We start from the raw sequence: 56,535 nt of genomic DNA on the forward strand, positions 1-56,535 counted from the left end.
TTGAGAATGACCGATTGGCTGCCGTCCGCCACGGCCGACTCGATTTCGACGCCACGGTTGATGGGTCCCGGGTGCATGACGATGGCGTCCGGTTTGGCCAGCGCCATGCGCTGCGTGGTCAGGCCGTAGAGGCGGTAGAACTCACCCTCGCTGGGCAGCAGTCCGCCCTGCATCCGTTCACGCTGCAGGCGCAGCATGATCACCACGTCGACATCGCGCAGTCCTTCGTTCATGTCGTGATAGACCCTGACGCCGTACTGCTCGAGGCCAATCGGTAGCAGAGTCTTCGGGCCGATGACACGGATGTCCGGGCAACCGAGGGTGCGCAGGGCGAGCATGTTGGAACGGGCCACCCGCGAATGCAGGATGTCGCCGACGATCGCGACCGAAAGTTTTTCGAAGTCGCCCTTGTGGCGGCGGATGGTGAGCATGTCGAGCATGCCTTGGGTCGGGTGTGCATGGCGCCCGTCCCCGCCGTTGATGACGGCCACGTCAGGGCAAACCTGCTCGGCGATGAAATGTGCGGCCCCGGAATCGGCGTGACGCACAACGAACATGTCGGCGGCCATCGCCTCGAGGTTGCGCAGCGTGTCGGTAAGGGTTTCGCCTTTGCTGGTGGACGAGGTCGAGACGTTCAGCGTAATCACGTCCGCCGACAGCCGCTTGGCGGCCAGCTCGAAGGTCGTGCGGGTGCGCGTCGAGTTTTCGAAGAAGACGTTGCACACCGTCTTGCCGCGCAACAGCGGGACCTTCTTCACAGCCCTGGCGCCAACTTCCAAAAACGAGTCGGCGGTATCGAGAATTTCGGTGAGCAGGGCGCGCGGAAGGCCATCCAGGGACAGGAAATGGCGCAGCTGGCCGTGGTCGTTCAGCTGAAGCGGGCGCTTGGCGTCGGTAGGCGTCATCGCAGGAGTCTCAATTGGCGGAAGCGTAGGTCTGGTATTCGAGCGCGAGCGGCGCGGGGCCGAGCAGTTTGACGCGCTGGTCGGGTGGCAGCGACAGCGTGGCACCCACCACGTCCGGACGAATGGGCAGCTCGCGGGCGTTGAGGTCCAGCAGGCAGACCAGGCTGACACTGGCTGGACGGCCATAATCGAACAGCTCATTGAGTGCGGCACGTACGGTACGCCCGCTCATCAACACGTCATCGATCAGCACCAGATGCTGACCGTCGATTTCGAATGGCAGCGCCGAGGGGCGGACCTGTGGATGCAGGCCATTCTGGGTGAAGTCGTCGCGGTAAAACGATACATCCAGCACGCCGAGGGCTTCCTCGCGGCCACGCAAGTCCAGCAATGCCTGGGCGACCCAGACGCCGCCGGTATGGATTCCGATGAAGCGGGGTTCCGAGATGCCGTGGCTGCTCAGGTGCTGATCGAGTGCGGCGACCATTTCCGGCAGCAGTCGATCGGGGTTGGGCAGGGTCATCGTGTCTCTCCTTGAGGCGCGTCAGGCGCGCGGTTGTGCGGCCAGCCAGCCTTCGAGCAACAGTGCCGCGGCGAGCGCGTCGACTGGCCGCTCGCGGTAGCCGCCCTGTTGCCCGCCGCGTAGTCGCTCGCCTTTGGCTTCGTAAGTGGTCAAACGCTCGTCGTGGGTGAATACAGGCAGGTTGAAGCGGCCGTTGAGCCTGCGCGCGAACTTCTCCGCTCGGGCGCTCATCTCGCTGGGGCTGCCGTCCATGTTCAGTGGCAGGCCGACCACCAGGGCGTCCGGTTGCCATTCGCGCAACAGGGCCTCGATGTGCGACCAGTCGGGCACGCCGTTCTGCGCCTTGAGTACACAAAGTTCGCGTGCTTGACCGGTGATGGCCTGGCCGACCGCGACGCCGATCTGCTTGGTGCCATAGTCGAATCCCAGCAATAGGCGCAGCGCGCTCATGCGTGGCCGACCTGAGTGCTCAGCAGGTCGAGGTCGACCCCCAATGACGCGGCTGCGGCGGTCAGGCGCTGCTCGGGCGGAAGATCGAACAGGATATGCGGTTGCGCAGGGCAACTCAGCCAGGCGTTGTCGATCAGCTCCGCCTCCAGCTGCCCTGGTTGCCAGCCCGCGTAGCCGAGCGCGATGAAGTATTGCTTCGGTCCCCGGCCGTCGGCGATGGCGAACAGCACGTCCTGGGAGGTGGTGACGCCCAGCTCGCCGAGGCCGAGGGTGGCCTGGAACTGCGCGTCGGCCGGGTGCAGCACGAAGCCCCGGTCCGTTTGAACCGGCCCGCCGGAGAAGATTGTCACCTGCTGGTTCGCCGGGCTGCCGGGCTCGTCCGGTCGCAGCTGTTCGAGCACGTCTGCCAGATTCAGCCCGCTCGGGCGGTTGACGATCAGCCCCATCGCCCCCTCCCGGTTGTGCTCGATCAGGTAGATCAGCGTCTGGGCAAAGTTCGGGTCAGCCATGTGCGGCATGGCCATCAGAAAGTGGTGCTTGAGGTAGCTGGGCGAGGTTGCGTTCATGGACGCTAGCTTAAGCGTTGCAGGCGGGGCCGTGAAGCCGCCTGCGCGGGCTGGTTGCGCAACGGGTGCGCTGGGCAATGATCGTCGGATCAGCGGCTCGACAGCCGGTCACCCCGCTCGAAGCGCCAGGTTCTGATGATTTCGACCTGGTCGAACTTCTGCGCCAGTTCGCCGGAAAACGGGGCGAAGGGTGCGGCGAGTCGAACGATACGCATGGCTGCCTCGTCGAGCACGGCTTGCCCGGAAGACTCCAGGACGCGAAGCTCCTGGACCGCGCCGTTGCGATCGACGATCACAAGCATGCGCAGGCTGCCGTAGATGCGTTGACGGCGAGCTTCGTCGGGGTAGTTGAGGTTGCCGATGCGCTCGACCTTCTTGCGCCACTCGTCGCGATACCAGGCGCTGATATCGCGCATCGTCGCCGCGCTGTTCTGACGGCTGACACGCGGTCGTTTGGCATACTGCTCGACCTGCTGCGCCAACTCGGCCTCCAGGCTCGCGATTTCCGAGCTGAGCTGCGAGCTGTCATAGACCGGAGCGGGCGGTGCCTGCGGTTTGGGCGGGTTGTCCGTAGCCTTCTCCGCCGTTTTCTCCGGCTGCGGTGCGCGGGTGGCGACGGCTGTCTTCTGTGTCTCGTTGCGGCGGCTCGGAGGCGGCGCCGACGCAGGCGTGACCTTGCGCACCTGGGTATCCTGGAAAGGCGCTTGCTCGGTGGTTTTCGGCGACGCCTTGTGTTCCAGCGTGCCGCTGCCTTGCTGGTTGTCCTGGGCGAGGAAGTCGGCTTCCTTCGGCTTGTCTTCGCTTTTGAAGGTGGACAGGGTGATTTCCAGCGTCTTGCTGGTCTGCTTGGGCGTGGAAAGGCTGAAGCCGAGCCCCAGGATCAATGCGGCATGCAAGACGGCGGCGAGGAACAGCGTAAAGCCGAGACGATCCGCCGGACGGACATCGGTATGGGCAGGAATGGGTCGGCGTGTTGCAGCGTTCATCGCATTTCAGTCAGCTCGAAGTGCGCGCAGTCTGCCCAGCGTGACTGCAAAAGTCTATGAACCAGGCGGCAGCTTTGATGAGCGGATAAAAGAGGCGCTGGGTGACGAGTCGGCTACCGGACCGCACACCTTCAGCCGTGGCCGCGGCCGGCCGAGAGGCCAGCCGCGCAGAGCTGTCAGGCGCGGGAGCGGCTTGCCAGCTTGTCGGCGATGGCGTCCATCAAGCGCTCGCCGATCCGGGTGTCGAACGCATTGTCGATCTCGCGAATGCAGGTCGGGCTGGTGATGTTGATCTCGGTGAGGAAGTCACCGATCACGTCCAGGCCAACGAAGAGCAGCCCGCGCTCGCGCAACGCCGGTCCGACGATGGCGGCGATTTCCCGGTCGCGGTCGGAAAGCGGCTGTGCGACACCGCGACCACCGGCGGCGAGATTGCCGCGGGTTTCCCCTGCTGCCGGAATACGCGCCAGGCAATAGGGCACTGGCTCGCCGTCGATCATCAGGATGCGCTTGTCGCCGTCCTTGATGGCAGGAATGTAGCGCTGCGCCATGATCTGGCGGCTGCCATGCTCGGTCAGCACTTCGAGGATCACCGACAGGTTCGGGTCGCCTTCGCGGTGACGGAATATGGAAGCGCCACCCATCTCATCCAATGGTTTGAGAATGATGTCACGCTGCTCGCGGGCGAACTCCCGCAGAATGTCGGACCGTCGGCTGACAAGGGTCGGCGGTGTGCACTGCGGAAACTGCGTTGCGAAGAACTTCTCGTTGCAGTCACGCAGGCTCTGCGGACGATTGACCACTAGCGTACCGGCCTGTTCGGCGAGCTCCAGCAGATAGGTGGCGTACACGTACTCGCTGTTGAAGGGCGGGTCCTTGCGCATCAGGATGACGTCGAGTTCGGCCAGCGGCTTGTCGGCTTCTTCCCCAGTCTCGTACCAATGCTCGGGGTCGTTGAAGACCGTAAGCGGGCGCATGCGGGCGCGCGCCTCGCCGCCAAGCTGATAAAGGTCGCGCTGCTCCATGTAGTAGATCGTCCAGCTGCGGGCTTGGGCTGCCAGCAGCATGGCCAGCGAGCTGTCCTTCTTGAAGGCGATCTGCGCGATTGGATCCATGATGATCCCGACGCGAACGGTCATGTGATGATCTCCAACGAAAGGCAGAGCGGAGCTGCCAGGGCCTTGAAATGTCGACGCAGATTGGCGGCGGTTGTGCGTTGGGTCAAGGAAAATCCCCCTGCTCCGGCGGTAGATGGCTTGCTTTTGAGGAGTGTGCTAAAAAGGTCCGGCGATTGGGTGCAGCCCATCGATGGCAGGGCCTCTGGCGCACTGACATAACGATAAACTACGACTCACCGAGGCGATGGTAGGGCGAAATGGAACAGCACTCCGAGGGCTTGAAGGTCATGGTGATCGACGATTCGAAGACGATTCGTCGCACGGCCGAAACGCTACTGAAAAAAGTAGGTTGTGATGTCATCACGGCGGTGGATGGCTTCGATGCGCTCGCCAAGATTGCCGATAGTCACCCGCGCATCATTTTCGTCGATATCATGATGCCCCGGCTGGATGGTTATCAGACCTGCGCGTTGATCAAGAACAACAGCTCGTTCAAATCCACTCCGGTCATCATGCTGTCTTCCAAGGATGGCCTGTTCGACAAGGCCAAGGGGCGAATCGTGGGGTCTGATCAGTACCTCACCAAGCCTTTCAGCAAAGAAGAGTTGCTCGGTGCTATCAAGGCCCATGTGCCTGATTTCGCACCGGTAGAGCAAGTATCCTGAAGTTCGGCCCTGTGTGCCGCTGAAGCCTTTCCCACGGAGAAAACATGGCTCGCGTTCTGATTGTTGATGACTCGCCGACCGAAATGTACAAGCTGACTGCCATGCTCGAAAAGCATGGCCATGTCGTTCTGAAAGCGGAAAACGGTGCCGACGGCGTAGCGCTTGCTCGGCAGGAAAAACCGGATGCCGTCTTGATGGATATCGTCATGCCCGGCCTGAATGGCTTTCAGGCCACTCGTCAGCTGACCAAAGATGCTGAAACCAGTCACATTCCGGTAATCATTGTGACCACCAAGGACCAGGAAACCGATAAGGTCTGGGGCAAGCGCCAGGGCGCCAAGGATTACCTGACCAAGCCGGTCGATGAAGCGACGCTGCTGAAGACCCTGAACGCCGTGCTTGCCGGCTGATAAGGCGGTTTCGTAATTCGGACAAGGGATGTTGCGACATGTCGGATTCGCCTACGCCGTTTCAGCGACTCCTGGAGATCGATAGCCGCTGCCGGGCGTTGGCTGCCGGACTGCCTTCGCAACAGGAGGCCGTCCAAACCTGGGCGGGGATTGGTTTTCGTATGGGGGGGCGATTGTTTGTCGCTCCAATGGGGGAGGTTGGTGAGATTCTCCACGAACCGCGTTACACCTTGTTGCCCGGCGTGAAAACCTGGGTCAAGGGTGTAGCCAACGTGCGTGGCAGGTTGTTGCCGGTCATGGATCTGTGCGGCTATTTCGGCCTCGAGCTGTCTCCGCTGCGCAAGCAGCGGCGGGTGCTGGTGGTCGATCATCAGGATGTGTTCGCTGGTTTGACGGTCGACGAGGTCTTCGGCATGCAGCACTTCCCGGTGGATGCTTTCTCCGAGCAGCTGCCGCCGGTCGAGGCGTCGATTCAACCCTTCATTCATGGCGTCTTCCAGCGCGAGCAACCCTGGCTGGTGTTCAGCCCTCACGCGCTGGCCGCGCATCAGACATTTCTGGACGTGGCGTATTGATTTAGGCGGGGCTGGCTGATGCCGGCCTTTTGGTTCTTGGAAGGAAACGTAAGGGTGGTCCAGGCGGGGGCCGGAAAAAATGAAAAAAATGAACGCGAATGCACTGCTTGCAGGGGTCCGTAGCAATACGTTGATCGCCGGGCTGTTTATCCTTCTGATCGTGTCGATGGTGTTGTTGTTCGTGAACTTCGCGTACATCAATACCCAAGCCGACTATGACAATGAATACATCGGACACGCAGGTGAGCTGCGAGTTCTGTCTCAGCGCATCGCAAAGAACGCTGTAGAGGCGGCCGCCGGTACCGCGGAAGCGTTCGATTCGTTGAAAGAAGCACGCAACGACTTCAGCGAGCGTTGGGGTTATCTATCCGAAGGCGATGATCGCATCGGCTTGCCAGCGGTTCCGCAATCGTTGCAGGCCGAGGTCGCGGCAGTGCAACAGGACTGGGACACGCTGCGGCAGAACACCGACGCCATCCTTGCTAGCAAGCAGACCGTGCTGTCGCTGCATCAGGTTGCGGCAACCCTCGCCGAGACCATTCCTCAACTGCAGGTCGAATACGAGGAAGTGGTGGATATCCTGCTGGAAAGTGGCGCGCCGGCCGCCCAGGTATCCGTGGCTCAGCGGCAATCGCTGCTCGCCGAACGGATTCTGGGTTCGGTGAACAAAGTGCTTTCCGGCGACCAGGACTCGGTACAGGCGGCCGACATGTTCGGCCGTGACGCGAGTTTGTTCGGTCGCGTACTCAACGCGATGCTCGAAGGCAACGAAGCCATGGGCATCACCCGCGTCAATGATGCCGAAGCGCTGGATCGCCTGGCTGCGATTTCCGAGCTGTTCCAGTTCGTGTCGGGCTCGGTGGACGAGATCCTTGAAACCTCTCCCGAACTGTTCCAGGTTCGCGAATCGTCGAACAGTATCTTCGAGGTCTCGCAGACCCTGCTCGACAAGACGTCGGCGCTGACCCAAGGCCTTCAGGGGCGTGCCGATGCCCGATACGCCAACACGTTGGCCGGCTATGTGCTCGGTGCGCTGGCGCTGGCCTCGATCCTGTTGATCGGTCTGGTCATGGTCCAGGAGACCCGTCGTCGCTTGAGCGAGACGGCCGAGAAGAACGAGCGTAACCAGACGGCGATTCTGCGCCTGCTCGACGAAATCGGTGACCTGGCGGACGGTGACCTGACCGTGGCGGCAACCGTTACCGAAGACTTCACCGGCGCGATCGCCGATTCGATCAACTACTCCATCGACCAGCTGCGTGATCTGGTCGAAACCATCAATCAGACGGCCGTACAGGTATCCGGCGCCGCGCAGGAAACCCAGGCGACCGCGATGCATCTGGCCGAGGCTTCCGAGCACCAGGCGCAGGAAATCGCCGGGGCATCCGCGGCGATCAACGAAATGGCCGTATCGATTGACCAGGTATCGGCTAACGCCGCCGAATCCTCCGCGGTAGCCGAGCGTTCGGTAGCGATCGCCAACAAGGGCAACGAAGTGGTGCACAACACCATCACCGGCATGGACAACATCCGTGAACAGATCCAGGACACCTCCAAGCGCATCAAGCGTCTCGGTGAATCGTCCCAGGAGATCGGTGACATCGTTAGCCTGATCAACGACATTGCCGACCAGACCAACATTCTGGCATTGAACGCGGCCATTCAGGCTTCGATGGCGGGCGATGCGGGCCGGGGCTTCGCCGTGGTTGCGGACGAAGTACAGCGACTCGCCGAGCGCTCCTCCGCGGCGACCAAGCAGATCGAAGCGCTGGTCAAGACGATTCAGACGGACACCAACGAAGCGGTTATCTCGATGGAGCAGACCACCTCCGAGGTGGTTCGCGGTGCCCGCCTGGCCCAGGACGCGGGTGTTGCCCTGGAAGAGATCGAGAAGGTATCGAAGAGCCTTGCGGCACTCATCCAGAACATCTCCAACGCCGCACGGCAGCAGGCTTCGTCGGCTGGCCATATCTCCAACACCATGAACGTCATTCAGGAAATCACCTCGCAGACGTCGTCAGGTACCACCGCCACTGCGAAGAGCATCGGTAACCTCGCGAAGATGGCCAACGAGATGCGCCACTCGGTATCCGGCTTCACGTTGCCGGCAACGCAGGACCAGGCTTGATGGGAGCACGGCAGCCAGTAACGGCTGCCGTGGACGTTCACGGGTAAGGGGCAAGGCATGCAGCCAAGTGTTGACTGGTCATTGAGACCCTTGGCCGATATGTCGTCAGCGGAGTTTCATGACTGGCAGGCCTTGCTCGAAGAGCGCTCGGGCCTGGTGGTCACCGAGCAGCGTAGGACGTTCCTTCAGGCGAACCTGAGCAGCCGCATGCGCGAAATCGGAGTGACTGATTACGCCAGCTACTATCGCCAGGTGACCGACGGTCCCAGGGGCGCGGTGGAATGGTCGACTCTGATGGATCGCCTGACGGTCCAGGAGACGCGCTTCTTCCGCCACCCGCCCTCGTTCGCCCTGCTCTGTAACTATATGCGGCAGCGCCACGAGTCGCGTGATAGCGCGGCGCAGCCCTGGTCGTTATGGAGTGTCGGATGCGCCAGCGGCGAGGAAACCTATTCGCTCGCGATCTGTGCAGCCGAGGCGCTGGGCCATGGGCAGGCCGAGGCGACTTATGGCGTGATCGGTACCGATATCAGCCTCAATGCTTTGGCGCGTTCACGCGAGGGCCTGTACACCCACCGACGGCTCGAGCAGTTGGATCCTGAACTGCGCAAACGGTATTTCCAGCAGCGTGCGGACGAGCGATTCCAAGTTATACCGAGCCTGGCGTCACGCGTTTGCTTTGCCAAACTCAACGTATTGGAGCTGGCGAGCGCACCAATGTCCGATATGGACGTCATTTTTTGTCAGAACCTGTTGATCTATTTCCGTCGCTGGCGCCGCCGCGAAATCCTCAATCGCCTGGTCGAGCGCATGGTGCCTGGGGGCTTGCTGGTGATCGGCGTGGGCGAGGTGGTCGGCTGGCAGCACCCGGAGCTGGTGCCCGTGGCTGATAGTCAGGTTTTGGCCTTTATCCGGAAAAGTTTATGAGCGGAGTCGCTATGGGTGATCGGCACGATTATGTCGCCCTGGAGTGGGTGAAAGGCGAAATAGCCGAAACGCTGAAACAGGCGCGGCAGGCCTTGGAAGCGTTCGTCGAAAACCCGCAAGACTCGACGCGGATGCGCTTCTGCCTGACCTATGTGCATCAGGTGCACGGCACCCTGCAGATGGTCGAGTTCTACGGCGCTGCACTGCTCGCTGAGGAGATGGAGCAACTTGCCCGTGCCTTGATGGATGGTGACGTTGCCAGCCAGACCGAAGCGCTCGAAGTGCTCATGCAGGCGATCCTGCAGATGCCGGTGTACCTGGATCGCATCCAGAGTGCACGCCGCGATCTGCCCATGGTCGTACTGCCCCTGCTCAACGATCTGCGCGCCGCGCGGGGCGAGAAATTGCTGTCGGAAACCAGCCTGTTCTCACCCGATATGTCGGCGCGTGCGCCAGCGCTTTCCCATGAGTTTCTGGCTCAACGGCGGACCGAAGAGCTGCCGGGCCTGCTGCGCAAATTGCGGCAAATGCTGCAGGTTGCATTGGTCGGCGTCATTCGTAATCAGGACCTGCCCACCAACCTGGGCTATATGGCGCGGGTGTTCGCGCGCCTGGAAATGCTCTGCAAAGAAGCTCCGTTGGGCGCGTTGTGGCAGATCGCATCGGGCGTGGTCGAGGGGCTCGCCAGCGGTGCGGTCGCCAATGGCACCACGGTTCGAAACCTGCTGCGCCAGGTCGACAAGGAACTCAAGCGTCTCGTTGCCCAAGGCGCCGACGGCATCAACCAACCGGCACCTGACGAGCTGATCAAGAACCTGCTCTTCTACATCGCCAAGGCACCTACCGACTCTCCTCGCATCCAGGCACTGAAGGCTGAATACAGCCTCGATGATGCGCTGCCCGACAGCACTCTGGTGGACGAAGAGCGCGCCCAGCTGGCGGGGCCGGACCGTGGGGCGATGCGTTCGGTCGTCGCCGCGCTGTGCGAGGAACTGGTTCGCGTCAAGGATAGCCTGGACCTGTTCGTGCGTAGCGATCGTCTCGGGCTGGCCGAGCTCGGCGCGTTGCAGGCTCCACTCAAGCAGATCGCCGATACGCTCGCTGTGCTGGGGTTCGGTCAGCCACGTCGGATCGTCCTCGATCAGATCGGCGTGATCGAAGCGCTGGCTCAAGGGCAGCGGCAACCTGACGACGCGGCGTTGATGGACGTTGCAGGGGCATTGTTGTATGTCGAGGCGACGCTGGCCGGCATGGTCGGCGGTACGTCGGACGAGCGAGGCGAAGAAAGTCACTTGCCCACCACAGACGTGGCGCAGATTCACCGCTTGGTGATTCGCGAGGCAAGGACCGGTCTGGAGCAAGCCAAGGACGCGATCATCGAGTTCATCGCCTCGCAGTGGAACCATCAGCACCTGGCTCGCGTGCCCGAGTTGCTGACCCAATCGCGCGGTGGCCTGGCCATGGTTCCACTGGCGCGCGCGGCTGCGTTGCTGGACGCCTGCAACCGCTACATCCAGGAGCAGTTGCTTGCTCAGCAGGCGATACCGGACTGGCAGAGCCTGGATACACTCGCCGATGCGATCACCAGCGTCGAGTACTACCTCGAGCGCCTCAGCGAGGACTGCGGCTCACAAGGCGATCTGATTCTCGACGTTGCCGAAGAAAGTTTGCAGGCCTTGGGTTACCCGCTTCGTGAGCCGGCCGCGGCTGTGCCCGATCCGGTCGCTGCCGAGGCAAGCCTTGAGTGGCACGATCCGTTGGACGAGATCGAAGTCCTTCTGCCGGAACCGGCTCCGGAAGCCATACCTGAGCAGCCACCTGAGGATGTCGAGGCGCTCGAGGCCGACGCGTTCGGGTTCGACGAGTCGAACCCGGGTGAATCGGATATTGCGCTTGAGTGGATCGATGACGCGACCCCTGCCAGTGATAGCGCTGGATCTGACGCAGCAGTCGAGCCGGAAGATTGGCTCGGACTTGAACCGCTGTCCGAACAGGATGCCGCTCCGGGGGCCGATGATTCCGCACTCGGTATCGACGTCGACGAGTCGCCTGCCGACGAGCCGCACGGCTTCACCTTGGAGTGGAGCGAAGCCGAAATGGCCGAACTCGACATGCCCGAGGTGGTATTGCCTGAGCGGATGGAGCAGTCGGTCGCCGCCGAACCAGCGATGACCATGGAAGACGTGATGGCCGCGCCGGTCAGTTCGATCAACCCGCCGGCGCAGGACGTCCCGCCGAGTTTGCTGCCGCCGCCCGAAGGCGAAGAGCCGGTTGATGACGACCTGCTCGAGGTGTTCATCGAGGAAGCCGCCGAGGTGCTCGAAACGATCGGCGAGTACTTGCCACGTTGGTGCGCCGATACCGCCGACAAGGAAGCGCTCGGCGAGGTGCGGCGGGCATTCCATACCCTCAAGGGCAGCGGGCGCATGGTGCGCGCGTTGATCATCGGCGAACTGGCCTGGTCGGTCGAAAACCTGCTCAACCGCGTGCTCGACCGTAGCATCGAGGCAAGCCAGCCGGTGCGCAACCTGGTCACCGATGTGGTTGCTCTTATGCCCGCGCTGGTCGAGGAGTTCGCCGCCAAGTCGCAGCGCCAGCGCGATGACGTCGACCGGCTCGCCGCCGACGCGCATGCCCTGGCGAAAGGATTGCCGACCGATCCGGGCCCGTCTGGCGGTGTCTCGCTTGATGAGCCGAGTGTGGCGCCGGCGGTCGAGGATGCCCTGGATCCGCAGTTGCTGGAGATTTTCCGCAACGAGGCCGAGGCCCATCTCACCACCCTGGTCGACTATCTGGCCGATTGCGCGCAACGCCTTCCCCAGCCGGTGACCGACGCCTTGCAACGGGCGCTGCATACCCTCAAAGGCAGCGCGCACATGGCCGGCATCCTGCCGGTCGCTGAGATCGCCACGCCACTGGAAAAGATGGTCAAGGAGTTCAAGGCCAACCTGATTTCGATGGATCTGGCCGAGGCCGAGCTGATTCAGGCCGCCGAGCAATTGCTGCGCCGTGGACTCGAGAATCTTGAGCATGATCCGTTGGCGCCGATCGAAGGCGCTGAAGCGTTCATCGCCCGGGTTCACGCCCTGCACCAGGCTCGGCTGGCTGACGCCGGCGAGCGGGCCGGCGGCGAAAAGGGCGAGCCGCGCGATCCGGGGATGATTGCGCTGTTTCTCTCGGAAGGCATGAATATCCTGCTGGATGCCGAGGACTTGCTGCATAGCTGGCGCGAGCATCCGGCCGAGCGCCAAGAGCTGACTGCGTTGCTGGAAGAACTGACGACGCTTGGCCTCGGGGCACAGATGGCTGATCTGCCGCAGATCGATGCCCTGTGTCAGGTTCTGCTCGATCTTTACGCGGTGGTGCAGGACGGGCGCCTGGCGGTCAGTGAGCGCTTCTTCGACGGTGTCGAACAGGGCCATGAGGCCCTTGTCGGCATGATGGATCAGGTTGCGGCCGGCTTGCAGGTTACCGGTCAGCCCGAGTTGGTGGCTCGCCTCGAGGCGTTGCTGGGCGAGGCGATCGATCCACAGACCTATGAGCTGCCAGGCGAAGCGTTGCCGCTTGATGGCCATGACGACACCGCTTCGATCGATGACGTCGCCGAGCCTGTAGCCGAAGCCGAAGCCGAAGCCGAAGCCTGGCCTGCGGAACCTCACGTGGCGCACAGCGCGCTCGACGAGGAGATGGTCGATATCTTTCTCGACGAGGCCGTCGACTTGCTTGAAAGCGCCGGCGGCGCGCTGGAGCGCTGGCTTGGCGATCCGGCCAACCAGCTGGCGCTTTCGGCGCTGCTGCGTGATCTGCACACGCTCAAGGGTGGCGCGCGGATGGCGGAAGTCCGCCCGATCGGCGATCTTGCGCATGAGCTCGAAACGCTCTACGAGGGGTTGTCCGATGGTCGCTATGTTCACACGGACGACCTCGCCAGCTTGCTCCAGCGCAGCCACGATCAACTAGCGGTGCAGCTCGAGCAGCTCCAGGCGAATAAGCCGATGGATGCTGCGGCGACGTTGATCGAGCAGATTCGGGCCTATCGCCAGGGCATCACGCCGAGCTTGGGTTGTGATGCCGATCAGCCGGCTGATGCGGATGCGCCTGAAGGTATTGTCGAGGCGACGCTCGACGAGACTCCCGAGCCCTTGGAGTCTCTGAAGCTGAATGATGAGCCGCCGCTCCTGTCCGGTGCGATCGATGAGGCCGGTGACCCGGATATCCCCTCTTCAGACGTCCAGGAAGAGCCGGTCGAGTCCGAGCCGGTAGAGCTTGAAGCGTACGACCTGGAGGACGCGCTCGAAGAAGCGCCAGCGCAGCCAGCATCTGAGCTGGACGAGCCAGTGGATACCGACCTCGCGCAGCCTATTGCCCAGCCGGAGCCGGAGCCGGAGCCGGAGCCGGAGTTGGAGTTGGAGTTGGAGCCGGAGTTGGAGGCAGAGTCGGAGCCAGAGCCTGACGACACCCCCTGGAACAGTCGTGATCCCGAACTGGTGGAAATCTTCCTCGAAGAAGGCTTCGACATCATCGAGCGCGCCGCCGCCTCGTTACAGCGCTGGATGGACGATGTCGACAACAGTTTTGAAATCGAAGCGTTACAGCGGGATCTGCATACGCTCAAAGGCGGCGCGCGGATGGCGGACATCCGCGAGATTGGCGATCTGGCGCATGAGCTTGAATACCTCTACGAAGGGCTGTGCGCTGGCAATTACCGGGCAAGTCCGACGTTGTTCGTCTTGCTGCAGAGTTGCCATGACCGGCTGGCGGCCATGCTCGACGCCGTGCGTGCGTATCGAGAACTGCCCAGCGGGCAGGATCTGATCGAAACCATCGGTCAATTCAGGGCCAATCCGGACGAGCAACTGAGCATTCCCAGCAGCGTGGCGCTGACCGCCGCGCCGGATTCGGCCGAGGCGGAGATCCTCGACATTTTCATCGAGGAGGCCGATGACCTGCTCGAGGAGATGGAATCGGCGCTCGGACGGTGGGAGGCCTCGCGTGATAGCACCGCGCCGGTCACCGACATGATGCGCGTGCTGCATACGCTCAAGGGCGGGGCACGCCTGGCCGGCCAGGGGGACCTGGGCGATATGGCGCACGATCTGGAGCAACGCCTAAGCGAAGCGCAACTGCAGGGCGGCCCCTGGATGGACAGCCTCTTCCTGGATGTGCAGGGCGGCTACGATGGGCTGCTCAAGGAAGTGGAAGCGATGCGCTCACGGTTGGCCAGCGACGCGGACATCGCGGCGCCCGAGCTGCCGTCGGAAAACGCTCAGGCGCCTCGTCCCGATACCTCTGTGATCGTTCTCGACACGCCGATCCTGGCGGTCAGCGCGCCAACGCAGGAGGTTACGGCGTCGGCCAAGGTGCTGCCATTCATCCGTCGGGCCGAACAAGCGGCACTGGATGCCGCCTCCCGCCGAGCACCGCAGGAGCTGGTGAAGGTACCTGCCGATCTGCTCGAGGGCCTGGTCAACCTGGCGGGCGAAACGTCGATCTTCCGGGGTCGAGTCGAGCAGCAGGTCAGCGACGTCGCCTTCACCCTGGGCGAAATGGAAGCGACCATCGAGCGTGTGCGCGACCAGCTGCGACGGCTGGATACCGAAACGCAGGCGCAGATCCTCAGCCGCTACCAGGCCGAGGCCGAGCGTGCTGGCTACGATGATTTCGACCCTCTGGAAATGGACCGTCATTCTCAGCTCCAGCAGCTCTCCCGAGCGCTGTTCGAGTCCGCATCCGACCTGCTGGATCTGAAGGAAACCCTGGCTGCGCGTAACCGTGACGCCGAAACCCTGTTGTTGCAGCAGGCGCGGGTCAATACCGAGCTGCAGGAAGGACTCATGCGCACTCGCATGGTGCCGTTCGACCGGCTCGTGCCGCGTCTGCGGCGGATCGTGCGCCAGGTCGCCAGCGAGCTTGGCAAGCAGGTCGAATTCCATGTGGGCAACGCGACTGGGGAAATGGACCGCAGCGTGCTTGAGCGCATCGTCGCGCCGTTGGAGCACATGCTCCGCAACGCCGTGGACCACGGCATCGAACCCACGACCAAGCGCGTGGCGGCAGGCAAGCCGGAGCAGGGCAACATTCGCCTGGAACTGGGCCGTGAGGGCGGCGACATCGTCTTGTCGCTGAGCGATGACGGCGCTGGTATCAATCTGGAAGCCGTTCGCCGCAAGGCGATCGAGCGTGGCCTGATGACCCCTGGCAATGACCTGTCGGATCATGAGGTGCTGCAGTTCATTCTCGAGGCGGGTTTCTCCACCGCCGAAAAGGTCACGCAGATCTCCGGACGCGGTGTGGGCATGGATGTGGTGCATTCGGAGGTCAAGCAGCTCGGTGGCTCGATGAGTATCGAGTCGACACTCGGTAGCGGTACGCGCTTCCTGATCCGCCTGCCGTTCACCGTGTCGGTCAACCGGGCCCTGATGGTCTATTCCGGTGAAGATCTGTATGCGATTCCGCTCAATACCATCGAGGGTATCGTGCGGGTCTCGCCCTACGAGCTCGAAGCCTATTACCAGCCAGGCGCGTCGCGCTTCGAGTACGCGGGGCAAACCTATGAGCTGCGCTATCTCGGTGAGCTGCTGAACAATGGCCAGCGGCCCAAGCTGGTCGGCCAGAGCCTGCCCCTGCCGGTGATCCTGGTGCGCTCGAACGAGCACAGCGTGGCGGTGCAGGTCGATAGCCTGGCCGGCTCCCGCGAGATCGTGGTGAAAAGCCTGGGGCCACAGTTCGCCACGGTGCCGGGCATTTCCGGCGCAACTATTCTCGGCGACGGTCGGGTGGTGGTGATTCTCGACCTGCTCGCGACCATCCGTGTGCTTCATGCACATCTGCTCACGCAGCAGCAGCCGTTGCGTCTGTTCGGCGACGATGAGTCGGTCGAGGTCGAGGTCGATCGTCCAACCCTGGTCATGGTGGTGGACGACTCGGTGACCGTACGCAAGGTCACCAGCCGCCTGCTCGAGCGCAACGGCATGAACGTGCTGACGGCCAAGGATGGGGTCGACGCGATCACCCAACTGCAGGAGCGCAAACCGGACATCATGCTGCTCGACATCGAGATGCCGCGCATGGACGGTTTCGAAGTGGCCACGCTGGTACGTCACGATGAGCATCTGAAGGACCTGCCCATCATCATGATCACCTCGCGAACCGGGGAAAAGCACAGGGACCGCGCCATGGGTATCGGCGTCAACGAATACCTCGGCAAGCCGTACCAGGAATCGCTGTTGCTCGAGACGATCCAGCAATTGGTCAAGCGTCATGACTGAACTGCCGACTGCACGCATTGGCGTGATCGCTGACACCTCATTGCAGCGGCACGTGCTGCAGCAGGCGTTGAGCGGCAACGGCTACAAGGTGGTCCTCAATAGCGATCCGGCTCGGTTGCAGGAGGCGGATCTGCTGGCGGTGGAGGCCGATCTTTGGTTGGTCGACCTGGCCCAGACAGAAGAGTCTCCGCTGGTCAACGCATTGCTCGAGCGGGACAGCTGCCCGGTTCTGTTCGGTGAAGGACACGCGCCCGAGCGTCATTCCGAGCACTATCCGCGTTGGGAGCGGCGCTTGTTCGGTAAGTTGAAACGCCTGGTGGGGGATCCGTCCCGGGTCGTGGGCCCGCGTCTTGAGGGGCTGCGCGCGGAGGCAGAGCGGCCGAAGCCGATAGAGCTGCCCGGCGCGTTACTGGCCGCTGAGTCGGTCGCAGGCGAGCCGGCGGCCGAAGTCTGGTTGCTGGCGGCATCGCTGGGCGGTCCCGAGGCGGTGAAGGCGTTTCTCGACGCATTGCCCGAGGGCTTGCCGATTGGCTTCGTCTACGCCCAGCACATCGAGGCCAGCTTCGAATCGGCGCTGTCGCAAGCCGTAGGACGCCATAGCCAGTGGCGCGTCAACCAGAGTCGTGAGCACGATCCGATTCGTTGCGGCGAGGTGGTGATTGCGCCGGTCGGCCAGGAAATGAGCTTCGGCAAGGACGGCGCCATGCTGTTCAGCGGGCGTAGCTGGCCAGAGCCCTACAGCCCTTCCATCGATCAGATGATGCTTAACCTGGCCCAGCAGTTCGGCAGCCGTTGCGGCGTTATCGCATTCAGTGGCATGGGCAGCGATGGCAACGCGGCGGCAGCGTACGTGTTGCGCCAGGGCGGCCGAGTCTGGACCCAGCGCGCCGACTCCTGCGTCTGCTCGAGCATGCCCGACAGCCTGCGCGAGGGCGGCTACAGCTCGTTCAGCGGCGATCCGCGCGAACTGGCCCAGGCGCTGGTTTCTCACCTGGCCCAGCAGACCAACCCGCCCGTTGCGGCTTTGCATTTGGAAAATCCATGAGTCAATCCGTTACCACCCAGGACACCGTCGCCAGCATTACCGGCTTGCTGGTGCCGCTGGCCGATCGCACGCTGCTGCTGCCCAACGTGGCTGTCGCCGAATTGATCCCTTATCGCGCGCCGCACGCCACCGAAGGCGCTCCTTCCTGGTTTCTCGGGCAGGTCCCGTGGCGTGATCTGCGATTGCCGTTGCTGTCGTTCGAGGCGGCGTCCGGCGGGCAACCCGAAATCGGGCCGCAGGCGCGGGTGGCCGTGCTCAACGCGCTGGGTGGCCGCGACCACGTGAAATTCATTGCCCTGCTGGTGCAGGGCATCCCGCGTTCGGTCAAGGTCGATCCCAGCTTGGCGCGCTCGGATGTCGCCTTGGCGCCGCTGGAGCTGGATGCGGTCAACTTCGGTGACGCCCTGGCGCGTATCCCGGATCTCGTGGCGCTGGAGCAGAAGCTGGCGGACGCCGGGCTGATCTGACCGCGACCCGCGCTCGGTGACCGGCCGTGGCGTGTCGGCATGCTCAGGGCTCGGGTGGGAAATCGCCCCATAACTGCTGCGCCACGCTCAGCGCCACCACCGGCGCCGTCTCGGTGCGCAAGACGCGAGGGCCGAGGCGGGCGGAATGGAAACCTGCTTCACGGGCCTGGGCCACTTCACCATCGCTCAAGCCGCCCTCGGGGCCGATCAGGATGGCCAAGGTGGCGGGCGGTTGATGCGAGGTCAACGGCTCGGCCAGCGGATGCAACACCAGCTTGAGCGCCGCGTCCACCGCCAGCCATTCGCTTAACGGCATCGGCGAATGAATGACCGGGATGACCGAGCGGCCGCACTGCTCACAGGCGCTGATGGCGATCTGGCGCCAATGAGCCAGGCGTTTGTCCGCGCGTTCTTCGTTCAGGCGTACTTCGCAGCGCTCGCTGATGATGGGGGTGATCTCTGCGGCGCCCAATTCGGTGGCTTTCTGGATCGCCCAGTCCATCCGCTCGCCCCGCGACAGGCCCTGACCCAGATGGATGCGCAGGTTCGACTCGGGCAGACCGGGCAGCGTGTCGCGCAGATCGACCGTGACGCGCTTCTTGCCGACCTCGACCAGCTCGCCCCGGTACTCGTGGCCACTGCCGTCGAACAGTTGCACCGCCGCGCCAGTCGTCAGTCTTAGCACCCGGCCGATGTAGTGTGCAGCGGCCTCAGGCAGGTCTTGCAGGCCAAGCGCGAGTGGCGCGTCGATGAAGAATCGGGATATACGCATCGGACAGGCTACGGTCGAAAGAAGGAGTGGCAGTCTATCGCCTAAGCCGCAAGGCCTGAAGCCTGCGGCCGTTCAGGGACATCAACCCGGATCGCGAAACTCGTCGGGCGCGTCCGCTGCGATGGCGACGCTTACGGCTGCACGGGTCGCTATATCGATGCCTTCGCTGGCGACCTCCGCCAGGAAGTCGATCTGCTCCTCGGTGATGGTGTATGGCGGCAGAAAATACACCACGCTGCCCAGCGGACGTAACAGGGCGCCACGTTGCAGCGCGTGCTGATAGACCTTCAGTCCGCGACGCTCCTGCCAGGGATAGGCGGTCTTGCTGGCCTTGTCCTGTACCATCTCGATCGCGACGGCCATACCCGTCTGGCGTACCTCGGCGACATGGGGATGATCGGCCAGGTGTACGGTGGCGCTGGCCATGCGAGCTGCCAGGGCTTTGTTGGCCTCGATCACGTTGTCCCGCTCGAAGAGGTCCAGCGTTGCCAGCGCCGCGGCGCAAGCCAGCGGATTGCCGGTGTAGGTATGCGAGTGGAGGAAGGCGCGCAAGGTCGCGTAGTCGTCATAGAACGCCTGATACATCCGGTCGGTGGTCAGCACGGCGGCCATTGGCAGATAACCGCCAGTGAGCGCTTTGGACAAACACAGGAAATCGGGCGTGATGCCGGCCTGTTCGCAGGCGAACAGGGTGCCGGTGCGGCCAAAACCGACAGCAATCTCGTCGTGGATCAGGTGCACATCGTAGCGATCGCAGGCCTCGCGCAGCAGCTTGAGATACACCGGGTGATACATGCGCATGCCGCCCGCGCCCTGAATGAGCGGCTCGACGATTACGGCAGCGATCTGATCGTGGTGCTCGGCCAAGGTCTGCTCCATGTGCGCGAACATCTGGCGTGAGTGTTCCTCCCAGCTCACCCCGTCGGGGCGCAGATAACAATCGGGGCTGGGAACCTTGAAGGTATCGAGCAACAACGGCTTGTAGGTGTCGGTAAACAGGGCAACATCGCCGACCGACATGGCTGCCACGGTCTCGCCGTGGTAACTGTTGGTCAGGGTGACGAAACGCTGCTTCGCCGGGCGGCCGCAGTTACGCCAGTAATGAAAGCTCATCTTCAGCGCGACTTCGATGCCCGCCGAGCCGTTATCAGTGAAGAACACCCGATCGAGGCCCTTCGGGGTAATCCGGACCAGTCGCTCGGACAGCTCCACCACCGGCTGATGGCTGAAACCGGCCAGCATCACATGCTCGAGTTGATCGAGCTGGTCCTTGATGCGCTGATTAATGTATGGATTGGCGTGGCCGAAGACGTTGACCCACCAGGAGCTGACCGCATCGAGATAGCGCTTGCCGTCGAAATCCTCCAGCCAGACGCCTTCTCCTCGCCGTATCGGAATCAAGGGCAACTGCTCGTGATCCTTCATCTGGGTGCAGGGGTGCCAGAGTACGGAGAGGTCGCGCTGCATCCAGCTGTCGTTCAGGCTCATGATCGCTCCTTTGCTCGGTAAAATCGTCGCAGCCTAGCAGAAGTCGCTTGTGGCGCTCAGCCAGGTGCGCATCTATCTACCTAGTCGATAAATTGAAACAAAAAAACGAGATTCATTCCGATCTGTTAGCCGTTAGGCTTGTGCTCATTCAATTCACGGGACGCGTTCATGCAGTGGCGAAACTCAACCAGTAACTATGGCTTGGTCAGTATTGTGATGCACTGGCTCGTGGCGATCGGCGTGGTCGGGCTGTTCGCGCTGGGTTACTGGATGGTGGGGCTGACCTACTACAGCAGCTGGTACCGTACCGCCCCGGAGATCCACAAGAGCATCGGCCTGCTGCTTCTGGCGTTGATGACGTTCAGGGTCGTCTGGCGGTTTCTCAGCCCCGGTCCGAAACCCCTGGCGCATCATGGTCGCTTGACCCGCGCGGGCACCAAGGCGGGCCACGGCCTCCTCTACATCGGGCTCTTCGCGGCGATGATCTCCGGTTATCTGATCTCCACCGCCGATGGGCGTGGCATCAGCGTGTTTGGCTGGTTCGAGGTGCCCGCAACGATTACTTCCATACCCAAACAGGAAGACGTGGCCGGCCTGGTTCACCAATACCTCGCCTGGGGCCTGCTGATTTTTTCCGGCGTGCATGCATTGGCGGCGCTGAAGCACCACTTCATCGACCGCGATGCGACGCTCAAACGAATGCTCGGTCGTGCCGAAGCCTGATCTCATCAATCACTCAAGGAACCGTTATGTTGAAGAAAACCATCGCTGCATTGGCCCTGGGTTCGTCCCTGCTCACCGGCCAGGTACTGGCTGCCGACTATGCGATCGATACCCAAGGGCAGCATGCCTTCGTCAACTTCAAGATCAGCCATCTGGGCTATAGCTGGGTCTGGGGCAGCTTCAAGGAATTCGACGGCAACTTCAGCTTCGATGCCGACCAGCCAGAGGCGAGCAAGGTCAAGGTGACGTTGCAGACCGCCAGCGTCGACACCAACCACGCCGAGCGCGACAAGCACTTGCGCAGCGATGACTTCCTTAACGTCTCCGCACACCCGACCGCCACGTTCGAGTCCACCTCGGTCAAGTCGACCGGTGAAGGCACTGCCGATATCACCGGCAACCTGACGCTCAACGGTGTCACCAAGCCGGTGGTGATTGCCGGCAAGTTCATCGGCGAGGGCAAGGATCCCTGGGGCGGTTATCGCGCCGGCTTCGAGGGCACCACGACGCTGAAACTGAAAGATTTCGATATCAAGATGGATCTCGGCCCGGCGTCCCAGACGGTCGACCTGATCATCTCGGTGGAAGGCGTTCGCCAGTAAGCCGAAGCAGTGTCCCCAGCGCCGGCGTCAGCCGGCGTTCTGCTTTCTGTAGCGACGAGACGCGCTTCTCGCTCGTGCATGGACACGCTGATGATCGCTGTGATGGCGCGTCATAGACGCGATCAGCTGTTTACAGACATTCGTGAATGTAAGTATATTCCCCACATTCTGCCATTCGAGTCTGTCCGAGCCATCGCGCTCTGGGCTGTCTGTTCAATGAGGTTGCGTTCGATGTCAATCAAGCAAGCCAGTGCTGCTCTGATCCCCCTTCTTGCCGCTGCGGTGCTGCTGGGCGGCTGCCGCGATGACCAGGCGGAGCAGGCCGGTGGGGGTGAGCCGCAGCCAAAGCCGCAGGTGGGTATCGTGACCCTCGAGGCTGAGCCATTCGCGCAGACAACCGAACTGCCGGGTCGTACCACCGCCTATCGGGTGGCCGAGGTGCGGCCGCAGGTCAGCGGGATCATTCAGAAGCGCCTATTCACCGAAGGCAGTGAGGTGAAGCAGGGGCAGCAGCTGTATCAGATCGATTCATCCGTTTATGAGGCCACGCTGAAAAGCGCCGAGGCGCGGTTGGCTTCGGCCAAGTCGCTGTCCGATCGCTATGGCCTGCTGGTCAAGGAACAGGCCGTGAGCCAGCAGGCCTACGACGAGGCCCGTGCGGCGTCGCTGCAGGCGCAGGCCGAACTCGAGCGGGCCAAGATCGACCTTCGTTACACCAAGGTGCTTGCGCCCATCTCTGGTCGTATCGGCCGCTCCGCCGTGACCGAAGGTGCCCTGGTCAGCAATGGGCAAGCCCAGCAGCTGGCAACCATCCAGCAGCTCGATCCGATCTATGTGGATGTCACCCAGCCGGTGCAGGACCTCATCGCCTTGCGCGCAGACCTGGAAAGCGGCCGGCTTCAGCAGGCCAGTGACAGCGCAGCCAAGGCTCGCCTGATTCTGTCGAACGGGACTGAATATCCGCACGACGGCACGCTGGAAGTCTCGGAGGTGGCCGTGGACGAAGGCACCGGTTCGGTCACCTTGCGCGCCGTGTTCCCCAACCCCGACAAGAACCTGTTGCCGGGCATGTTCGTCCACGCACGGCTGCTGGCCGGGGTGCGCGAACAGGCGCTGCTGGTGCCGCAGCAGGGCGTCACCCGTAACGCTCGCGGTGAGCCGACCGCGATGGTGGTCGGTCCGGACAACAAGGTCGAGCTGCGCCAGATCAAGACGGAGCGCGCGGTGGGCAACCGCTGGCTGGTCAGCGACGGCTTGCAGGCCGGCGACCGCGTCATCACCGAGGGTCTGCAGTTCATCCGCCCCGGTGTCGAGGTCGATCCGCGGCCGGCCGGCAACGTGCAGCAGGCCGGGCAGGCGGGTGGACAGCCCAACGGGCAGGCAGGCGCAGCACCTGCTGCCGGCCAAGGGGAATAACCCGATATGTCCAAGTTCTTCATCGATCGACCGATCTTCGCCTGGGTCATCGCCCTGGTGCTGATGCTTGCCGGCACGCTGGCGATTCTCAACCTGCCGGTCAACCAGTACCCGAGCATCGCGCCGCCCAACGTGTCGATCTCGGTCAGCTATCCGGGCGCTTCGGCGCGGACCGTTCAGGACACCGTCGTCCAGGTCATCGAGCAGCAGCTCAATGGTCTCGACGGGCTGCGCTATATCTTCTCGGAGAGCAACTCCGACGGCAGCATGACCATCAACGTGACCTTCGAGCAGGGGACCAATCCCGATATCGCTCAGGTACAGGTGCAGAACAAGCTGCAGCTGGCGACCCCGCTACTGCCGCAGCAGGTCCAGCAACAGGGTATTCGCGTATCCAAGTCGGCCCGCAACTTCCTCATGGTGGTCGCGTTGGTCTCCAAGGACGGCCAGCAGAGCAACTACGACCTGGCCAACTACATCGTGGCCAATATCCAGGACCCGATCTCCCGTACCGAAGGTGTCGGCGACTTCCAGGTGTTCGGTGCGCAGTACGCCATGCGGATCTGGCTCGATCCGGCCAAGCTGCAGCAGTACCAGTTGACCGCTCCGGATGTGCGCTCGGCGATACAGGAGCAGAACGTCCAGGTGTCATCCGGTCAGCTTGGTGGCCTGCCTGCCGTGAAAACCCAGCAGCTCAACGCCACCATCATCGGCAAGACGCGCCTGGAAACCCCCGAACAGTTCCGTAAGATCCTGCTGAAGGTCAACGCCGACGGCTCCCAGGTGCGTCTGGGCGATGTCGCCAAGGTCGAACTCGGCGCAGAGAACTATGCGATCCGTGCCGAATACAATGGTCGTCCGGCGGCGGGTCTGGGCATTCGCCTGGCCGCGGGCGGCAACGCGCTGGATACCGCCAATGCGGTGCGCAAGACCATTTCCGAGCTGGAGCCCTTCTTCCCGCCAGGCGTCGAGGTGGTCTACCCCTACGACACCACGCCGGTGATCTCGGCCTCGATCGAAGGCGTGGTACACACGCTGCTCGAGGCCTTCGTGCTGGTCTTCCTGGTGATGTTCCTGTTCCTGCAGAACCTGCGGGCGACCCTGATCCCGACGCTGGCCGTACCGGTGGTGATCCTCGGCACATTCGCCATCCTGCTGACGTTCGGATACAGCATCAATACCCTGACCATGTTCGCCATGATCCTGGCGATCGGTCTGCTGGTGGACGATGCCATCGTCGTGGTGGAGAACGTCGAACGGGTGATGCGCGAGGAAGGGCTCTCGGCCCGAGAGGCGACGCGCAAGTCCATGGGGCAGATCCAGAGTGCGCTGGTGGGTATCGGCGTGGTGCTGTCGGCCGTATTGCTGCCGATGGCCTTCTTCGGTGGCTCGACGGGTGTCATCTACCGCCAGTTCTCCATCACCATCGTCTCGGCCATGGTGCTGTCGGTACTGGTTGCGCTGATCTTCACGCCGGCGCTGTGTGCGACCATCCTCAAGCCACATGACGGCGATCATGAGGGCAAGCGTGGTTTCTTCGGCTGGTTCAACCGCACCTTCGATCGCGGCACCCGTGGCTACGAGCGTGGCGTGGCGGCTGTGCTGCGGCGTAAGGTGCCCTACCTGCTGATGTATCTGCTGATCGTCGGCGTGATGATCTGGATGTTTACCCGCATTCCCACCGCCTTCCTGCCCGAGGAGGATCAGGGCGTGCTGTTCGCCCAGGTGCAGACGCCGGCCGGTTCGACCGCCAACCGCACCCAGGAAGTGGTCGAACAGATGCGCGACTATCTGCTGAACGAGGAGAGCGAGACGGTCCGCTCGGTGTTCACCATCACCGGCTTCAACTTCGCCGGCCGTGGCCAGAGTTCGGGCATGGCCTTCATCATGCTCAAGCCCTGGGAAGAGCGCACCGAGTCCGGGCAGGGCGTGTTTGACCTGGCCCAACGTGCCCAGGGCTATTTCTTTAGCCTGCGCGATGCCATGGTGTTCGCCTTCGCACCGCCTGCGGTGATGGAGTTGGGCAACGCCACCGGTTTCGACGTCTACCTGCAGGATCAGGCCGGGCTCGGTCACGAGGCCCTGACCCAGGCGCGTGACAAGTTCATGGAGCTGGCGGGGCAGGATCCGACGCTCGCCGGGGTGCGCTTCAACGGCCTGCGGGACGAGCCGCAGTACCACCTGATCATCGACGACGAAAAGGCGCGTGCGCATGGGGTTTCGCTCGCTGCGATCAACGACTCGCTGTCGATCGCCTGGGGGTCGAGCTACGTCAACGACTTCATCGACCGCGGGCGCGTCAAACGCGTCTACATGCAGGGCGAGCCCACCTCGCGGATGAACCCCGAGGACCTCGGCAAGTGGTACGTGCGCAACGATGCCGGCGAGATGGTGCCGTTCACCGCGTTCGCCAGTGGCGAGTGGGTCTACGGGCCGCCCAAGCTGACGCGTTTCAATGGCGTGCCGGCCATGGAGATCCTCGGCTCGGCCGCACCCGGTTACAGCTCGGGCGAAGCCATGGCTGCGGTCGAGCGGATTGCCGAGCAGTTGCCGGCCGGTATCGGCTACTCCTGGACTGGCCAGTCCTATGAGGAGCGCCTCTCCGGTTCGCAGGCGCCCGCTTTGTATGCGCTGTCGCTGCTGGTCGTGTTCCTGGCGCTCGCAGCGCTGTACGAGAGCTGGGCGATTCCGTTCTCGGTCATGCTGGTCGTGCCGCTGGGCATCGTCGGCGCGCTGGCCTTCACCATGGGGCGTGGGTTGTCCAACGACGTCTTCTTCCAGGTGGGGCTGCTGACCACCATTGGCTTGTCGGCGCGTAATGCGATTCTGATCGTGGAGTTCGCCAAGACCCTGCATGAGCAGGGCATGACCTTGTTCGACGCGGCTATCGAAGCCTGCCGCATCCGTCTGCGTCCCATCGTGATGACGTCGCTGGCGTTCATGCTCGGCGTGCTTCCGCTGGCTGTCTCCAGCGGCGCGGGGGCGGGCAGCAAGCATGCGATCGGTACCGGCGTGATCGGCGGCATGTTCAGCGCCCTGTTGCTGGCCATATTCTGGGTACCGCTGTTCTACGTCCTGGTGTCTTCGCTCAGTGGGCGTTGGAAGAAGAAAGGCGCTAAGCAACCGAAGGGAGAGGTGTAATGAACAAGTCGGTAATCGCTCTGGCGCTGATGGGGGCGCTGAGCGGCTGCTCTCTGATTCCTGAGTATCAGCGTCCTGACGCCCCTACGGCGGCCAGTTGGCCGGAAGGCGAGGCCTACAAGGGTGTTGTCGGTGCGGCTCAGGAACAGCAGGCGCTGGACTGGGAAACGTTTTTCCGCGACCCGGCGCTGCGGCAGCTGATCGGTGTGGCATTGGAGAACAACCGCGACCTGCGTGTCGCGGCGCTTAACGTCGATGCCTATCGTGCGCTGTACCGCGTCCAGCGAGCCGACCTGTTGCCCGCAGTGAGTGCGGACGGTGCTGGCAGTCGCACACGCACACCCGGTGATCTCAACCAGACCGGACAGAGTGCCATCAGCAGCCAATACAGCGCGACGCTCGGCGTGTCGTGGGAGCTGGACCTGTTCGGTCGCCTCGGCAGCTTGCGTGAGCAGGCTCTGCAGGAGTATTTCGCCACCGCGGCGGCCCAGCGCAGCGCGCAGATCAGCCTGATCGCCAGCGTTGCCAACGCCTGGTTGACGTTACAGGCGGATCAGGCCCTGCTGCAGGTCAGTCGCGACACCTTGAAGACCTACGAGCAAAGCCTCGGTCTGACTCAGCACAGTTTCGATGTGGGCGTTGCCTCGGCGCTCGATCTGAGCCAGGCACGCAGCGCCGTGGACACGGCGCGGGTCCGTATCGAGCAGTACACCCGCCAGGTGGCGCAGGATCGCAATGCGCTGACGCTGTTGCTTGGGCAGAACATCCCGGGTGATCTGTCGGCCGGCCAGGAGCTGGAGCGCGAGCAGTTGGCGCCGTTGCCCATTGGCCTGCCATCCGATTTGTTGCGCAAGCGTCCTGACATCATCCAGGCGGAGTATCAGCTGAAGGCGGCCAATGCCAACATCGGTGCGGCGCGCGCCGCGTTCTTCCCGCGTATCAGTCTGACGGGCGCTGCCGGTACGGCCAGCAGCGAACTGTCCGGCCTGTTTGACGGAGGATCGAGCTACTGGACTTTCTCGCCGAGCATCAGTGTGCCCATCTTCAATGCTGGCCAGTTGCGCGCCAATCTCGATTACGCCGAGATCAGCCGCAACATTCAGGTAGCGCAATACGAGACGGCCATCCAGACCGCCTTCCGCGAGGTGGCCGATGGCCTGGCTGCGCAGGCGACCTATACGCGCCAGGTGCAGGCGCAGCGTGACCTGCTCGATACCAGCGAAGACTACTTCCGCCTGGCGGAGCGACGCTACCGAACCGGTGTGGACAGCTACCTGACGCTGCTGGACGCGCAACGCCAGCTGTTCGATGTGCAGCAGCAGTACATCACCGATCGCCTGGCGCAGATGATCAGCGAGGTCAATCTGTTCAAGGCGTTGGGCGGTGGCTGGGACGCGCAGCCGACGTCCGACGAGGGCTGACGGCTTCATCGCGGGCGCGCCGCTCGGTGGGGCGGTCCGGCTCAACAGGACAGGCACGAAAGAAAACGCCGCCCCGAAGGGCGGCGTTTTTCGTTTCAGCGGTTGCGCGTCAGCAGCGCCGGCTTTTCGCCGCGGGGGCGGGTCGGTAGCTGATCCAGCTGCTCCGCACTGGGCAGTCGGTCGAGCTTCGACTCCTTGTGAATGATCAACGGCTGCTTCTCCTTGGGCTTGGCTGCGACCTCGTCCAGGCGTCCGCCGCGCTCGTTGTCGATGCGCCGGCCTTCGTTCTTGCGTCGTGGCTGGCCGCCGCGCGATTGGCCCTGGCCCTGGCGCTTGCCCTTGCCCTGACCGGCACCACCTGTCGAGCTGCCGGCGGCACGCGGCCCTGCTGCGGCGCGCGGCTGGCCCGAACCAGGCTGAGCGGGCGTGCCTGGGCGACGGCCACGTCCCGGCTTGTTCTGATACGGACTGACGTAATCGACGCGATTGCCGAAATTGTCCAGCTCGTCATCGAGAAACACTTCCGGGTCGCGATCACTGGGCAAGCGTGGCGGGCGGCTGACGGGAGCTGCCGCCGCGCCAGTCGACGAGGCGCTGGCGCTGGCATTGCGCGACTTGTTCCGACCGCGGCGGTTGCGCTCTTTCGGCTCACCGCTGGGGCTCTCGGCCTTGGCTGCGCGAGGTTTGCGCTCGCCGTTGCGTGGCGGACGCGGTTGGCGAGGCTCGCGTACTTCGGGTTTTTCCGCTTCGACGGCGCTGGCATCGAAGCCCATCGGATCACCGTCGGGAATGCGTTGCTTGGTCATCCGCTCGATGCCCTTGAGCAGCTTCTCTTCGTCAGGCGCGACCAGCGAGATCGCCTCGCCGCTACGGCCGGCGCGGCCGGTCCGGCCGATGCGGTGAACGTAGTCTTCTTCGACGTTGGGCAGCTCGAAGTTGACCACGTGCGGTAGCTGATCGATGTCCAGGCCGCGCGCCGCGATGTCGGTCGCCACGAGGATGCGAACGGCGTTGGCCTTGAAGTCCGCCAGCGCTTTGGTGCGGGCGTTCTGGCTCTTGTTGCCATGAATCGCCACGGCCGGCAGGCCATGCTTGTCGAGGTACTCGGCGAGACGGTTGGCGCCATGCTTGGTGCGGGTGAAGACCAGCACCTGCTCCCAGGCACCCTGGGTGATCAGGTGCGCCAGCAAGGCGCGCTTGTGGCTGGCTGGCAGGCGGAACACACGCTGTTCGATGCGCTCGACCGTGGTGTTCGGTGGCGTGACTTCGATGCGCTCCGGCTCGTGCAGCAGCTTGCTGGCAAGATCGGTGATGTCCTTGGAGAAGGTGGCCGAAAACAGCAGGTTCTGGCGCTTGGCTGGCAGCTTGGCGAGGACCTTCTTGACGTCGTGGATGAAGCCCATGTCGAGCATGCGGTCGGCCTCGTCGAGGACCAGGATTTCCACATGCGACAGGTCGACGGCCTTCTGGTTGGCCAGGTCGAGCAGGCGGCCCGGGCAGGCGACGAGCACGTCGAGGCCCTTCGAGATGGCCTGAATCTGCGGGTTCATGCCGACACCGCCGAAAATGCAGGCGCTCTTGAACGGCAGGTCGCGAGCATAGACCTTGAAGCTGTCATGGACCTGAGCGGCGAGTTCACGCGTCGGTGTCAGTACCAGCACCCGCGGCTGTCGCGGGCCATGGCGGTGTTCACGGTCGGGATGTCCGCCCGGGAACAGAATTTCCAGCACGGGGAGGGCAAAGCCACCGGTCTTGCCGGTTCCCGTCTGTGCGGCGACCATCAGGTCGCGTCCTTGCAACACGGCGGGAATGGCCCGCTGTTGCACCGGTGTAGGCTGGGTATAACCGGCAGCCTCGACGGCACCGGCCAAAGCCTCGGAGAGACCGAGGGAAGCAAAGGACATGAGTAATCCTGTCTTGTGTAGGGCGATGCCCTGGGATGGTCATGCCTGGCTCGAATCGCGACTGGCGTGCGATCCCGTCCGGTCCTGCCGCATTGAAAGATGCTGACATCCGGGCGTAAGCCTGGCGGAAGTGCGGAGTATAACAGAGCCTGTTAACGCCGCATTGCTAGGACAGTGTGGCAGTTCGCAGGTTCATTGACCAGCTCCCTGTTCGCAGGGAGCTGGTGCAACGATCAGCGGGCCAGCTTGAGATTGTCCCAGATGGCCAGGCAGGGTTCCGCCTGGTTCAGGGTGTAGAAGTGCAGGCCCGGTGCGCCACCGGCCAGCAGCTTCTCGCACATCTCGCTGATCACCTGTTCGCCGAAGGACTGGATGCTCTCGGCGTCGTCGCCGTAAGCCTCCAGTTGCTTGCGTACCCAGCGCGGGATCTCGGCGCCGCAGGCGTCGGAAAATCGTGCCAGCTTGCTGTAGTTGGTGATTGGCATGATGCCTGGGACGATCGGCGTCTCCACGCCCAGCTTGCGCACACGCTCGACGAAATAGAAGTAGCAGTCGGCGTTGAAGAAGTACTGGGTGATGGCGCTGTCGGCGCCAGCTTTGGCTTTGCGCACGAAATTGGCGAGGTCCGCTTCGAAATTGCGTGCCTGCGGATGCATCTCCGGATAGGCGGCAATCTCGATGTGAAAGTGGTCGCCCGTTTCGGCGCGAATGAACTCGACCAGTTCGTTGGCATAACGCAGCTCGCCGCTGGCCATGCCCATGCCCGACGGCAGGTCGCCGCGCAGCGCAACAATGCGCTTGATGCCTGCGTTCTTGTACCGATTCAGCAGCTCGCGCAGCTCCTGCTTGCTGTCGCCCACACAGGAGAGGTGCGGTGCGGTGGGCACCTTCACTTCGCCGTCGAGCTGCAGCACGGTGTTCAGGGTGCGGTCGCGCGTCGAGCCGCCAGCCCCGTAGGTGCAAGAAAAGAAGTCCGGCTTGTATTCGGCCAGGCGCCTGGCCGTGGCCAACAGTTTTTCGTGCCCGGCGTCGGTCTTGGTCGGGAAAAACTCGAAGCTGAAGTTATGGCTACGTGTTTGTGACATGACAGTTCCTTTGAGCGATCGGCCGCACCGCCTCCTGCGAGGCGGGCTCGAGGAGAAGGGGTGCGGCCGTGCCTCGATTAGTAGCGGTAGCTATCGGGCTTGAACGGGCCTTCGACTTCAACGCCGATGTACTCGGCCTGGCTTGGGGTCAGACGGGTGATGACACCACCGAAGCCCTTGACCATCTCGGCGGCTACTTCCTCGTCGAGCTTCTTCGGCAGCACCATGACAGTGACGTTCTTGCTCTTCTCGACAACCGGCAGGTCGGCGAACTTTTCGTTGAACAGGTGGATCTGTGCCAGCACCTGATTGGCGAAGGAACCATCCATGATTCGGCTCGGGTGACCGGTGGCGTTGCCCAGGTTCACCAGACGGCCCTCGGCCAGCAGGATCAGGTAGTCGTCGTTCTGCGCATCGAAGCTGCCAGCGCCAGTGCGATGGATCTTGTGCACCTGCGGCTTGACCTCTTCCCACGCCCAGTTCTTGCGCATGAAGGCGGTGTCGATCTCGTTGTCGAAGTGACCGATGTTGCACACCACGGCGCGCTTCTTCAGCGCCTTGAGCATGCCGGCGTCACAGACGTTGGCGTTACCGGTGGTGGTGACGATCAGATCGATCTTGCCCAGCAGGGCGGTGTCGATGCTGGCATCGGTGCCGTCGTTGAGGCCGTTCTTGTAGGGCGAGACCAGCTCGAAACCGTCCATGCAGGCCTGCATGGCGCAGATCGGGTCGACTTCCGAGACCTTGACGATCATGCCTTCCTGGCGCAGCGACTGGGCCGAACCCTTGCCTACGTCGCCGTAGCCGATGACCAGCGCCTGCTTGCCCGACAGCAGGTGGTCGGTGGCGCGCTTGATGGCGTCGTTGAGGCTGTGACGGCAGCCGTATTTGTTGTCGTTCTTGCTCTTGGTGACCGAGTCGTTGACGTTGATCGCCGGAATCTTCAGGGTGCCTTTCTTCAGCATGTCCTGCAGGCGATGCACGCCGGTGGTGGTCTCTTCGGTGACGCCATGGACGCGCTCCAGGACCTGCGGGTACTTGTCGTGCAGGATCTGGGTCAGGTCACCACCGTCGTCGAGGATCATGTTGGCGTCCCACGGCTGGCCGTCCTTGAGGATGGTCTGCTCGATGCACCACTCGTACTCTTCTTCGGTCTCGCCCTTCCAGGCGAATACCGGGATGCCGGCGGCGGCAATGGCGGCGGCGGCCTGGTCCTGGGTCGAGAAGATGTTGCAGCTGGACCAACGGACTTCGGCGCCGAGCGCGGTCAGCGTCTCGATCAGTACGGCGGTCTGGATGGTCATGTGGATGCAGCCGAGGATCTTCGCGCCTTTCAGCGGCTGCTCGCCGGCGTACTTGCGGCGCAGGCCCATCAGTGCGGGCATTTCCGATTCGGCAATGATGATCTCGCGGCGGCCCCAGGCAGCCAGGGATATGTCGGCGACCTTGAAATCATTGAAACCGGCAGGCGTCATGACAGCGCTCATTGAAGAGTCTCCATTCGTAGTATGCGAATGGGCGCCGTTGATGCGTTTGGTTAACGCCCCATCCGAGCCTGACAGGTAGAAGCTGGTTTGGATCTGCTGCGGTGAAGCAGGGAAGCGCGGTGGCTTGCCGATCCAGAACAGCTTTCGATCTGCTGCAGCGCCCCTCGGACAGGTGGCGGGCACGGCCGAACAGCGTCGGCGGTGTGAAACCCGGCGATTATAGCCGCGACCGCGCTAGATCCCAAGCCCGCCTCGGGCCCGTCGGCGCAACCGCGTCGGCGGCAAGGAGCGATGCAGGCCGACCGCAGCTCGGCACGATTGCCTCGGCGCTGCGGTGGGCCTGTGTTTTCGGGGCCGGGGGGCGATCACCGCGTAGGTGGTGACAGCGGCGGCTTGCGCAGTTAGTGCGCGTCGCCAGGGCGCGTGCAGATTCGCCGGACCAGGCGGCCAATGGTCAGGCCCTGGACGAGGATGGAGAACAGCACCACCAGATAAGTGATGTTGAGCAGCAGGTTGCGTTCGTCGCTGGCCGGCAGCGCCAGCACCAGGGCCACCGAGATGCCGCCGCGCAGGCCGCCCCAGGTGAGGATGCGCACCGTTCCGTTCGGCAGGGCGCGGCCGAGCTTGCGCAGCAGCAGGGCAGGCGGGCCGACCGCGATCAGGCGGGTGCCCAGGATCAACAGCGCCACGCACAACGCGATGAGCAGGTACTGCGCGCTGAAGGGCAGCAGCACCAGCTCCATGCCGATCAGGACGAACAGCACGGCGTTGAGGATTTCGTCGAGCAGCTCCCAGAAGTTATCCAGGTTTTCCCGCGTGTGCTCCGACATCGCGTGGCGCCGCCCCTGATTGCCGATGATCAGGCCGGCCACCACCATGGCGATCGGGCCGGAGACATGCAGGTGCGTCGCCAGGGTATAGCCGCCGAGGACCAGGGCCAGCGTCAGCAGCACCTCGACCTGGTATTGATCGATGCTTTTCAGCAAGGCGAAGGTGAGCGCGCCGAGCAGGCCGCCGAGCAGGATGCCGCCGCCGGCTTCCTCGACGAACAGCCACACGGCTTCGCCGGCACCTGGCGCTTCACCGCGCGCGAGCACGCCCAGCAGAACGGTGAACACCACCACCGCAACCCCGTCATTGAACAGTGACTCGCCGACGATGGTGGTCTCCAGCGCCTTCGGTGCACCCGCCGAGCGCATGATGCCCAGCACGGCGATCGGGTCTGTCGGCGAGATCAGTGCGCCGAACAGCAGGCAGTAGATCAGCGGCGGCTGCAACTCGAACAGGTCGAGGATGAGCCAGCTGCCGTAACCGATCACAGCGGTGGAAAACAGCACGCCGGCCGTTGCCAGCAGGCCGATTGCCCAGCGCCGGGCTCGCAGGTCGGCCAGGTTGATGTGCAGGGCACCGGCAAACAGCAGAAAGGACAACATGCCGTCCATCAGCACATGGTTGAAGTCGATGCGTCCGACCAGGCTTTCAATCTGTTCCTCGATCGACGGCAGGCCCAGCAACGCCAATGCATGCAGCAACACCGAAAACACCAGTGCCGTCGCCATGACGCCGATGGTCGGGGGCAGACCGATGAAGCGGTAGTTGAGATAGGCGAGCAGGGCCGTGAGGCTGATGAAAATGGCCGACAGTTCGAGCATGAGGTCCTCGGATACCTTTTGGCAGGTAGGTTAGGCAATGGACTGGGTATGGGCGCGATGGGTGCCGGGCACCGTGCCGGATGACGGCGCTGGCCTGGGCGAGCCAAGGCAGGCATGCAGGGGCTACCATAGGCGGGGCGCGCCGGGCGCCCTGATTGTTGCATCCTGAATGGCAATTGCCTCGAACGCGTTCGCGGCAGGGCGGTCAAAAAAGGAGCTCTGGTGACTCTCGCCGGGCGAAACCACAGGAGCACCCCGATGAACCTCTTGTTTCGTTCCGTTCCGTTTGCCTTGATCACCGCGTTCAGCCTGCCGGCTGCCGCCAACTCCTGCTATGTCACCGCGCAGACGTCCGGCGCCGTGCCGCCCCCGGTGGTGACGGAAAAGTGCTTCGAGTATCGAGGGCTGAAGGACAACTCCATCGACTGGGTGTGCCAGGACAACGAGGCGATCAAGAATTCCCAGCGGGAAATTCGCGACAGCTGTCCGGCCGGACACTTTGGCGTCTGTACTGCAGCGCTGACGCCGGAAACCCTTGCCAACGAGCGCGCCACCGGCACCCAGGCCGACAACGGCACGCTGCCGACCACGGTGCCGAAGGAGGCCCGGATCGTCACCTACCACTACGAGGCGACCGACCGTGCCCAGGCGAAGATCGACTGCGAGAGCGCGGGTGGTGAATGGTCGCAGTAGGCCCGGTGCGTTTGGTGATTTTGTCGCATGGGTAGATAATCGCCGGCCTTCGAAAGTCCGAGTGGTTGAGCCATGAAACTGATGCCGGTGTGTGTGTCGCTTGTCGCCGTCCTTGCCTTGGTCGGTTGCAACCGCATCGATCCCAATTCGCCGCTGGGCAAGCGCAAGGCGATCTATCAACAGATGCTCGATACCAAGGAAGACCTCGGTGGCATGCTGCGTGGCCGGTTGGCGTTCGACGCCAAGGGCTTTGTATCGGGTGCTGCAAAGCTGGACGAGCTGTCGCGTCAGCCGTGGCAGTATTACCCACCCGTCAAGGAAGAGCAGAGCGAGGCCCGAGACGACGTCTGGCAGCAGCAGGAGCGTTTCAATGAATTGGCTCGTGAACTCCAGGCGCGCACCGCGGAGCTGGTGACGGCGACAACCCAGGGGCCGGTGACCGCTGAAAGCGTCGCGCCCGCCTTCCAGCGCGTGGAAGACACCTGCGAGACCTGTCACAAGCAGTTCCGCAACTTCTGACCGGCTGGCGGCGCGCAGGCCGTCATCGCTTGGCCTGTTCTAACTCGCGGCGCGCTTGGTCCAGGCGCCGTTTGCTGACCTCGACGACCTGCGGATCGCCGGTGCTCAGCGCGCCGCGCAGCTGTGCTTCGCGGGTGGTCACCAGCTGCTCCGCGCGCTTGATTTCATCGTGGTTGGGCTGCAGTGCAACGACGCCACGGCAACGTTCGGCCAGTCCCTGCATGCGTACTTCCAATGCCGCGCGCTGGCTGGTGTCGCCGCTCAGGCGCGCCTGCTTGATCTGCTGACTGATGTGCTCGCGGGTCTCGCGGCAGTCGTCGTCGGCTTCAGGCGCCGCCAGGACCGCCTGTGTAGCGCAAAAGCAGAACAGCAGCATGAAGAGGATTCGCCGGTCGGCCATGCCTTAATCCTTTTTCTTATTCTCGATGTCGTATGACTGGGTTCATACGGCGAAGTGCCCTCAGAAGCCCGCTATCCCCGCGGTGTGGAGCTGCCGCCGCACCCCTTGGACGTCCGCTGTGTTGAAGAACGCCTGCAATTGTCTTGCCCGCGTCGCCCCAACGCCGGGTCTGGCTTGCCACTGCGCCAGGCTGGTGGCGCTGAGGCTGTCCCAATCGGCAGGGAGGGCGGTGTCGCCACTGGGCGGCATGCCCAATGCCTGCAGCCAGGTCGCGAACGGGCGCGCTCGGGCCAGCTCAAAACTGGCGACCAGGCCTCTGGCGCTGGCTGGGCCAATGCCGGGCACGGCCTCGAGCTGACGCTGATCGAGTGACAACCAATCGAGTAATCCTGTGACGAGCCCCGCGTCCACCAAGGTCTGCCAGGCCCCTGGGCCGAGCTGGGGCAGGTTCAGGCCGTTGGTGCCACTGAGCCAGACCAGGCGCGCCATGAACTGCTGCTCGCAGCCTGCGCTGGTCTGCCAGCAGCTGAGCGGGTGATAGGCCTCGGCGACTGGGGCTTCGACTGGCTGGCGATGCTGGGCGCGCCAGACCACACCGTCGAAGCGAGGGATGGTCAGCCCGGCCAGGGTGATCGCGACCTGGTCATCGGGGCGAACATCCGCAGCCTGCCAGCGCGCCAGAGAGCCCAGGCTGACGCGGCGGATACGCCGGTCATCGAGCTGTAGCGGCTCGAGCTCCAGCACGGGCGTGATCTTGCCGGTGCGACCGATGTTGAAGCGCACTTGGCGTACCTGGGTCACGGCCGTGCGTAGCGGGTATTTCCAGGCGGCGGCCCAGCGAGGTGGCTGGGCTTGCCAGGTCGTGCCATCCGGTCGGTCGCCTTGGCGCAACACGATGCCATCGCTGGCGAACGGCAGGGCATGGCGGAACCAGTGTTCGCGCCAGTGTTCGGCACGGCTGATGCTGTCGATGGGCATGGTCAGCGCGGCGCTTTGCGTAAAGCCCATCGCCGCTAGCCCGTCCAGCCGCGCCTGCATGCCGGGGGGGCCGTTGGGCCAGTCCCAGACGAACAAGCCAATCTGCCCGGCAGTGGACGGCTCGAGTACTTGGCGTGCCATCGCTCCCGCGACCTGACCGCGGGCGCCGACGCTGCCGGCCGTCGCCTGCACGTGCCGGTCGAGTCGCCAGTACAGCTCACCCTGCAGGACGATGTCGTCGGCGGTGGCCAGGCGGGCCGGGATCGCCGGTAGCTGACGAGCCCGGTCTGTCCAGTCCTGGCCGCGACTGCCATCGCCGCGGCTGACGGCCTGAACCAAGGAGCCGTTGCGGTAATGCAGCGTCACGGCCACCCCGTCGACCTTTGGCTGTACCCACAGGTCGGAGCGACCGGCCATCCAGGCGGCCACGGCTGCGCGATCGGCGAGTTTCGCCAGTCCGGTCTGAACGATGGGGTGGGGGACGTCACCCGCCGCGGTCGCCAACGGGTTTACCGAGACGCTGGCGGACGCGAAGCAGGTCTTCCACTGCTGCAGGCGGCTGACGGCCTGGTCGTAGATTTCATCATCGACCCGAGCAATGCCCTGGCGATGGTAGGCGTCGTCCCATTCGGCCACTTGCCGCTGCAGTGCACGGCTTTCCGATGCGGCGCGTTCGGCCGACCAGTTTGGGCACTGTGCCGAGGCCAGGGCAGGGGTGAGACACAGCAATAGCGTGAGGATCGGGCGCATCGGAGCATCCTTGCTCGGTGGGCGCTGCATTCTGCCAAGCGAGCCGCTGCGTAACCGTGCGCTAACGCATGTTGAACACTTCCTGATGAAAGTCAGCGGCTGGCAGGCCGTACCCCTCGAGGTCGCGCTGCAACTGATGGCCGAAGCGCGCGGGCCCGCAAAACCAGACGTCGCGCTGCTGCCAGTCGGGTATCTGCTGGCGCAGGTGTTCGGCGGTCAGCCGGCCGTGCTCACTGGCGACCAGCAGGTGGAACGAGATCCGTGCGCTGTCGGCCAGCTGTCGAATACGCGCAATGAAGCGCTGGTCCGGCGCGCTGGTGCAATAGAACAGATCGATGCCGCTGCCTCTGCCGTCGGCGGCAAGCGCCTCGAGGCGGGCAAGAAACGGGGCGATCCCGATGCCGCCGGCGATCCAGATCTGCCCTGGCTTGTGGCCGGCGAAGTCGAAGCAGCCATAGGGGCCTTCTACCGTGACGGCATCGCCGTTGCGCAACCTCGTCGGCAAGCTGCGGGTGTAGTCGCCGAGCCCCTTGATCGAGAACGACAGCAGACCGTCGTCTTGCCAGGCGCTGGACAGGCTGAACGGATGGGACCCTTCCTTGGGGTCGAAGGTGACGAAGGAGAACTGGCCCGGTTGATGGCCCGGCCAGGAGCCCTCCAGCGCGATGGTCACCTGCAACACCCGGTTATCCTGGTGATAGGTCAGGTCGCTTATGTGCCCGACCACCTGGTGCCGGCGGCCGACTCGCCGCCACAGCGAGACGCAGGCGGCGTAGCTGCCGGTTACCAGCAGGACGGCGATGGCCACGCCCAGCAGCGAGGGCCAATAAGCCGGCGGTAGCAGTAGAACGCTGTGCACCACCAGCACCAGGTAGACGACCGACAGCCAGCGATGGATCTTGTGAAACCAGCCATAGGGGATTCGCTTGAGCAGCGCCAGCGTGATCAGTATCGCCGCCAGATAGAACGCCCACTCACCGATCGCTTCGGCGAAGCCGCGCTGCGCGTCCAGCCAGCCGAGCACGCCGCGCTGGACCCGCCCCGCGCCGTGCCGGGCAGGAGGCGGCAGCCAACCCAGATCGACCAGCCACTTGGGCACCTGTGCCCAACCCCAGTGCGTCACCGAGATCAACAGCGCCGCGATGCCCAGCCATTTGTGCAGCCGATAGGTCTTGTCCAGCCCGTCGAACAGGCGTTCCAGCAGGCGTGGGCGAATGGCGAGGTAGATGGCTGCACTCATTGCGCCGATGGCGAGCAGGCCGCTGAACTGAACCATGTCCGCACGCAGCGGCCAGAATCGGGAGTAGTCGCCGGCGGCGAGGCTCGCGGCGGTCAGCCAGAGACCGCTCAAACCGATGAACAAGGTGACGAAGGCCAGTCTGATCCGTTGCATGACGGCGCGCTATTTCCGTGACGGTTTACAAGGCTTCAAGCATGCGCCGACGCTGCGGCCAGGGGCATGATCGTTATCAATGTCATCGATTAGTGAGCTAACCACCTGCGTCGTACAATCGTCGGCCAAACCTTGCGGAGTGATTCATCAGTGCAGCCCGTGATCTCCATCGAACAGCTGAGCAAGACCTACGCGTCCGGCCATCCGGCGCTGAAAAAGATTGATCTGCAGATCCGCAAAGGCGAAATCTTCGCCTTGCTCGGCCCCAACGGCGCGGGCAAGACCACGCTGATCAGTATCGTCTGCGGCATCGTCAATCCGGGGGGCGGACGGGTGCTGGTCGATGGCTACGACATCATTGGCGACTACCGCCAGGCTCGGTCGAAAATCGGCCTGGTGCCGCAGGAACTGGTCAACGAAGGCTTCGAGAGCGTCTGGGCCACGGTGCGCTTTTCCCGCGGGCTGTTCGGCAAGGCGCCAGATGATGCCTACCTGGAAAAACTGCTGCGTGATCTGTCGCTATGGGACAAGAAGAACGCACGGATCATCGAGCTCTCCGGTGGCATGAAGCGCCGCGTGATGATCGCCAAGGCGTTGTCCCACGAGCCGAGCATCCTGTTTCTCGACGAGCCCACCGCCGGTGTCGACGTCGAGCTGCGCCGGGATATGTGGGAAATGGTACGTGGCCTGCGCGAGCGCGGCGTGACCATCATCCTGACGACGCACTACATCGAGGAGGCCGAGGAAATGGCCGATCGCATCGGCGTGATCAGCAAGGGCGAGATCATTCTGGTGGAAGACAAGCTGGCGCTGATGCGCAAGCTCGGCAAGAAACAGCTGACCCTGCATCTGCAGCGCCCGCTGCAGGCCATTCCGGTGGAGCTGGCCAGTTACCCACTGGAGTTGGTCGATGGCGGCAATCAGCTGGTGTTCACCTTCGACGCGCAGCACCAGGACACCGGTATCGCCGACCTGCTCAAGCGCCTGGCGGCGCATGGCATCGACTTCAAGGACCTGCAGTCGAGCCAGAGTTCGCTGGAGGAGATTTTCGTCAGTCTGGTAAAAGGCAGCCGCACATGAATTTCTATGCAGTCCGCGCAATCTACCTGTTCGAGCTGGCGCGCACCTGGCGCACGCTGCTGCAGAGCATCGCCACCCCGGTCATTTCCACCTCGCTGTACTTCGTGGTCTTCGGTGCGGCCATCGGGGCGCGTATGGAGGCGATGCACGGCATCCCCTATGGTGCCTTCATCATTCCCGGCCTCGTTATGATGGCGCTGCTCACCGAGAGCATTTCCAACGCCTCGTTCGGCATCTACATGCCGCGCTATTCCGGAACCATCTACGAAGTGCTGTCGGCGCCGGTGTCCTATCTGGAAATCGTCATCGGGTATGTCGGCGCCGCGGCCACCAAGTCACTGGTGCTCGGCGTGGTGATCCTGCTGACGGCGCGATTGTTCGTCGACTATGAGATTCAGCATCCGCTGATGATGGCGCTGTTCCTGGTGCTTACCGCGGTGACCTTCTGCCTGTTCGGCTTCATCATCGGCATCTGGGCCGATGGCTGGGAGAAGCTGCAGATCGTGCCGTCGCTCATCGTTATGCCGCTGGCCTTTCTCGGCGGTAGCTTCTACTCCATCGAAATGCTGCCGCCGTTCTGGCAGCAGGTCACACTGTTCAATCCGGTGGTCTACCTGATCAGCGGATTCCGCTGGAGCTTCTATGGCGTGTCGGACGTCAACGTCGGCATCAGCCTGGCGATGACGTTCGGCTTTCTGGCGCTGTGTCTCGGTTTGATCGCGTGGATCTTCAAGACAGGCTATCGCCTGAAAAACTGAGGCCGGACGGCTCTTCTTTGCGCGCTGCATGTCGCATCGCGCGGCATCTTTCGAGGCCAGCATGAAACGGGTTTCATCTTTTGCGGTTGTGGTTCTTCTCGGCGCAGCGGCGGGTTCTGCCAGTGCTTTCAATCTCGGTGAGGCCGCCAAGGCGGTGTCAGGGATGACCGGCAGCGGCACCCCACAAAGCAATGCCCAGGCGCAGGCATTGGGGCTGGTCGGTCAGCTCGATGAGTTGGGTGTCACGCCGGCCCAGGCCGTCGGTGGCAGCGGCGCTTTGCTGCAGCTGGCCAAGCAGCAGCTACCCAGCGCCGACTACGCGCAGCTCGCCAAATCCGTTCCCGGTCTCGACAAGCTCACCGGCGACAGCGGGCTGGAGCAACTCGGGCAGCTGAGCGCGCTGAGTGGGCTGCTCGGCAAGTCGGACACCGCCGTCAGTCCGCAGGCCGCCTCGGCGGTCGATAACGTGCAGAGCCTGCCCGACGTCCAACAGGCGTTTTCGGCGCTGGGTATGGATGCAGGCCTGGTCGGCCAGTTCGCCCCGATCCTGTTGCAGTACCTGGGCAATCAGGGCGTCGGTGGGCCGCTGCTGCAGAGTCTCGGCAGCATCTGGGGTGTTGGCGGCGCCTGATCGCGCCGTTCGCTAGCTGGGGCATTGCTGCCCGCTGCAAGAAAAAAGCCCCGCGCAGCGCTAGCTGGCGGGGCTTTTTTTAACCGCGGTTGTTACAGGCCGGCAGCGGCGCGCAGGGCGTCGGCCTTGTCGGTCTTTTCCCAGGTGAAGGCGGTGAAGGTGTCGCCACCGACCGTCATTTCATAGGGATCACGACCGAAGTGGCCGTAGGCCGCGGTGGCCTTGTACATCGGGTGCAGCAAGTCGAGCATGGTGGTGATCGCGTAGGGACGCAGATCGAAGTGCTCGCGGACCAGGGCAACGATCTTCTCGTCGCTGAGCTTGCCGGTGCCGAAGGTGTTGATCGAGATCGAGGTCGGCTGCGCCACGCCGATGGCGTAGGAGACCTGGATTTCGCAACGATCGGCCAGGCCGGCGGCGACGATGTTCTTGGCCACGTAACGACCGGCGTAGGCGGCCGAACGGTCGACCTTGGACGGGTCCTTGCCGGAGAAGGCGCCGCCGCCGTGACGGGCCATGCCGCCGTAGGTGTCGACGATGATCTTGCGTCCGGTCAGACCGCAGTCACCCACCGGGCCGCCGATGATGAACTGGCCAGTCGGGTTGATGTGGAACTGGGTGTCCTTGTGCAGCAGTTCGGCCGGGATCACGTGCTTGACGATCAGCTCCATCACCGCTTCCTTGAGGTCGGAATGCTTGACCTCCGGGTTGTGCTGGGTGGACAGCACGATGGCGTCGATACCGACCACCTTGCCACCTTCGTAACGGCAGGTGACCTGGCTCTTGGCGTCCGGGCGCAGCCATGGCAGCAGGCCGTTCTTGCGGGCTTCGGCCTGGCGCTCGACCAGCGCGTGGGAGAAGCGGATCGGCGCCGGCATCAGCACGTCGGTTTCGTTGCTGGCGTAGCCGAACATCAGGCCCTGGTCGCCGGCGCCCTGGTCTTCCGGCTTGCTGCGGTCGACGCCCTGGGCAATATCCACCGACTGCTTGCCGATGATGTTGATGATGCCGCAGGTGGCGCCATCGAAACCGACGTCCGAGCTGTTGTAGCCGATGTCGATGATGACATCGCGCACCAGCTGCTCGAGGTCGACCCAGGCGCTGGTGGTCACTTCACCGGCGACGATGGCGACGCCAGTCTTGACCAATGTTTCACAGGCCACACGGGCGTGCTTGTCCTCGGCGATGATGGCGTCCAGCACCGCATCGGAGATCTGGTCGGCGATCTTGTCCGGGTGCCCTTCGGACACGGACTCGGAGGTGAAAATCGAGTATTCGCTCATCTATCGGTTCCTAATTACCGGTGGGTGAGTCGGCTGTCAGCGGTGGGCCGGGAAAAGTACCGGGCCTGGATCTGAAAACCGTTCTTCAAGCCAATGTAGAGGCTCTCGCCGGGCGTGAGCCCCGCGGCATCGGCCCAACGGGCCAGATCGTCCTGTTCGAAGCCCAACCAGAGATCGCCGCAGGCCTCCCTGGCCCAACTCTGGTTGTGGCTGCACAGCTCGGTGATCAGCAGGCTGCCGCCTGCGTTCACCAGTCGTGCCAGCTGCTTGAGCGCTTCACCCGGCGCCGCCAGGTGATGCAAAACCATGTTCAGTACCACGCAATCGGCCGCCGGACAGTCGTCCTGCAGGGCGTCGGCGAGACGGACTTCGACGTTGTCCAGGCCGAGCTGTTCGCAGCGGGTTCGCGTCAGTTCTAGCATTGCCGGACTGTTGTCAATCGCCGTGACCCTGGCGAAGCGATGGGCCAGTTCGGGCAGAAAACTGCCATCGCCGGGGCCGACCTCGAGTGCGGTTGCGGTCGGCGCGAAATCCAGCGCATCGAGCAACGCCACCACGCTGTCCCGGTACTGCGGCAATCCCGCGATCATGTCCTGGCGTGCCTGAAAGCTGCCGGCCATGCGCGTGAAAAAATCTTCGCTGGCGGCGCTGCGCTGGGCATGCACGGCGGCGATACGCGCCTGTACATCGAGCGGCAGGTTCAGCTGATCGACTTCCTCGAGCAAGGCCGCGTGCAGCCGGCCGCCGAGGCTGTCAGCGTGCGGCAGCGCGCGACGATAGAAAATCGCGTTGCCTTCCCGGCGAGTCGCCAGCAGCCCGGCCTGGGTCAGCACCTTGAGGTGATGGCTGATGCCCGACTGACCGGTGGCGAAGATCTGCGCCAGCTCGAGTACGCCGAACGAATCATTGGCCAGCGCCCGCAGCACGTTCAGACGCAGCGAGTCGCCGCCGGCCTTGCACAGGGCGGCGAGCTGATCGCTGTCGTCGAAGGAGATCTGGGGAATGCGCAGGCTCATAGGCCGCGCAGTCTAGTCGGTCGTTTTTCGTACAGCAATGGCTGTATCAAAAAGTTTTGATATTGAACAAGCGTTCGCTCAATTCACCAGGCTGTTGACCCCCATGCCGCAGGACACCAGGCCGAGGGCCAGGAGGAAGAAGCTCGGCAGAAGGTCGAGCAACTGCTGCAGCCGCGGGTGGCTGGCCATGCGCCGTGCCGCCAGACTGTAGGTGATCAGAATGGACACATCGACCAACGCCCAGATGGCGATCAAGGTCGCGGCCTGGGGCGCGAAGGGCTGCGCCGGCAGAATGAAGCCGGGGAGAAACGCCAGGAAGAACAGAATGTCCTTGGGATTGGACAGGCCCACGGCCATGGCGCGCCAGAAGTAATGAACGTGCGAGCGCGGCAGGTGCGGCGTCTCTTCGTTGCCGCCGCACAGCCCGTCCGCGCCGAGCCAGATCAGGTACAAGCCGCCCAGTACCTGGCCCCATTCGAGTATCACCGGCTCCAGATCAAGCGCCAGATAGATCAGGACCAGCGCGGCAATCAGCAGAATCTGGGCCGACAGCACGCCGCCCAGAATGGTCCAGGCCGGCCAGCTGCGACGCGCATCGGCGATGACCAGCGCGACCACGGGTCCGGGTGAGGCAATCAACAACGTGATGGCGGCCGCAAAGGCCAGGTAGGTGGCGTTCATAGTTCGGTTACCAGTTCGAATATGCGCGAGTGTTTGCCCAGTTTTTCGGTGTACAGCGGCAGGCTGCAGCTGGCGAAGGTGCGCTGCATCCAGCGATCGCTGCCGTCGAAACGGGCGGTGAAGGGGCTGCGTGCATGGGCGGTACGACGGTTGTCGATGATCAGCAGGTCGCCAGGGCCGAGCCGCACGGGCTCGACGACCTCCCAGGCGATGTTGCGCAGGGTGTCCAGCGTTTGCTGGGCGCGGTCGCTGTAGGCGACCATGAACTGCGGGTCGAAGCGGAAGAAGGGCGCATCGGGATCACCGTAGAGCACGGTCTGGTGCTTGTTGATGTCGATGCGCTGGTTCTTCTCGGTCGGGCCGTAGTCGGAGAGAAAGTTGTACGGCTCGTTGAGCAGGAACGCCTGCTGTTCATAGCTCAGGCGCTCGAGAATGCGCTCGATCGAGGCGATGTAGGTGATGGCTTCGGCTGCCGGGTCCTGGCGCAGGCAAAGCAGCAGCAGATAGTCCGGCTGGATCGCGTGGAACGCGTTCTCGGTATGCAGGTCGAGTTCGGTGTCGAAGCTGTCCGAGGTGGCCGCGCGCGACTGGGTCTGCTGGGGGAAGAAGTTGTTGACGATGCAGCCGGCCGACTCCTGCACATAGCCGATCGGTTCGCCGAGCAGTGCGGTGGCCTGCAGCAGAAGGCGCTCGCTGCACTCGTCCGGCTTGTGTATCTCGGTGCGCGACGCCGGCGTCGGCGGGATGTCGCCGATGTCGGTGTCCTCGAGTAGCAGGAAGCCCTTGGCGTTGCCGAACAGCTTGAACTCCAGGATTTGCGCGATTTGCGCCGAGCTAAGCCCCCCGTGGTGAATGCTGGCAGATAAAAGTTGGTCGAACTCGAGACTGGGCATGTCATCCTTCCCTAGCGTTATACAAAGGCGAAGGCCTCTGGTTTGGTCCGGGTGCCATTGCAATGCTGGCCCCATGGCCGGCGAGTATTGGTGGGGGGTGGAGAGTTGCAAAATGGAAAAAACGAGCATCACCCATGAGTTTTACTCATGCCGGCGGCTGACCGTATGACGCTGCGAATCCCGCCGCTCTACGCGCTGCGCGCCTTCGAGGTGGCGGCACGCTTCGGCTCTTTCACCCAGGCAGCCGAAAGCCTGTGCATCACCCAGAGCGCGGTCAGCCGGCATGTGAAGACCCTGGAAGAGAGCCTCGGCTGCCAGCTGTTCGAGCGACGCGGTTCGCGGCTGGCGTTGACCGACACCGGGCGGTTGTTGGCGCAGGAGCTCAAGGTCGGCTTTCGCACCATCGAAAATGCCTGCGTAGCGGTCAACCGCCAGCGCGATGCGCTCAGGTTGAAGGCGCCCTCGACGCTGACCATGCGCTGGTTGCTCGGGGCGCTCGACGATTTCCATCTCAGCCACCCGCAACACCGCGTGCAGCTCACCAGTGCCTGGATGGATCTGGATGCGGTGGACTTCCACAACGAACCGTTCGATTGCGCCATCCTGCTCGGGCATGGTGGGTTTCCGGCTGACTGGAACCGCGTCAAGCTGTTCGACGAGTGGCTGGTGCCCGTGTGTTCTCCAGACGTGCAGGGCGGGTCGACCTGGTCGGCCGAACGGCTGGCCCAGGCCGAGCTGATCCACCCGTCACGCGACTGCCGTGACTGGCGCCGCTGGCTGCAGCGGGTCGGTCTGATCGACGTCGTCGCCTGGCAGCAGGGCAAGCTGTTCGACACCCTGGAGCTGGGTATTTCGGCGGCGGCGCAGGGGCATGGCGTGTCGATCGGCGACCTGGCACTGGTGGCGGCCGAACTGCAAAAAGGCGCGCTGGCCCTGCCGTTCGATCAGGCGGTGCGTTCCGGCGACAGTTACTATCTGGTCTGGCCCGCGACCGGCGAAACCCCGGTGACCCTGACCCGGATGAAGGACTACCTGCTGCAGCATCTGCCGAATACCGACAGCCGCGGGGTCCGCTTGCTCGACTGAGCGCGGCTCGGGCGAGGTGCGACCGATTCAGTCATTGCCCCGCCACCTCGGGTAGGGGAAAATGGCCGCCTTTTTCTCAAGTACACCCCGCAGGAGATTCAGCGATGCCCAGCCGTCGTGAGCGAGCCAATGCCATCCGCGCCCTCAGCATGGATGCCGTGCAGAAAGCCAACAGCGGCCACCCGGGTGCCCCCATGGGCATGGCGGACATCGCTGAAGTGCTCTGGCGCGACCACCTCAAGCACAGCCCGACCAACCCGCAGTGGGCCGACCGCGACCGCTTCGTGCTGTCCAACGGTCACGGCTCGATGCTGATCTACTCGCTGCTGCACCTGACCGGCTATGACCTGTCCATCGACGATCTGAAGAACTTCCGCCAGCTGCACAGCAAGACCCCGGGCCACCCGGAGTTCGGCTACACCGCCGGCGTCGAGACCACCACCGGCCCACTGGGGCAGGGGCTGGCCAACGCCGTTGGCTTCGCCCTGGCGGAAAAGGTCATGGCCGCGCAGTTCAACCGCCCCGGCCATGACGTCGTCGATCACCACACCTACGTCTTCATGGGCGATGGTTGCCTGATGGAAGGGATCTCCCACGAGGTGTGTTCGCTGGCCGGCACCCTCGGCTTGAACAAGCTGATCGCGTTCTACGACGACAACGGCATCTCCATCGATGGCGAAGTCCATGGCTGGTTTACCGACGACACGCCGCGTCGTTTCGAGGCCTACGGCTGGCAGGTGATCCGTAACGTCGACGGCCATGACGCCGACGAAATCCAGATGGCCATCGACACGGCGCGCAAGAGCGACCGGCCCACGCTGATCTGCTGCAAGACCATCATCGGTTTCGGCTCGCCGAACAAGCAGGGCAAGGAAGAGTGCCACGGTGCCGCCCTGGGCGACGCCGAGATCGCCCTGACCCGCGAGGCGCTGGGCTGGAATCACGGCCCGTTCGAAATCCCGGATGACATCTACGCGGAGTGGGACGCCAAGCAGAAGGGCGCCGACGCGGAAAACGAATGGAACAAGCGCTTCGCCGCCTACGAGGCCGAGTTTCCGGCCCTGGCGTCCGAGTTCAAGCGCCGTATGGCCGGCGAACTGCCGGAAGATTTCGCCGAGAAGGCCAGCGAGTTCATTCGTGAGGTCGCCACCAAGGGCGAGACCATCGCCAGCCGCAAGGCCAGCCAGAACTGCCTGAACGCCTTCGGCCCGCTGCTGCCTGAACTGCTCGGCGGCTCGGCGGACCTGGCCGGTTCCAACCTGACCCTGTGGAAGGGCTGCAAGCCGGTGGTGGCCGAGGATGCCTCGGGCAACTACATGTACTACGGCGTGCGCGAGTTCGGCATGGCCGCGATCATGAACGGCGTTGCCCTGCACGGCGGTCTGATTCCCTACGGCGCGACCTTCCTGATGTTCATGGAATACGCCCGTAACGCGGTGCGCATGTCCGCGTTGATGAAGCAGCGCGTGCTCTACGTCTTCACCCACGACTCCATTGGCCTGGGCGAAGACGGCCCGACCCACCAGCCGATCGAGCAGCTGACCAGCCTGCGTACCACGCCGAACCTGGACACCTGGCGCCCGGCCGACACGGTCGAATCCGCGGTGGCCTGGAAGCATGCGGTCGAGCGCAAGGACGGTCCCAGCGCGCTGATCTTCTCGCGCCAGAACCTGCCGTACCACATCCGCGACAACGAGACGGAAGCCGCTATCGCCAAGGGTGGCTACATCCTCAAGAACTGCGTCGGCGAGCCGGAGCTGATCCTCATCGCCACCGGTTCGGAAGTCGGACTGGCCGTGCAGGCCTACGACAAGCTGACTGCGCAGGGCCGTAACGTGCGCGTGGTATCGATGCCCTGCACCAGCGTGTTCGATGCGCAGGACGCCGCCTGGAAGCAGCACGTGTTGCCGGTCGAGGTCGGTGCACGCATCGCCATCGAGGCCGCGCACACGGACTACTGGTACAAGTACGTCGGACTCGACGGTCGCGTCATCGGCATGACCACCTACGGCGAGTCGGCTCCTGCTGGCCAGCTGTTCGAGGAGTTCGGCTTCACGGTCGACAACATCCTCGCGGTAGCCGAGGAACTGCTGGAAGACTGAATACGCAAGCTGGAAGCCTGAAGCTGGAAGCTTGAAGTAAAAGCAGCCCGGTTCAGGCTCGAGGGATCACAGCAGCTGAGAGGTCGCGGCTGGATGCTGGAAGTAGCAGCGGCACGAATACTTCCGGCTTCCGGCTTCCAGCTTCCAGCTCGCATAAAGACGAGCCGCGAATGTCCCGAACTCCCCCTTACCGCATCGCCCTCAACGGTTACGGCCGCATTGGTCGTTGCGTGCTGCGCGCTTTCTACGAGCGCAATGCGGCCTTTGATTTCCAGATTGTCGCGCTCAATGATCTGGCCGATATGGCGAGCGTGGAATACCTCACCCGTTTCGACTCGACCCATGGCCGCTTCCCTGGCGAAGTGACCGCGGACGGCGACTGCCTGCACCTGAACGGCGATTGCGTGAAGGTGCTGCGCGAGCCGACGCCGGAAGCGGTGGACTGGCGCGGCCTCGACGTCGACCTGGTGCTGGAGTGCTCCGGCGCCTACAACACCCGCGGCGAGGCGCAACGTTTCATCGCTGCCGGCGCGCCGCGGGTGCTGCTTTCGCAGCCCATGAGCGGCGCTGCCGACGTCGACGCCACGGTGGTGATGGGTATCAACCAGGGCCAGCTGACCGGTGCCGAACGGCTAGTCTCCAATGCTTCTTGCACCACCAACTGCGGTGTGCCGCTGCTCAAGCTGCTCAACGATGCGATCGGTCTCGACTACGTCTCGATCACCACCATTCATTCGGCGATGAACGACCAGCCGGTAATCGACGCCTACCATCACGCCGACCTGCGCCGGACGCGCTCGGCGTTCCAGTCGGTCATCCCGGTCTCCACTGGCCTGGCGCGAGGAATCGAACGCCTGCTGCCGGAACTCTCGGGACGGATTCAGGCCAAAGCCGTGCGGGTGCCGACGGTCAACGTGTCCTGCCTGGACATTACCGTGCAGACATCCCGCGATACCGATGCGTCGACGATCAACCGGATCCTGCGCGAAGCCGCGCAAGTTGGGCCGTTGAAAGGCCTGCTCGCGTATACCGAGCTGCCTCATGCCAGCTGCGATTTCAACCACGACCCGCATTCGGCGATTGTCGATGGCAGCCTGACGCGCGCCTCCGGGCCGCGGCTGGTGAACCTGCTGGCCTGGTTCGACAACGAGTGGGGGTTCGCCAACCGCATGCTCGACGTGGCCGATCATTATTTGCGCGTTGCCCATCGCACCTAAGCTGCTGCGGTATCGGCAACGCTGGACAACATCGCCGTTCTTGAACTTAAGGAAGATCACATGACCGTTTTGAAGATGACCGACCTCGACCTCCAGGGTAAGCGCGTGCTGATCCGCGAGGACCTCAACGTGCCGGTCAAGGATGGCGCAGTCAAAAGCGATGCGCGCATCCTGGCATCCTTGCCGACCATCAAGCTGGCGCTGGAAAAGGGCGCAGCGGTGCTGGTCTGCTCGCACCTGGGCCGTCCGGAAGAGGGCGTCTACAGCGAGGAAGACAGCCTCAAGCCGGTCGCCGACTACCTGAGCAAGGCGCTCGATCGCGAGGTGCCGCTGGTCAAGGATTACCTTGGTGGCGTTCAGGTGCAGGCCGGTGAGCTGGTGCTGCTGGAGAACGTGCGCTTCAACAAGGGTGAAAAGAAGAACACCGACGAGCTGGCGCAACAGTACGCGGCGCTGTGCGACGTCTTCGTGATGGACGCCTTCGGCACCGCACACCGCGCCCAGGGCTCGACCCACGGGGTCGCCAAGTTTGCCAAGGTCGCCTGCGCCGGTCCGCTGCTGGCCGCTGAGCTCGACGCGCTGGGCAAGGCGCTGAAGAGCCCGGCCAAGCCCATGGCGGCCATCGTCGCCGGCTCCAAGGTGTCGACCAAGCTGGACGTGCTCAACAGCCTGAGCCAGGTCTGCGACCAGCTGATCGTGGGGGGTGGCATCGCCAATACCTTTCTCGCGGCGGCCGGCTTCCCGGTAGGCAAGTCCCTGTATGAAGCCGATCTGGTCGACACCGCCAAGGCCATCGCGGCCAAGGTCAGCGTGCCGCTGCCGGTGGATGTGGTGGTCGCGAAGGCCTTCGCCGAAGATGCCGAAGCCACCGTCAAGGCGGTGGGCGACGTGGCCGATGACGACATGATCCTGGATATCGGCCCGCAGACCGCGGCCAACTTCGCCGAGCTGCTGAAGTCGTCCAAGACCATTCTGTGGAACGGCCCGGTCGGCGTGTTCGAATTCGACCAGTTCGGCAATGGCACCAAGGTGCTGGCGCAGGCTATCGCCGAAAGCCCGGCGTTCTCCATTGCCGGTGGCGGCGACACCCTGGCGGCGATCGACAAGTACGGCGTTGGCGAGCAGATCTCCTACATTTCCACCGGTGGTGGCGCCTTCCTCGAGTTCGTCGAAGGCAAGGTACTGCCGGCGGTCGAGGTGCTGGAACAGCGCGCAGGCTGATCGGCGCGCGTGATCCCGCTGCAACAGGCGCAACGGTGAAAGGCAACCCTGCGGGCTCGCTGCTGTCTCTGTTCTGTCCAGACGAGGAATGGAGACTCACCATGCGTTACGCCGCTATCGCTGTTTGTTGCCTCGGCCTGGCCGGGTGCGCCGGGAACGGTCCGGATTCGGCCTGTGAGGTATTCGATCCGCCGCCGGTGCAGAGCCCGACCGCGCAGAACGACCAGCGTGTACAGATGCAAAGCACCGGTGATCCCACCGCCGGAACCGCCGCGGACGTTCGGGAGTGCCCCTGAGCCCACCCGCATGAGCAAGGAGAAGCGATGAAAGGCCTGTTCATCCCGATTGCCGCGCTGCTGTTGAGCGGTTGCGGCCATTGGCAGTCCGGCCCCGATGCCCCGTTCATCCGTTGGAACTGCAAGAGTCCACAGGACATCGCCTGGCGCTATGCCGATGAAGGCCATCAGACGATCGACTTGAAAATCGGCAACAGCGAACAGGTTCATACCCTCCGCAAGGAACCGGTGACGCGCGGTGCTTTCTATAGCGATGGCGTAGTGGCCTTCCACGACAAGGGGAACGAGGCATTGGTCTACCGGATCGCCGACGACAAGCTGCTGGCCCATGGCTGTAGCGCCTCATTGATCAATCTTTGAGCGGGCTGCTCGACCCGCGGGGCCCCTCGTTTTTGTCCGAGCTGATGGCTTTTGGCTCGTCCGCCACTACAATGCCGCGCCACAGCGCGGTGCTTGAACACCGCCGGCCCCTGGGGCAGGCTCTACATGATTAATCGACCCTAACCGGGAGAAAGGAAAACATGGCACTCATCAGCATGCGCCAGATGCTCGACCACGCCGCCGAATTCGGCTACGGCGTGCCGGCCTTCAACGTAAACAACCTCGAGCAGATGCGAGCCATCATGGAAGCGGCCGACAAGACCGACTCCCCGGTGATCGTCCAGGCTTCGGCCGGCGCTCGCAAATACGCCGGCGCGCCGTTCCTGCGCCACCTGATCCTCGCGGCGGTGGAAGAATTCCCGCACATTCCGGTGGTCATGCACCAGGACCACGGCACCAGCCCGGACATCTGCCAGCGCTCGATCCAGCTGGGCTTCAGCTCGGTGATGATGGATGGTTCGCTGAAAGAAGACGGCAAGACCCCCTCCGACTATGAATACAACGTCCGCGTGACTCAGCAGACCGTTGCCTTTGCCCACGCCTGCGGTGTGTCGGTCGAAGGCGAGCTGGGTTGCCTGGGCTCGCTGGAAACCGGCATGGCCGGTGAAGAAGACGGTGTCGGCGCCGAAGGCACCCTGGATCACAGCCAGCTGCTGACCGATCCGGAAGAGGCCGCGGACTTCGTTGCCAAGACCAAGGTCGATGCCCTGGCCATCGCCATCGGCACCAGCCACGGCGCCTACAAGTTCACCAAGCCGCCAACCGGCGACACCCTGTCGATCCAGCGCATCAAGGAGATTCACCAGCGCATCCCGGACACCCATCTGGTGATGCACGGCTCCTCCTCGGTCCCGCAGGAGTGGCTGAAAATCATCAACGAGTACGGTGGTGACATCAAGGAAACCTACGGCGTTCCGGTCGAGGAGATCGTCGAGGGCATCAAGTACGGTGTACGCAAGGTCAACATCGACACCGATCTGCGTCTGGCCTCCACCGGCGCAATCCGTGAGTTCATGGCGAAGAACCCCAGCGAGTTCGACCCGCGCAAGTATCTGGCCAAGACTGTCAGCGCCATGCGTGACATCTGCATCGCCCGTTACGAAGCCTTCGGCACCGCCGGCAATGCCTCGAAGATCAAGCCGATCTCCCTGGAAGGCATGTTCCAGCGCTATGCCAGCGGCGAGCTGGACCCCAAGGTCCGCTGAACCATCGAGCTGACGACGAGCCCGCCCTGTGCGGGCTCGTTGCGTTATGGCGTGTTCAAACCGGGATGAGCGGCGACTTCAGGCGAGGAGTCGCTGAATCTGGCTGCGTAGGGTATCCAGCGAAAAGGGCTTGGCGATGATCGGTGCCGAGCGTGCGATAGGGCTGCCTGATTCGTGAATCTCGATCGGGTAGCCGCTGATGAAGATGACTTTCAGTTCCGGCCGCAGCTTCAGCGCTGGCTCGGCAATCATCACGCCCGAGATGCCCCCAGGCAGCCGGTAGTCGGTCACCAGCAGGTCCAGCTGAGGCTTGGTCGCCAGGATCTCGAACGCTTCGGTGGCGTCCGATGCTTCCAGGACCTTGTAGCCTTCATCCGCCAGATAATCAGATAGCAGGCAAAGAATGTGGGGTTCGTCCTCGACGAGCAGGACGACTTTGCTGGACGGGTTGCTCATTGGAGCGATTCTCATGGTTTTCGCGGGACACATTACTTCAGACCGGTCACTAATCCAGCACAGGCGAACACGTTGGAGCCTCCTGGCGTTCCGCAAGTTCAGGTCGAAACCTCATTCGCCTCGCGTTTGCTCGCGGATAGGGCGTCCGGTGCGCGTTGGCAATCGGCCCGGCCATCGTTAGGCTCGGTTCATGTCGCTTACTGGAGCCCTATCATGCCTGACGAAAACGCCCATGCGGTCACCGAAAAGACCCTGGATGACTATCGAGCCAATGCCGAGGCCTTTCGTGAGGGCACGCGCGACCACGATGTCAGCCAGAATATCGACGCGCTGTTGCGGCATATTCAGGGTCAACCCCCCTTTCGAATCCTGGACCTGGGTTGCGGACCCGGCCGCGACCTCAAGACGTTCACCGCACGCGGGCACGTCGCCGTAGGCCTGGACGGTGCCGAGCCCTTCGTCCACATGGCGCGGCGTGAGTCCGGTTGCGAAGTGCTGCATCAGGATTTCCTGCAACTGGACCTGCCGGTCGAGGCCTTTGACGGCATTTTTGCCAACGCTGTGCTGTTTCATCTGCCCAGCCGGGAGATCGATGGTGTGCTGTCGAAGCTGCATGCAGCGCTGCGCCCTGGTGGGGTGTTGTTCAGCTCCAACCCGCGTGGCAACAACCAGGAGGGCTGGAGCGGAGCACGCTACGGCACCTGGTACGACTGGCCGAGCTGGCGCCAACGGCTGCTTTCGGCAGGCTTCAGTGAACTCGAGCATTACTATCGGCCCGCAGGCTTGCCGCGCGACCAGCAACCTTGGCTTGCCAGCGTCTGGCGCAAGGCTTAGCGCCATTTCAACGGTCGGTAGGGGCGGCTGGCAAAGCAGAATGCATGCCGTCTGCCTGCGGTTCATGCGTTTTGCATGCGTGCAAAACGCTATTATGTGACGCAAGTCACTGAAATTACTTGATTTGCTGATCTGTCGCGGTTGGCACGAACGCTGCTCTGGCTATGGGGCTGGACCATAACTGGAGTACACAATAATGATTGCCGCTGAAAAAGTTCTCTCTGCCGCGTTCCCCGAATTCGAAGTGCTCACCTGTCCACGCCCGGACGGCGGGTTGCTGCTGACGCTGCGTAACGATGATCGCGACATCATCAAGCGTGCCCTTTCCCGGGGGCAGACCCAGACCAATATTCAGCTGGAATGGGTCATCAGCTCGATCCGCCGTGATCTGGCACTGGAGGCCGGCATGTCGCCTGCCATCGCCCGCCTGCAGAGCCAGAGCCGCACTGGACTGCCGACCTACGAGTACGCCTGATGAACAGGTGGCCGGCCCGCGCTGTCGCGGTCCGGCCGCTTGTGCACCGCTGCGCTCGAGCGCAGGCGAGCCGACTGGCCATGAGAGCCGGCGTGCGTCGCAACCCTGATAAGCCATGAGGAAAAACCCTATGAACGCTATCGACCTGTTGATCGACGACCACGAGAAAGTGAAGGACATCCTGACGCGCCTGACCGAAAGCACCGAGCGTGCCGTCAAGACCCGCGCCGAGCTGCTGCAGAAGCTCGAGATGGAAGTCACCGTCCATACCCAGCTGGAAGAGCAGATCCTCTACCCGGCTTTCAAGGAGGCTGGTGGCAAGGAAGAATTGAAGATGTTCCACGAGGCCAAGGAAGAGCACCGGGCCGTGGATTCGCTGGTGTTGCCCGACCTCAAGGCGACCGACCCTGCGAGTGTGCAGTTTTCCGGGCGCGCCAAGGTGTGCAAGGAACTGCTCGAACATCACATCGAGGAAGAAGAGTCCGAGATGTTTCCCAAGGCGCGTGAACTGTTCGATCAGGCGCGACTGGAGGAAATGGGCCAGCAAATGGCCGAACTGAAAGACCGTCTGAAGAAAGAGTTCCTCGCCAGCCAGGCTGCCTGACCCGGTCGAGCCAGGGCGCCTCGCCTTCGGCGCCCCCTGGCTCGTCGGCTTCGCTGACTTGCATCAATGCCCGCCCCGCAAAGCGCTGCGACCCTTGATGGCCTAATGGCATCGAGGTTGTTGCCGCTTGCCTGATCTTCCTGTCGACGAGGAAACGGCAATCACTGACATGGGCGGACAGGGGCGGGCATGGAAGACGAGTTGAAAAAGCTGTTGCAACGGGTTGGGCTGGGTATCGGGGAAATCCGCACCCGCAAGCGCTTTCTTCAATGGGGTTCGGCCGATGCGCAGCGCCTGAATCAGGCCGCCGTGGACATCGATGCCGCGCACCGCGGCTTTATCGACCGGCTTTACGCGCATCTGGCGCATTTCGGCCCGCCGACCGCCATTCTCCACGACCCGGAAGGCGTCGTCCGTCTCAAGCACAGTCAGCTCGACTATTACCGACGCTTGTGGAACGGCCCCTATAACCGCGATTACGTGAAGGACCGTCTGTTGATCGGTCTGGTGCACGAGCGCGTCGGAGTTGGCCTGGAGTGGTACCTGGGCGCCTATCGGTTGTACCTGTCCGAAATGCTCAAGCTGCTGGTGGGCGACAGCGAGCGCTGGGCCACCTATGACAGCCTGCTGAAAATCGTCTTTTTTGACATGACCCTGGCGATCGACACCTACAGTGCCGCCCAGCGGCAGGCGCTGGAGGAGAGCGAGGCGCGGCTGGCACGCGCGCTGCGGGGTTCCGAGGACGGCATATGGGAGTGGGATATCGAGCACGACCGGTTGCACCTGTCCGAGCGTTGGACCGCCATGCTGGGCATGCAGGCCGAGCCGAGCTTCTGCAGCCGGGACTGGTTTGAACGGGTGCATCCGGATGATCTGCCCGGGCTGCGCGAGGCGATCAGCGCGCATCTCAAGGGCAGGAGCCCCTCGCTGGCCCATGAATACCGAATCCAGACCCGCCTCGGTGAGTATCTGTGGGTGCTGGTGCGTGGGGTGGTCGAACGTTGCGAGCAGGGGGCTCTGCGCATGGCGGGTTCGCAGACGGACATCAGCGCCCGCAAGACCGCGGAGGCGCACCTGCGTCATGCCGCCCGGCATGACTCGCTGACGGGCCTGGCCAATCGCCTGCACCTTGACGAGCTGCTCCTGGAAACCCAGCGGCGCCACCATGGCCGCGCCTCGGCGCTGTTGTTCATCGACCTGGACCGCTTCAAGCTGATCAACGACAGCCTTGGTCACAGCGTCGGTGATCGGGTGCTGGTCGAGGTTGCGCGGCGGCTGGCCCGCTGTCTGCGCCCCGGTGACCATCTGGCGCGCTTCGGCGGCGACGAGTTCGTCGCGCTGCTGGGTGATCTGGCCTACGAAGCCGATGCCGAACGGGTGGCGCAGCGGATGCTCGATGCCTTGCGCCAGCCATTGCAACTTGACGAGCGTACCCTGACGGTCAGTGCCAGTATCGGCATTGCACCCTTGCACCGCGACGGCCAGCCACTGGATGCGCTGCAAGCTGCGGATCTGGCGCTGTACCGTGCCAAGGAGGCCGGCAAGAACCAGTTCGCCTTGTTCTGCGAGAGCCTGCACACCACCGCGGCGCGTCAGCTGGAACTGGAAAGTGCGCTGGCGCAGGCGCTGGCGCGTGACGAGTTCGTCCTGCATTTTCAACCGATCTGCCGGATCGACCGAGGGCAGACGTACCTGGCGGGTGTCGAGGCGCTGCTGCGCTGGCATCAGCAGGGTGCGCTGGTCGCGCCGAACGAGTTCATTCCGGTGTTGGAGGAGTCCGGCGAAATCACCCGTGTCGGCGAATGGGTGCTGCGTGAGGCATGCCGTCAGGTTCGCGCCTGGCAACAGGCTGGGCAGTC

General features: G+C 63.4%; 49 protein-coding genes and 1 riboswitch (2 of these 50 only partly in view). Of the genes, 29 read left to right on the forward strand and 20 right to left on the reverse strand.

What is annotated here, in order from left to right:
* From KVO92_RS12780 to gshB, 6 genes are all read right to left on the reverse strand, one after another.
* Positions 1 to 905: the 5' portion of an aspartate carbamoyltransferase catalytic subunit gene (locus KVO92_RS12780; protein WP_217476009.1), read on the reverse strand. Its footprint begins 112 nt before the window's first position; only the first 905 of its 1,017 coding nucleotides appear in the window; its start codon is at positions 903 to 905; its stop codon lies off the left edge, out of view.
* Between the two features lie 10 nt (positions 906 to 915).
* The gene (pyrR, locus tag KVO92_RS12785) at positions 916 to 1,428 is read right to left on the reverse strand and encodes a bifunctional pyr operon transcriptional regulator/uracil phosphoribosyltransferase PyrR (RefSeq protein ID WP_217476010.1); all 513 of its coding nucleotides are present in this window, start codon (positions 1,426 to 1,428) and stop codon (positions 916 to 918) included.
* Positions 1,429 to 1,449: 21 nt separating this feature from the next.
* The gene (gene ruvX / locus KVO92_RS12790; protein ID WP_217476011.1) at positions 1,450 to 1,878 is read right to left on the reverse strand and encodes a Holliday junction resolvase RuvX; all 429 of its coding nucleotides are present in this window, start codon (positions 1,876 to 1,878) and stop codon (positions 1,450 to 1,452) included.
* Positions 1,875 to 2,444, reverse strand: coding sequence for a YqgE/AlgH family protein (locus KVO92_RS12795; RefSeq protein ID WP_217476012.1), 570 nt, complete (start codon positions 2,442 to 2,444; stop codon positions 1,875 to 1,877). Before KVO92_RS12795 ends, ruvX begins: the two co-directional genes overlap by 4 nt.
* 89 nt (positions 2,445 to 2,533) lie before the next feature.
* Positions 2,534 to 3,430, reverse strand: a complete 897-nt coding sequence (locus tag KVO92_RS12800) for an energy transducer TonB (protein WP_217476013.1) — start codon at positions 3,428 to 3,430, stop codon at positions 2,534 to 2,536.
* A gap of 176 nt (positions 3,431 to 3,606) precedes the next feature.
* Positions 3,607 to 4,569 carry a glutathione synthase gene (gshB, locus tag KVO92_RS12805; protein ID WP_217476014.1) on the reverse strand — a complete coding sequence of 321 codons (963 nt, stop codon included), beginning with the start codon at positions 4,567 to 4,569 and terminating at the stop codon, positions 3,607 to 3,609.
* A 236-nt stretch (positions 4,570 to 4,805) separates the two neighbouring features.
* Here gshB and pilG point away from each other — a divergent pair, with 236 nt between their 5' ends.
* The 8 genes from pilG (at position 4,806) to KVO92_RS12845 (ending at position 18,033) form a co-directional block, all read left to right on the forward strand.
* Positions 4,806 to 5,213 carry a twitching motility response regulator PilG gene (gene pilG, locus KVO92_RS12810; RefSeq protein WP_019339789.1) on the forward strand — a complete coding sequence of 136 codons (408 nt, stop codon included), beginning with the start codon at positions 4,806 to 4,808 and terminating at the stop codon, positions 5,211 to 5,213.
* Between the two features lie 44 nt (positions 5,214 to 5,257).
* Positions 5,258 to 5,623 (forward strand): twitching motility response regulator PilH, encoded by a 366-nt coding sequence (pilH, locus tag KVO92_RS12815; protein ID WP_021206021.1) that lies wholly within the window; start codon positions 5,258 to 5,260, stop codon positions 5,621 to 5,623.
* Between the two features lie 38 nt (positions 5,624 to 5,661).
* A complete protein-coding gene (locus KVO92_RS12820) occupies positions 5,662 to 6,198 on the forward strand; it encodes a chemotaxis protein CheW (RefSeq protein ID WP_217476015.1) in 537 nt (178 codons plus the stop codon).
* Between the two features lie 79 nt (positions 6,199 to 6,277).
* On the forward strand, positions 6,278 to 8,326 hold the full coding sequence (locus KVO92_RS12825; RefSeq protein ID WP_217476016.1) for a methyl-accepting chemotaxis protein: 2,049 nt from the start codon (positions 6,278 to 6,280) through the stop codon (positions 8,324 to 8,326).
* 57 nt (positions 8,327 to 8,383) lie between these two features.
* A complete protein-coding gene (locus KVO92_RS12830) occupies positions 8,384 to 9,253 on the forward strand; it encodes a protein-glutamate O-methyltransferase (protein WP_217476017.1) in 870 nt (289 codons plus the stop codon).
* A gap of 11 nt (positions 9,254 to 9,264) precedes the next feature.
* Positions 9,265 to 16,521, forward strand: coding sequence for an Hpt domain-containing protein (locus KVO92_RS12835; RefSeq protein ID WP_217477246.1), 7,257 nt, complete (start codon positions 9,265 to 9,267; stop codon positions 16,519 to 16,521).
* Positions 16,514 to 17,566: a chemotaxis protein CheB gene (locus tag KVO92_RS12840; RefSeq protein WP_217476018.1), complete on the forward strand. Its 1,053-nt coding sequence runs from the start codon at positions 16,514 to 16,516 to the stop codon at positions 17,564 to 17,566. The genes KVO92_RS12835 and KVO92_RS12840 overlap by 8 nt, the downstream gene beginning before the upstream one ends.
* On the forward strand, positions 17,563 to 18,033 hold the full coding sequence (locus KVO92_RS12845) for a chemotaxis protein CheW (protein ID WP_217476019.1): 471 nt from the start codon (positions 17,563 to 17,565) through the stop codon (positions 18,031 to 18,033). The genes KVO92_RS12840 and KVO92_RS12845 overlap by 4 nt, the downstream gene beginning before the upstream one ends.
* 43 nt (positions 18,034 to 18,076) lie before the next feature.
* Here the strand turns inward: KVO92_RS12845 and KVO92_RS12850 are convergent, their stop codons facing one another.
* Both KVO92_RS12850 and KVO92_RS12855 read right to left on the reverse strand, forming a co-directional pair.
* A complete protein-coding gene (locus KVO92_RS12850; protein ID WP_217476020.1) occupies positions 18,077 to 18,805 on the reverse strand; it encodes a 16S rRNA (uracil(1498)-N(3))-methyltransferase in 729 nt (242 codons plus the stop codon).
* Between the two features lie 81 nt (positions 18,806 to 18,886).
* A complete protein-coding gene (locus KVO92_RS12855) occupies positions 18,887 to 20,293 on the reverse strand; it encodes an adenosylmethionine--8-amino-7-oxononanoate transaminase (protein WP_217476021.1) in 1,407 nt (468 codons plus the stop codon).
* Between the two features lie 168 nt (positions 20,294 to 20,461).
* On the opposite strand from KVO92_RS12855, the gene KVO92_RS12860 reads away from it, so the two are divergent.
* From KVO92_RS12860 to adeC, 5 genes are all read left to right on the forward strand, one after another.
* Entirely contained in the window at positions 20,462 to 21,016 is a 555-nt protein-coding gene (locus tag KVO92_RS12860; protein ID WP_217476022.1) for a cytochrome b, read from the forward strand.
* 26 nt (positions 21,017 to 21,042) lie between these two features.
* The gene (locus KVO92_RS12865) at positions 21,043 to 21,618 is read left to right on the forward strand and encodes a YceI family protein (RefSeq protein WP_217476023.1); all 576 of its coding nucleotides are present in this window, start codon (positions 21,043 to 21,045) and stop codon (positions 21,616 to 21,618) included.
* 231 nt (positions 21,619 to 21,849) lie between these two features.
* The gene (locus tag KVO92_RS12870) at positions 21,850 to 23,034 is read left to right on the forward strand and encodes an efflux RND transporter periplasmic adaptor subunit (protein WP_217476024.1); all 1,185 of its coding nucleotides are present in this window, start codon (positions 21,850 to 21,852) and stop codon (positions 23,032 to 23,034) included.
* Positions 23,035 to 23,040: 6 nt separating this feature from the next.
* On the forward strand, positions 23,041 to 26,175 hold the full coding sequence (locus tag KVO92_RS12875) for an efflux RND transporter permease subunit (protein ID WP_217476025.1): 3,135 nt from the start codon (positions 23,041 to 23,043) through the stop codon (positions 26,173 to 26,175).
* Entirely contained in the window at positions 26,175 to 27,596 is a 1,422-nt protein-coding gene (gene adeC / locus KVO92_RS12880) for an AdeC/AdeK/OprM family multidrug efflux complex outer membrane factor (protein WP_217476026.1), read from the forward strand. Before KVO92_RS12875 ends, adeC begins: the two co-directional genes overlap by 1 nt.
* A gap of 95 nt (positions 27,597 to 27,691) precedes the next feature.
* Here adeC and KVO92_RS12885 read toward each other — a convergent pair whose 3' ends face one another.
* The 4 genes from KVO92_RS12885 to KVO92_RS12900 form a co-directional block, all read right to left on the reverse strand.
* Positions 27,692 to 29,500 (reverse strand): DEAD/DEAH box helicase, encoded by a 1,809-nt coding sequence (locus KVO92_RS12885; RefSeq protein ID WP_217476027.1) that lies wholly within the window; start codon positions 29,498 to 29,500, stop codon positions 27,692 to 27,694.
* Positions 29,501 to 29,733: 233 nt separating this feature from the next.
* Positions 29,734 to 30,585 (reverse strand): methylenetetrahydrofolate reductase [NAD(P)H], encoded by an 852-nt coding sequence (gene metF / locus KVO92_RS12890; protein WP_217476028.1) that lies wholly within the window; start codon positions 30,583 to 30,585, stop codon positions 29,734 to 29,736.
* A gap of 77 nt (positions 30,586 to 30,662) precedes the next feature.
* Positions 30,663 to 32,072 (reverse strand): adenosylhomocysteinase, encoded by a 1,410-nt coding sequence (gene ahcY / locus KVO92_RS12895; RefSeq protein WP_217476029.1) that lies wholly within the window; start codon positions 32,070 to 32,072, stop codon positions 30,663 to 30,665.
* A 22-nt stretch (positions 32,073 to 32,094) separates the two neighbouring features.
* Positions 32,095 to 32,244, reverse strand: a riboswitch (S-adenosyl-L-homocysteine riboswitch).
* Positions 32,245 to 32,473: 229 nt separating this feature from the next.
* Entirely contained in the window at positions 32,474 to 33,724 is a 1,251-nt protein-coding gene (locus KVO92_RS12900) for a cation:proton antiporter (protein WP_217476030.1), read from the reverse strand.
* Between the two features lie 258 nt (positions 33,725 to 33,982).
* Between KVO92_RS12900 and KVO92_RS12905 the strand changes: the two genes are divergently transcribed.
* Both KVO92_RS12905 and KVO92_RS12910 read left to right on the forward strand, forming a co-directional pair.
* On the forward strand, positions 33,983 to 34,417 hold the full coding sequence (locus KVO92_RS12905; RefSeq protein ID WP_217476031.1) for a hypothetical protein: 435 nt from the start codon (positions 33,983 to 33,985) through the stop codon (positions 34,415 to 34,417).
* Positions 34,418 to 34,489: 72 nt separating this feature from the next.
* Positions 34,490 to 34,936, forward strand: coding sequence for a c-type cytochrome (locus KVO92_RS12910; RefSeq protein WP_217476032.1), 447 nt, complete (start codon positions 34,490 to 34,492; stop codon positions 34,934 to 34,936).
* A 22-nt stretch (positions 34,937 to 34,958) separates the two neighbouring features.
* Here the strand turns inward: KVO92_RS12910 and KVO92_RS12915 are convergent, their stop codons facing one another.
* The 3 genes from KVO92_RS12915 to KVO92_RS12925 form a co-directional block, all read right to left on the reverse strand.
* The gene (locus tag KVO92_RS12915; protein WP_217476033.1) at positions 34,959 to 35,336 is read right to left on the reverse strand and encodes a DUF1090 family protein; all 378 of its coding nucleotides are present in this window, start codon (positions 35,334 to 35,336) and stop codon (positions 34,959 to 34,961) included.
* A 60-nt stretch (positions 35,337 to 35,396) separates the two neighbouring features.
* On the reverse strand, positions 35,397 to 37,064 hold the full coding sequence (ligB, locus tag KVO92_RS12920) for an NAD-dependent DNA ligase LigB (protein WP_217476034.1): 1,668 nt from the start codon (positions 37,062 to 37,064) through the stop codon (positions 35,397 to 35,399).
* A 61-nt stretch (positions 37,065 to 37,125) separates the two neighbouring features.
* On the reverse strand, positions 37,126 to 38,457 hold the full coding sequence (locus KVO92_RS12925; protein ID WP_217476035.1) for a ferredoxin reductase family protein: 1,332 nt from the start codon (positions 38,455 to 38,457) through the stop codon (positions 37,126 to 37,128).
* A 150-nt stretch (positions 38,458 to 38,607) separates the two neighbouring features.
* On the opposite strand from KVO92_RS12925, the gene KVO92_RS12930 reads away from it, so the two are divergent.
* The 3 genes from KVO92_RS12930 (at position 38,608) to KVO92_RS12940 (ending at position 40,926) form a co-directional block, all read left to right on the forward strand.
* Complete coding sequence (locus KVO92_RS12930; protein WP_217476036.1) at positions 38,608 to 39,537, forward strand: ABC transporter ATP-binding protein; 930 nt, start codon at positions 38,608 to 38,610, stop codon at positions 39,535 to 39,537.
* On the forward strand, positions 39,534 to 40,295 hold the full coding sequence (locus KVO92_RS12935) for an ABC transporter permease (protein WP_217476037.1): 762 nt from the start codon (positions 39,534 to 39,536) through the stop codon (positions 40,293 to 40,295). Before KVO92_RS12930 ends, KVO92_RS12935 begins: the two co-directional genes overlap by 4 nt.
* Before the next feature lie 61 nt (positions 40,296 to 40,356).
* The gene (locus KVO92_RS12940; RefSeq protein WP_217476038.1) at positions 40,357 to 40,926 is read left to right on the forward strand and encodes a DUF2780 domain-containing protein; all 570 of its coding nucleotides are present in this window, start codon (positions 40,357 to 40,359) and stop codon (positions 40,924 to 40,926) included.
* Between the two features lie 92 nt (positions 40,927 to 41,018).
* On the opposite strand, the gene metK is transcribed toward KVO92_RS12940, so the two are convergent.
* The 4 genes from metK to KVO92_RS12960 all read right to left on the reverse strand — a co-directional run bounded on the left by metK (position 41,019) and on the right by KVO92_RS12960 (position 44,799).
* Positions 41,019 to 42,209 carry a methionine adenosyltransferase gene (gene metK, locus KVO92_RS12945; protein WP_217476039.1) on the reverse strand — a complete coding sequence of 397 codons (1,191 nt, stop codon included), beginning with the start codon at positions 42,207 to 42,209 and terminating at the stop codon, positions 41,019 to 41,021.
* 14 nt (positions 42,210 to 42,223) lie between these two features.
* Complete coding sequence (locus KVO92_RS12950) at positions 42,224 to 43,225, reverse strand: ArsR/SmtB family transcription factor (protein ID WP_217476040.1); 1,002 nt, start codon at positions 43,223 to 43,225, stop codon at positions 42,224 to 42,226.
* Positions 43,226 to 43,303: 78 nt separating this feature from the next.
* Positions 43,304 to 43,906 (reverse strand): LysE family translocator, encoded by a 603-nt coding sequence (locus tag KVO92_RS12955; RefSeq protein WP_217476041.1) that lies wholly within the window; start codon positions 43,904 to 43,906, stop codon positions 43,304 to 43,306.
* Positions 43,903 to 44,799 carry a TauD/TfdA family dioxygenase gene (locus KVO92_RS12960; RefSeq protein WP_217476042.1) on the reverse strand — a complete coding sequence of 299 codons (897 nt, stop codon included), beginning with the start codon at positions 44,797 to 44,799 and terminating at the stop codon, positions 43,903 to 43,905. Before KVO92_RS12960 ends, KVO92_RS12955 begins: the two co-directional genes overlap by 4 nt.
* A 165-nt stretch (positions 44,800 to 44,964) precedes the next feature.
* Here KVO92_RS12960 and KVO92_RS12965 point away from each other — a divergent pair, with 165 nt between their 5' ends.
* From KVO92_RS12965 to fba, 7 genes are all read left to right on the forward strand, one after another.
* Positions 44,965 to 45,885, forward strand: coding sequence for a LysR substrate-binding domain-containing protein (locus KVO92_RS12965; RefSeq protein WP_254621428.1), 921 nt, complete (start codon positions 44,965 to 44,967; stop codon positions 45,883 to 45,885).
* A 104-nt stretch (positions 45,886 to 45,989) separates the two neighbouring features.
* Positions 45,990 to 47,987 (forward strand): transketolase, encoded by a 1,998-nt coding sequence (gene tkt, locus KVO92_RS12970; protein WP_217476044.1) that lies wholly within the window; start codon positions 45,990 to 45,992, stop codon positions 47,985 to 47,987.
* 170 nt (positions 47,988 to 48,157) lie between these two features.
* Positions 48,158 to 49,204: an erythrose-4-phosphate dehydrogenase gene (gene epd / locus KVO92_RS12975; protein WP_217476045.1), complete on the forward strand. Its 1,047-nt coding sequence runs from the start codon at positions 48,158 to 48,160 to the stop codon at positions 49,202 to 49,204.
* Positions 49,205 to 49,264: 60 nt separating this feature from the next.
* Positions 49,265 to 50,425, forward strand: coding sequence for a phosphoglycerate kinase (locus KVO92_RS12980; RefSeq protein WP_217476046.1), 1,161 nt, complete (start codon positions 49,265 to 49,267; stop codon positions 50,423 to 50,425).
* 101 nt (positions 50,426 to 50,526) lie between these two features.
* On the forward strand, positions 50,527 to 50,721 hold the full coding sequence (locus KVO92_RS12985; RefSeq protein ID WP_217476047.1) for a hypothetical protein: 195 nt from the start codon (positions 50,527 to 50,529) through the stop codon (positions 50,719 to 50,721).
* 27 nt (positions 50,722 to 50,748) lie between these two features.
* Positions 50,749 to 51,081 carry an MliC family protein gene (locus tag KVO92_RS12990; protein ID WP_217476048.1) on the forward strand — a complete coding sequence of 111 codons (333 nt, stop codon included), beginning with the start codon at positions 50,749 to 50,751 and terminating at the stop codon, positions 51,079 to 51,081.
* A 161-nt stretch (positions 51,082 to 51,242) separates the two neighbouring features.
* On the forward strand, positions 51,243 to 52,307 hold the full coding sequence (gene fba / locus KVO92_RS12995; protein WP_217476049.1) for a class II fructose-bisphosphate aldolase: 1,065 nt from the start codon (positions 51,243 to 51,245) through the stop codon (positions 52,305 to 52,307).
* 78 nt (positions 52,308 to 52,385) lie between these two features.
* Here the strand turns inward: fba and KVO92_RS13000 are convergent, their stop codons facing one another.
* Positions 52,386 to 52,763 (reverse strand): response regulator, encoded by a 378-nt coding sequence (locus tag KVO92_RS13000; RefSeq protein ID WP_021205985.1) that lies wholly within the window; start codon positions 52,761 to 52,763, stop codon positions 52,386 to 52,388.
* A 213-nt stretch (positions 52,764 to 52,976) separates the two neighbouring features.
* Between KVO92_RS13000 and KVO92_RS13005 the strand changes: the two genes are divergently transcribed.
* The 4 genes from KVO92_RS13005 to KVO92_RS13020 form a co-directional block, all read left to right on the forward strand.
* On the forward strand, positions 52,977 to 53,597 hold the full coding sequence (locus KVO92_RS13005) for a class I SAM-dependent methyltransferase (RefSeq protein ID WP_217476050.1): 621 nt from the start codon (positions 52,977 to 52,979) through the stop codon (positions 53,595 to 53,597).
* Between the two features lie 196 nt (positions 53,598 to 53,793).
* The gene (locus tag KVO92_RS13010; RefSeq protein ID WP_217476051.1) at positions 53,794 to 54,072 is read left to right on the forward strand and encodes a DUF3509 domain-containing protein; all 279 of its coding nucleotides are present in this window, start codon (positions 53,794 to 53,796) and stop codon (positions 54,070 to 54,072) included.
* Positions 54,073 to 54,202: 130 nt separating this feature from the next.
* A complete protein-coding gene (locus KVO92_RS13015) occupies positions 54,203 to 54,676 on the forward strand; it encodes a hemerythrin domain-containing protein (protein WP_217476052.1) in 474 nt (157 codons plus the stop codon).
* Positions 54,677 to 54,865: 189 nt separating this feature from the next.
* Positions 54,866 to 56,535 carry the 5' portion of a putative bifunctional diguanylate cyclase/phosphodiesterase gene (locus tag KVO92_RS13020; protein ID WP_217476053.1) on the forward strand. Its footprint extends 568 nt past the window's final position, so the window shows 1,670 of its 2,238 coding nt (coding positions 1–1,670); its start codon is at positions 54,866 to 54,868; its stop codon lies beyond the right edge, outside the window.

It is taken from the genome of Stutzerimonas stutzeri (assembly GCF_019090095.1).
GTDB lineage: Bacteria > Pseudomonadota > Gammaproteobacteria > Pseudomonadales > Pseudomonadaceae > Stutzerimonas > Stutzerimonas stutzeri_AN.

Excerpts from the sequence above, each read along its gene's own strand:
- ruvX (WP_217476011.1), bottom strand. The coding sequence starts at position 1,878 with ATGAGCGCGCTGCGCCTATTGCTGGGATTCGACTATGGCACCAAGCAG.
- KVO92_RS12870 (WP_217476024.1), top strand. The coding sequence starts at position 21,850 with ATGTCAATCAAGCAAGCCAGTGCTGCTCTGATCCCCCTTCTTGCCGCT.
- fba (WP_217476049.1), top strand. The coding sequence starts at position 51,243 with ATGGCACTCATCAGCATGCGCCAGATGCTCGACCACGCCGCCGAATTC.
- metK (WP_217476039.1), bottom strand. The coding sequence starts at position 42,209 with ATGAGCGAATACTCGATTTTCACCTCCGAGTCCGTGTCCGAAGGGCAC.
- KVO92_RS12860 (WP_217476022.1), top strand. The coding sequence starts at position 20,462 with ATGCAGTGGCGAAACTCAACCAGTAACTATGGCTTGGTCAGTATTGTG.
- KVO92_RS12885 (WP_217476027.1), bottom strand. The coding sequence starts at position 29,500 with ATGTCCTTTGCTTCCCTCGGTCTCTCCGAGGCTTTGGCCGGTGCCGTC.
- KVO92_RS12825 (WP_217476016.1), top strand. The coding sequence starts at position 6,278 with ATGAAAAAAATGAACGCGAATGCACTGCTTGCAGGGGTCCGTAGCAAT.
- KVO92_RS12960 (WP_217476042.1), bottom strand. The coding sequence starts at position 44,799 with ATGCCCAGTCTCGAGTTCGACCAACTTTTATCTGCCAGCATTCACCAC.
- KVO92_RS13015 (WP_217476052.1), top strand. The coding sequence starts at position 54,203 with ATGAACGCTATCGACCTGTTGATCGACGACCACGAGAAAGTGAAGGAC.
- KVO92_RS12980 (WP_217476046.1), top strand. The coding sequence starts at position 49,265 with ATGACCGTTTTGAAGATGACCGACCTCGACCTCCAGGGTAAGCGCGTG.
- KVO92_RS12955 (WP_217476041.1), bottom strand. The coding sequence starts at position 43,906 with ATGAACGCCACCTACCTGGCCTTTGCGGCCGCCATCACGTTGTTGATT.
- KVO92_RS12800 (WP_217476013.1), bottom strand. The coding sequence starts at position 3,430 with ATGAACGCTGCAACACGCCGACCCATTCCTGCCCATACCGATGTCCGT.
- KVO92_RS12940 (WP_217476038.1), top strand. The coding sequence starts at position 40,357 with ATGAAACGGGTTTCATCTTTTGCGGTTGTGGTTCTTCTCGGCGCAGCG.
- KVO92_RS13000 (WP_021205985.1), bottom strand. The coding sequence starts at position 52,763 with ATGAGCAACCCGTCCAGCAAAGTCGTCCTGCTCGTCGAGGACGAACCC.
- KVO92_RS12850 (WP_217476020.1), bottom strand. The coding sequence starts at position 18,805 with ATGCGTATATCCCGATTCTTCATCGACGCGCCACTCGCGCTTGGCCTG.
- KVO92_RS13010 (WP_217476051.1), top strand. The coding sequence starts at position 53,794 with ATGATTGCCGCTGAAAAAGTTCTCTCTGCCGCGTTCCCCGAATTCGAA.
- KVO92_RS12900 (WP_217476030.1), bottom strand. The coding sequence starts at position 33,724 with ATGCTCGAACTGTCGGCCATTTTCATCAGCCTCACGGCCCTGCTCGCC.
- KVO92_RS12845 (WP_217476019.1), top strand. The coding sequence starts at position 17,563 with ATGAGTCAATCCGTTACCACCCAGGACACCGTCGCCAGCATTACCGGC.
- KVO92_RS12855 (WP_217476021.1), bottom strand. The coding sequence starts at position 20,293 with ATGAGCCTGAACGACAGCTGGATGCAGCGCGACCTCTCCGTACTCTGG.
- metF (WP_217476028.1), bottom strand. The coding sequence starts at position 30,585 with ATGTCACAAACACGTAGCCATAACTTCAGCTTCGAGTTTTTCCCGACC.
- KVO92_RS12835 (WP_217477246.1), top strand. The coding sequence starts at position 9,265 with ATGGGTGATCGGCACGATTATGTCGCCCTGGAGTGGGTGAAAGGCGAA.
- KVO92_RS12865 (WP_217476023.1), top strand. The coding sequence starts at position 21,043 with ATGTTGAAGAAAACCATCGCTGCATTGGCCCTGGGTTCGTCCCTGCTC.
- KVO92_RS12795 (WP_217476012.1), bottom strand. The coding sequence starts at position 2,444 with ATGAACGCAACCTCGCCCAGCTACCTCAAGCACCACTTTCTGATGGCC.
- KVO92_RS12925 (WP_217476035.1), bottom strand. The coding sequence starts at position 38,457 with ATGCAACGGATCAGACTGGCCTTCGTCACCTTGTTCATCGGTTTGAGC.
- KVO92_RS12985 (WP_217476047.1), top strand. The coding sequence starts at position 50,527 with ATGCGTTACGCCGCTATCGCTGTTTGTTGCCTCGGCCTGGCCGGGTGC.
- KVO92_RS12990 (WP_217476048.1), top strand. The coding sequence starts at position 50,749 with ATGAAAGGCCTGTTCATCCCGATTGCCGCGCTGCTGTTGAGCGGTTGC.
- gshB (WP_217476014.1), bottom strand. The coding sequence starts at position 4,569 with ATGACCGTTCGCGTCGGGATCATCATGGATCCAATCGCGCAGATCGCC.
- KVO92_RS12830 (WP_217476017.1), top strand. The coding sequence starts at position 8,384 with ATGCAGCCAAGTGTTGACTGGTCATTGAGACCCTTGGCCGATATGTCG.
- adeC (WP_217476026.1), top strand. The coding sequence starts at position 26,175 with ATGAACAAGTCGGTAATCGCTCTGGCGCTGATGGGGGCGCTGAGCGGC.
- KVO92_RS12950 (WP_217476040.1), bottom strand. The coding sequence starts at position 43,225 with ATGAGCCTGCGCATTCCCCAGATCTCCTTCGACGACAGCGATCAGCTC.
- KVO92_RS12935 (WP_217476037.1), top strand. The coding sequence starts at position 39,534 with ATGAATTTCTATGCAGTCCGCGCAATCTACCTGTTCGAGCTGGCGCGC.
- pilG (WP_019339789.1), top strand. The coding sequence starts at position 4,806 with ATGGAACAGCACTCCGAGGGCTTGAAGGTCATGGTGATCGACGATTCG.
- ligB (WP_217476034.1), bottom strand. The coding sequence starts at position 37,064 with ATGCGCCCGATCCTCACGCTATTGCTGTGTCTCACCCCTGCCCTGGCC.
- KVO92_RS12965 (WP_254621428.1), top strand. The coding sequence starts at position 44,965 with ATGACGCTGCGAATCCCGCCGCTCTACGCGCTGCGCGCCTTCGAGGTG.
- KVO92_RS12915 (WP_217476033.1), bottom strand. The coding sequence starts at position 35,336 with ATGGCCGACCGGCGAATCCTCTTCATGCTGCTGTTCTGCTTTTGCGCT.
- epd (WP_217476045.1), top strand. The coding sequence starts at position 48,158 with ATGTCCCGAACTCCCCCTTACCGCATCGCCCTCAACGGTTACGGCCGC.
- KVO92_RS13005 (WP_217476050.1), top strand. The coding sequence starts at position 52,977 with ATGCCTGACGAAAACGCCCATGCGGTCACCGAAAAGACCCTGGATGAC.
- tkt (WP_217476044.1), top strand. The coding sequence starts at position 45,990 with ATGCCCAGCCGTCGTGAGCGAGCCAATGCCATCCGCGCCCTCAGCATG.
- KVO92_RS12905 (WP_217476031.1), top strand. The coding sequence starts at position 33,983 with ATGAACCTCTTGTTTCGTTCCGTTCCGTTTGCCTTGATCACCGCGTTC.
- KVO92_RS12820 (WP_217476015.1), top strand. The coding sequence starts at position 5,662 with ATGTCGGATTCGCCTACGCCGTTTCAGCGACTCCTGGAGATCGATAGC.
- pilH (WP_021206021.1), top strand. The coding sequence starts at position 5,258 with ATGGCTCGCGTTCTGATTGTTGATGACTCGCCGACCGAAATGTACAAG.
- KVO92_RS12840 (WP_217476018.1), top strand. The coding sequence starts at position 16,514 with ATGACTGAACTGCCGACTGCACGCATTGGCGTGATCGCTGACACCTCA.
- ahcY (WP_217476029.1), bottom strand. The coding sequence starts at position 32,072 with ATGAGCGCTGTCATGACGCCTGCCGGTTTCAATGATTTCAAGGTCGCC.
- KVO92_RS12910 (WP_217476032.1), top strand. The coding sequence starts at position 34,490 with ATGAAACTGATGCCGGTGTGTGTGTCGCTTGTCGCCGTCCTTGCCTTG.
- pyrR (WP_217476010.1), bottom strand. The coding sequence starts at position 1,428 with ATGACCCTGCCCAACCCCGATCGACTGCTGCCGGAAATGGTCGCCGCA.
- KVO92_RS12875 (WP_217476025.1), top strand. The coding sequence starts at position 23,041 with ATGTCCAAGTTCTTCATCGATCGACCGATCTTCGCCTGGGTCATCGCC.